57 protein-coding genes, 1 tRNA gene, 1 other RNA gene, 11 pseudogenes and 1 riboswitch (2 of these 71 cut by a window edge) are annotated in these 56,133 nt (G+C 33.8%); of the genes and pseudogenes, 33 read left to right on the top strand and 37 right to left on the bottom strand.

Going from position 1 to position 56,133, the window contains the following annotated elements; translation table 11 throughout:
• From tnpC (OPR58_RS02635) to OPR58_RS02625, 3 genes are all read left to right on the top strand, one after another.
• A protein-coding gene (gene tnpC / locus OPR58_RS02635; protein ID WP_265022269.1) for an IS66 family transposase crosses the window boundary here: on the top strand, positions 1-561 show its 3' portion. 549 nt of this gene lie to the left of the window's left edge; the window shows 561 of its 1,110 coding nt (coding positions 550-1,110); its start codon lies beyond the left edge, outside the window; it ends in the stop codon at positions 559-561.
• A gap of 503 nt (positions 562-1,064) precedes the next feature.
• Complete coding sequence (locus tag OPR58_RS02630; protein ID WP_038249248.1) at positions 1,065-1,253, top strand: hypothetical protein; 189 nt, start codon at positions 1,065-1,067, stop codon at positions 1,251-1,253.
• A complete protein-coding gene (locus OPR58_RS02625; RefSeq protein WP_265022244.1) occupies positions 1,247-1,627 on the top strand; it encodes a recombinase family protein in 381 nt (126 codons plus the stop codon). The genes OPR58_RS02630 and OPR58_RS02625 overlap by 7 nt, the downstream gene beginning before the upstream one ends.
• Before the next feature lie 12 nt (positions 1,628-1,639).
• Here OPR58_RS02625 and OPR58_RS02620 read toward each other — a convergent pair whose 3' ends face one another.
• Entirely contained in the window at positions 1,640-2,599 is a 960-nt protein-coding gene (locus OPR58_RS02620; RefSeq protein ID WP_265022394.1) for an IS5 family transposase, read from the bottom strand.
• Between the two features lie 94 nt (positions 2,600-2,693).
• On the opposite strand from OPR58_RS02620, the gene OPR58_RS02615 reads away from it, so the two are divergent.
• From OPR58_RS02615 to OPR58_RS02595, 5 genes and pseudogenes are all read left to right on the top strand, one after another.
• Complete coding sequence (locus tag OPR58_RS02615) at positions 2,694-4,028, top strand: recombinase family protein (RefSeq protein WP_265022943.1); 1,335 nt, start codon at positions 2,694-2,696, stop codon at positions 4,026-4,028.
• A pseudogene (locus OPR58_RS02610) lies at positions 3,997-5,586 on the top strand (phage tail tape measure protein); the annotation flags it as partial. The gene OPR58_RS02615 and the pseudogene OPR58_RS02610, both read left to right, overlap by 32 nt.
• Positions 5,586-5,933, top strand: coding sequence for a phage tail protein (locus tag OPR58_RS02605; protein WP_265022941.1), 348 nt, complete (start codon positions 5,586-5,588; stop codon positions 5,931-5,933). The pseudogene OPR58_RS02610 and the gene OPR58_RS02605, both read left to right, overlap by 1 nt.
• Before the next feature lie 26 nt (positions 5,934-5,959).
• Positions 5,960-6,139 (top strand): tail protein X, encoded by a 180-nt coding sequence (locus OPR58_RS02600; protein WP_265022940.1) that lies wholly within the window; start codon positions 5,960-5,962, stop codon positions 6,137-6,139.
• Positions 6,136-6,726, top strand: a complete 591-nt coding sequence (locus OPR58_RS02595; protein WP_265022939.1) for a hypothetical protein — start codon at positions 6,136-6,138, stop codon at positions 6,724-6,726. Before OPR58_RS02600 ends, OPR58_RS02595 begins: the two co-directional genes overlap by 4 nt.
• 26 nt (positions 6,727-6,752) lie before the next feature.
• Here OPR58_RS02595 and OPR58_RS02590 read toward each other — a convergent pair whose 3' ends face one another.
• The gene (locus OPR58_RS02590; protein ID WP_019236582.1) at positions 6,753-7,841 is read right to left on the bottom strand and encodes an IS481 family transposase; all 1,089 of its coding nucleotides are present in this window, start codon (positions 7,839-7,841) and stop codon (positions 6,753-6,755) included.
• 109 nt (positions 7,842-7,950) lie between these two features.
• Here OPR58_RS02590 and OPR58_RS02585 point away from each other — a divergent pair, with 109 nt between their 5' ends.
• Positions 7,951-8,196, top strand: a complete 246-nt coding sequence (locus OPR58_RS02585; RefSeq protein ID WP_265022938.1) for a hypothetical protein — start codon at positions 7,951-7,953, stop codon at positions 8,194-8,196.
• A gap of 12 nt (positions 8,197-8,208) precedes the next feature.
• Here OPR58_RS02585 and OPR58_RS02580 read toward each other — a convergent pair whose 3' ends face one another.
• Positions 8,209-9,168 (bottom strand): IS5 family transposase, encoded by a 960-nt coding sequence (locus tag OPR58_RS02580; protein ID WP_265022212.1) that lies wholly within the window; start codon positions 9,166-9,168, stop codon positions 8,209-8,211.
• Between the two features lie 94 nt (positions 9,169-9,262).
• Between OPR58_RS02580 and OPR58_RS02575 the strand changes: the two genes are divergently transcribed.
• From OPR58_RS02575 to OPR58_RS02565, 3 genes are all read left to right on the top strand, one after another.
• Positions 9,263-9,424, top strand: a complete 162-nt coding sequence (locus OPR58_RS02575) for a hypothetical protein (RefSeq protein ID WP_265022937.1) — start codon at positions 9,263-9,265, stop codon at positions 9,422-9,424.
• Between the two features lie 48 nt (positions 9,425-9,472).
• Complete coding sequence (locus OPR58_RS02570) at positions 9,473-9,991, top strand: ankyrin repeat domain-containing protein (RefSeq protein ID WP_262986489.1); 519 nt, start codon at positions 9,473-9,475, stop codon at positions 9,989-9,991.
• 65 nt (positions 9,992-10,056) lie between these two features.
• Entirely contained in the window at positions 10,057-10,275 is a 219-nt protein-coding gene (locus OPR58_RS02565; protein ID WP_265022936.1) for a hypothetical protein, read from the top strand.
• Here the strand turns inward: OPR58_RS02565 and OPR58_RS02560 are convergent, their stop codons facing one another.
• A complete protein-coding gene (locus OPR58_RS02560; protein WP_265023156.1) occupies positions 10,276-10,797 on the bottom strand; it encodes a phospholipase D family nuclease in 522 nt (173 codons plus the stop codon).
• Between OPR58_RS02560 and OPR58_RS02555 the strand changes: the two genes are divergently transcribed.
• On the top strand, positions 10,796-11,713 hold the full coding sequence (locus OPR58_RS02555; RefSeq protein ID WP_265022935.1) for a patatin-like phospholipase family protein: 918 nt from the start codon (positions 10,796-10,798) through the stop codon (positions 11,711-11,713). The two genes, OPR58_RS02560 and OPR58_RS02555, sit on opposite strands and share 2 nt — an antisense overlap.
• A gap of 129 nt (positions 11,714-11,842) precedes the next feature.
• Here the strand turns inward: OPR58_RS02555 and wmk (OPR58_RS02550) are convergent, their stop codons facing one another.
• The 5 genes from wmk (OPR58_RS02550) to OPR58_RS02530 all read right to left on the bottom strand — a co-directional run bounded on the left by wmk (OPR58_RS02550) (position 11,843) and on the right by OPR58_RS02530 (position 16,162).
• A complete protein-coding gene (gene wmk / locus OPR58_RS02550; RefSeq protein ID WP_265022934.1) occupies positions 11,843-12,808 on the bottom strand; it encodes a WO male-killing family protein Wmk in 966 nt (321 codons plus the stop codon).
• Between the two features lie 63 nt (positions 12,809-12,871).
• Positions 12,872-14,113 carry a hypothetical protein gene (locus OPR58_RS02545; protein ID WP_265022933.1) on the bottom strand — a complete coding sequence of 414 codons (1,242 nt, stop codon included), beginning with the start codon at positions 14,111-14,113 and terminating at the stop codon, positions 12,872-12,874.
• A 285-nt stretch (positions 14,114-14,398) separates the two neighbouring features.
• Positions 14,399-15,067: a JAB domain-containing protein gene (locus OPR58_RS02540; protein WP_265022932.1), complete on the bottom strand. Its 669-nt coding sequence runs from the start codon at positions 15,065-15,067 to the stop codon at positions 14,399-14,401.
• Between the two features lie 184 nt (positions 15,068-15,251).
• Positions 15,252-15,977: a WO male-killing family protein Wmk gene (wmk, locus tag OPR58_RS02535; RefSeq protein WP_458694761.1), complete on the bottom strand. Its 726-nt coding sequence runs from the start codon at positions 15,975-15,977 to the stop codon at positions 15,252-15,254.
• 14 nt (positions 15,978-15,991) lie between these two features.
• On the bottom strand, positions 15,992-16,162 hold the full coding sequence (locus tag OPR58_RS02530; RefSeq protein WP_265022930.1) for a hypothetical protein: 171 nt from the start codon (positions 16,160-16,162) through the stop codon (positions 15,992-15,994).
• A 113-nt stretch (positions 16,163-16,275) separates the two neighbouring features.
• On the opposite strand from OPR58_RS02530, the pseudogene OPR58_RS02525 reads away from it, so the two are divergent.
• The 5 genes and pseudogenes from OPR58_RS02525 to OPR58_RS02505 all read left to right on the top strand — a co-directional run.
• A pseudogene (locus OPR58_RS02525) lies at positions 16,276-17,171 on the top strand (Rpn family recombination-promoting nuclease/putative transposase).
• Positions 17,172-17,513: 342 nt separating this feature from the next.
• Positions 17,514-18,857, top strand: a complete 1,344-nt coding sequence (tnpC, locus tag OPR58_RS02520; protein ID WP_265022247.1) for an IS66 family transposase — start codon at positions 17,514-17,516, stop codon at positions 18,855-18,857.
• A 74-nt stretch (positions 18,858-18,931) separates the two neighbouring features.
• Positions 18,932-19,636 carry an IS110 family transposase gene (locus tag OPR58_RS02515; RefSeq protein WP_265022929.1) on the top strand — a complete coding sequence of 235 codons (705 nt, stop codon included), beginning with the start codon at positions 18,932-18,934 and terminating at the stop codon, positions 19,634-19,636.
• An 88-nt stretch (positions 19,637-19,724) separates the two neighbouring features.
• A complete protein-coding gene (locus tag OPR58_RS02510; protein WP_265022212.1) occupies positions 19,725-20,684 on the top strand; it encodes an IS5 family transposase in 960 nt (319 codons plus the stop codon).
• 45 nt (positions 20,685-20,729) lie between these two features.
• A pseudogene (locus OPR58_RS02505) lies at positions 20,730-21,017 on the top strand (transposase); the annotation flags it as partial.
• 70 nt (positions 21,018-21,087) lie between these two features.
• On the opposite strand, the gene OPR58_RS02500 reads toward OPR58_RS02505, so the two are convergent.
• The 3 genes from OPR58_RS02500 to OPR58_RS02490 all read right to left on the bottom strand — a co-directional run bounded on the left by OPR58_RS02500 (position 21,088) and on the right by OPR58_RS02490 (position 23,543).
• On the bottom strand, positions 21,088-21,510 hold the full coding sequence (locus OPR58_RS02500) for a DUF6444 domain-containing protein (RefSeq protein ID WP_265022588.1): 423 nt from the start codon (positions 21,508-21,510) through the stop codon (positions 21,088-21,090).
• Between the two features lie 153 nt (positions 21,511-21,663).
• On the bottom strand, positions 21,664-22,962 hold the full coding sequence (locus OPR58_RS02495; RefSeq protein ID WP_265022928.1) for a bifunctional folylpolyglutamate synthase/dihydrofolate synthase: 1,299 nt from the start codon (positions 22,960-22,962) through the stop codon (positions 21,664-21,666).
• Positions 22,959-23,543: an MlaC/ttg2D family ABC transporter substrate-binding protein gene (locus OPR58_RS02490; RefSeq protein WP_010403914.1), complete on the bottom strand. Its 585-nt coding sequence runs from the start codon at positions 23,541-23,543 to the stop codon at positions 22,959-22,961. The genes OPR58_RS02495 and OPR58_RS02490 overlap by 4 nt, the downstream gene beginning before the upstream one ends.
• Before the next feature lie 117 nt (positions 23,544-23,660).
• Between OPR58_RS02490 and ssrS the strand changes: the two genes are divergently transcribed.
• From ssrS to OPR58_RS02475, 3 genes are all read left to right on the top strand, one after another.
• Positions 23,661-23,822: non-coding RNA, 6S RNA (gene ssrS / locus OPR58_RS02485), on the top strand.
• A 17-nt stretch (positions 23,823-23,839) separates the two neighbouring features.
• Entirely contained in the window at positions 23,840-24,301 is a 462-nt protein-coding gene (locus tag OPR58_RS02480; RefSeq protein WP_006013504.1) for a type II toxin-antitoxin system RatA family toxin, read from the top strand.
• A gap of 14 nt (positions 24,302-24,315) precedes the next feature.
• Positions 24,316-25,047, top strand: coding sequence for a DsbA family protein (locus OPR58_RS02475; protein ID WP_265022927.1), 732 nt, complete (start codon positions 24,316-24,318; stop codon positions 25,045-25,047).
• Between the two features lie 28 nt (positions 25,048-25,075).
• On the opposite strand, the gene OPR58_RS02470 is transcribed toward OPR58_RS02475, so the two are convergent.
• The gene (locus tag OPR58_RS02470; RefSeq protein WP_010403908.1) at positions 25,076-25,354 is read right to left on the bottom strand and encodes a DUF2671 domain-containing protein; all 279 of its coding nucleotides are present in this window, start codon (positions 25,352-25,354) and stop codon (positions 25,076-25,078) included.
• A gap of 251 nt (positions 25,355-25,605) precedes the next feature.
• Between OPR58_RS02470 and OPR58_RS02465 the strand changes: the two genes are divergently transcribed.
• Positions 25,606-26,283, top strand: a complete 678-nt coding sequence (locus tag OPR58_RS02465) for an O-methyltransferase (protein WP_265022926.1) — start codon at positions 25,606-25,608, stop codon at positions 26,281-26,283.
• Here the strand turns inward: OPR58_RS02465 and OPR58_RS02460 are convergent.
• Positions 26,255-26,909: pseudogene (locus OPR58_RS02460) on the bottom strand (glutathione S-transferase family protein). The gene OPR58_RS02465 and the pseudogene OPR58_RS02460 overlap by 29 nt on opposite strands.
• A gap of 312 nt (positions 26,910-27,221) precedes the next feature.
• On the opposite strand from OPR58_RS02460, the pseudogene OPR58_RS02455 reads away from it, so the two are divergent.
• From OPR58_RS02455 to OPR58_RS02445, 3 genes and pseudogenes are all read left to right on the top strand, one after another.
• A pseudogene (locus tag OPR58_RS02455) lies at positions 27,222-27,460 on the top strand (transposase); the annotation flags it as partial.
• Positions 27,461-27,540: 80 nt separating this feature from the next.
• Positions 27,541-28,369: pseudogene (locus OPR58_RS02450) on the top strand (IS630 family transposase).
• A gap of 15 nt (positions 28,370-28,384) precedes the next feature.
• Positions 28,385-28,603, top strand: a complete 219-nt coding sequence (locus OPR58_RS02445) for a hypothetical protein (RefSeq protein WP_010403945.1) — start codon at positions 28,385-28,387, stop codon at positions 28,601-28,603.
• A 93-nt stretch (positions 28,604-28,696) separates the two neighbouring features.
• On the opposite strand, the gene petA is transcribed toward OPR58_RS02445, so the two are convergent.
• The 8 genes and pseudogenes from petA to OPR58_RS02405 form a co-directional block, all read right to left on the bottom strand.
• Positions 28,697-29,296 carry a ubiquinol-cytochrome c reductase iron-sulfur subunit gene (gene petA / locus OPR58_RS02440; protein WP_265022924.1) on the bottom strand — a complete coding sequence of 200 codons (600 nt, stop codon included), beginning with the start codon at positions 29,294-29,296 and terminating at the stop codon, positions 28,697-28,699.
• Between the two features lie 94 nt (positions 29,297-29,390).
• Entirely contained in the window at positions 29,391-32,093 is a 2,703-nt protein-coding gene (gyrA, locus tag OPR58_RS02435) for a DNA topoisomerase (ATP-hydrolyzing) subunit A (protein ID WP_010403949.1), read from the bottom strand.
• Positions 32,094-32,144: 51 nt separating this feature from the next.
• Positions 32,145-32,217: transfer RNA gene (locus tag OPR58_RS02430), tRNA-Val, on the bottom strand.
• A gap of 64 nt (positions 32,218-32,281) precedes the next feature.
• Entirely contained in the window at positions 32,282-33,148 is an 867-nt protein-coding gene (locus tag OPR58_RS02425; RefSeq protein ID WP_010403952.1) for a tetratricopeptide repeat protein, read from the bottom strand.
• Positions 33,149-33,216: 68 nt separating this feature from the next.
• Positions 33,217-33,447 (bottom strand): annotated as a pseudogene (locus OPR58_RS02420) (DUF1284 domain-containing protein); the annotation flags it as partial.
• A gap of 41 nt (positions 33,448-33,488) precedes the next feature.
• A complete protein-coding gene (locus OPR58_RS02415; RefSeq protein ID WP_265022212.1) occupies positions 33,489-34,448 on the bottom strand; it encodes an IS5 family transposase in 960 nt (319 codons plus the stop codon).
• Between the two features lie 107 nt (positions 34,449-34,555).
• Positions 34,556-34,735 (bottom strand): annotated as a pseudogene (locus tag OPR58_RS02410) (DUF1284 domain-containing protein); the annotation flags it as partial.
• Entirely contained in the window at positions 34,732-35,259 is a 528-nt protein-coding gene (locus OPR58_RS02405; protein ID WP_265022921.1) for a biotin transporter BioY, read from the bottom strand. The pseudogene OPR58_RS02410 and the gene OPR58_RS02405, both read right to left, overlap by 4 nt.
• An 85-nt stretch (positions 35,260-35,344) precedes the next feature.
• Here OPR58_RS02405 and OPR58_RS02400 point away from each other — a divergent pair, with 85 nt between their 5' ends.
• Both OPR58_RS02400 and OPR58_RS02395 read left to right on the top strand, forming a co-directional pair.
• Positions 35,345-35,935 (top strand): nitroreductase family protein, encoded by a 591-nt coding sequence (locus tag OPR58_RS02400; RefSeq protein ID WP_010403959.1) that lies wholly within the window; start codon positions 35,345-35,347, stop codon positions 35,933-35,935.
• Between the two features lie 116 nt (positions 35,936-36,051).
• Positions 36,052-36,879 (top strand): annotated as a pseudogene (locus OPR58_RS02395) (IS630 family transposase).
• Positions 36,880-37,469: 590 nt separating this feature from the next.
• Here the strand turns inward: OPR58_RS02395 and OPR58_RS02390 are convergent.
• Both OPR58_RS02390 and ubiE read right to left on the bottom strand, forming a co-directional pair.
• Positions 37,470-39,170, bottom strand: coding sequence for an ABC transporter ATP-binding protein (locus OPR58_RS02390; RefSeq protein ID WP_265022919.1), 1,701 nt, complete (start codon positions 39,168-39,170; stop codon positions 37,470-37,472).
• Between the two features lie 182 nt (positions 39,171-39,352).
• Complete coding sequence (gene ubiE, locus OPR58_RS02385) at positions 39,353-40,051, bottom strand: bifunctional demethylmenaquinone methyltransferase/2-methoxy-6-polyprenyl-1,4-benzoquinol methylase UbiE (RefSeq protein ID WP_264682404.1); 699 nt, start codon at positions 40,049-40,051, stop codon at positions 39,353-39,355.
• 110 nt (positions 40,052-40,161) lie between these two features.
• Between ubiE and OPR58_RS02380 the strand changes: the two genes are divergently transcribed.
• Positions 40,162-41,349 (top strand): Bcr/CflA family efflux MFS transporter, encoded by a 1,188-nt coding sequence (locus OPR58_RS02380; RefSeq protein WP_458694759.1) that lies wholly within the window; start codon positions 40,162-40,164, stop codon positions 41,347-41,349.
• A gap of 78 nt (positions 41,350-41,427) precedes the next feature.
• A complete protein-coding gene (locus OPR58_RS02375) occupies positions 41,428-43,059 on the top strand; it encodes an ankyrin repeat domain-containing protein (RefSeq protein ID WP_265022918.1) in 1,632 nt (543 codons plus the stop codon).
• A gap of 192 nt (positions 43,060-43,251) precedes the next feature.
• Here the strand turns inward: OPR58_RS02375 and OPR58_RS02370 are convergent.
• From OPR58_RS02370 to OPR58_RS02355, 4 genes and pseudogenes are all read right to left on the bottom strand, one after another.
• Positions 43,252-43,644, bottom strand: a pseudogene (locus OPR58_RS02370) (transposase); the annotation flags it as partial.
• 40 nt (positions 43,645-43,684) lie between these two features.
• Complete coding sequence (locus OPR58_RS02365; protein WP_265022212.1) at positions 43,685-44,644, bottom strand: IS5 family transposase; 960 nt, start codon at positions 44,642-44,644, stop codon at positions 43,685-43,687.
• Positions 44,645-44,755: 111 nt separating this feature from the next.
• Positions 44,756-45,310 (bottom strand): annotated as a pseudogene (locus OPR58_RS02360) (IS110 family transposase); the annotation flags it as partial.
• Positions 45,311-46,065: 755 nt separating this feature from the next.
• The gene (locus OPR58_RS02355; protein ID WP_265022917.1) at positions 46,066-46,464 is read right to left on the bottom strand and encodes a hypothetical protein; all 399 of its coding nucleotides are present in this window, start codon (positions 46,462-46,464) and stop codon (positions 46,066-46,068) included.
• A 179-nt stretch (positions 46,465-46,643) separates the two neighbouring features.
• Here OPR58_RS02355 and OPR58_RS02350 point away from each other — a divergent pair, with 179 nt between their 5' ends.
• Positions 46,644-47,603, top strand: a complete 960-nt coding sequence (locus OPR58_RS02350) for an IS5 family transposase (protein ID WP_265022212.1) — start codon at positions 46,644-46,646, stop codon at positions 47,601-47,603.
• 29 nt (positions 47,604-47,632) lie between these two features.
• Here the strand turns inward: OPR58_RS02350 and OPR58_RS02345 are convergent, their stop codons facing one another.
• From OPR58_RS02345 to pgsA, 8 genes are all read right to left on the bottom strand, one after another.
• Complete coding sequence (locus OPR58_RS02345) at positions 47,633-47,866, bottom strand: motility associated factor glycosyltransferase family protein (protein WP_265023211.1); 234 nt, start codon at positions 47,864-47,866, stop codon at positions 47,633-47,635.
• Positions 47,838-48,122: a SemiSWEET family sugar transporter gene (locus OPR58_RS02340; RefSeq protein ID WP_010404806.1), complete on the bottom strand. Its 285-nt coding sequence runs from the start codon at positions 48,120-48,122 to the stop codon at positions 47,838-47,840. The genes OPR58_RS02345 and OPR58_RS02340 overlap by 29 nt, the downstream gene beginning before the upstream one ends.
• A riboswitch (TPP riboswitch) is annotated at positions 48,111-48,213 on the bottom strand. Its footprint overlaps the gene before it by 12 nt.
• 76 nt (positions 48,214-48,289) lie before the next feature.
• Complete coding sequence (locus OPR58_RS02335) at positions 48,290-49,159, bottom strand: SPFH domain-containing protein (RefSeq protein WP_265023154.1); 870 nt, start codon at positions 49,157-49,159, stop codon at positions 48,290-48,292.
• Positions 49,143-50,201, bottom strand: coding sequence for a M23 family metallopeptidase (locus OPR58_RS02330; RefSeq protein ID WP_265022916.1), 1,059 nt, complete (start codon positions 50,199-50,201; stop codon positions 49,143-49,145). Before OPR58_RS02330 ends, OPR58_RS02335 begins: the two co-directional genes overlap by 17 nt.
• Entirely contained in the window at positions 50,198-50,938 is a 741-nt protein-coding gene (locus OPR58_RS02325; protein ID WP_265022915.1) for a YebC/PmpR family DNA-binding transcriptional regulator, read from the bottom strand. The genes OPR58_RS02330 and OPR58_RS02325 overlap by 4 nt, the downstream gene beginning before the upstream one ends.
• Before the next feature lie 7 nt (positions 50,939-50,945).
• The gene (gene bamD / locus OPR58_RS02320; RefSeq protein ID WP_010404795.1) at positions 50,946-51,632 is read right to left on the bottom strand and encodes an outer membrane protein assembly factor BamD; all 687 of its coding nucleotides are present in this window, start codon (positions 51,630-51,632) and stop codon (positions 50,946-50,948) included.
• 67 nt (positions 51,633-51,699) lie between these two features.
• On the bottom strand, positions 51,700-52,689 hold the full coding sequence (locus tag OPR58_RS02315; RefSeq protein WP_265022914.1) for a hypothetical protein: 990 nt from the start codon (positions 52,687-52,689) through the stop codon (positions 51,700-51,702).
• Between the two features lie 100 nt (positions 52,690-52,789).
• A complete protein-coding gene (gene pgsA / locus OPR58_RS02310; protein ID WP_010404788.1) occupies positions 52,790-53,332 on the bottom strand; it encodes a CDP-diacylglycerol--glycerol-3-phosphate 3-phosphatidyltransferase in 543 nt (180 codons plus the stop codon).
• A 121-nt stretch (positions 53,333-53,453) separates the two neighbouring features.
• On the opposite strand from pgsA, the gene OPR58_RS02305 reads away from it, so the two are divergent.
• Genes OPR58_RS02305 through grxD form a run of 3 tightly spaced genes read left to right on the top strand, consistent with a single transcriptional unit; the run spans position 53,454 to position 55,385 of the window.
• Positions 53,454-54,773 carry a malic enzyme-like NAD(P)-binding protein gene (locus OPR58_RS02305; protein ID WP_265022913.1) on the top strand — a complete coding sequence of 440 codons (1,320 nt, stop codon included), beginning with the start codon at positions 53,454-53,456 and terminating at the stop codon, positions 54,771-54,773.
• A gap of 38 nt (positions 54,774-54,811) precedes the next feature.
• Positions 54,812-55,030 (top strand): BolA/IbaG family iron-sulfur metabolism protein, encoded by a 219-nt coding sequence (locus OPR58_RS02300; RefSeq protein ID WP_006012412.1) that lies wholly within the window; start codon positions 54,812-54,814, stop codon positions 55,028-55,030.
• Between the two features lie 16 nt (positions 55,031-55,046).
• Positions 55,047-55,385, top strand: a complete 339-nt coding sequence (gene grxD / locus OPR58_RS02295) for a Grx4 family monothiol glutaredoxin (protein ID WP_010404780.1) — start codon at positions 55,047-55,049, stop codon at positions 55,383-55,385.
• 231 nt (positions 55,386-55,616) lie between these two features.
• On the opposite strand, the gene OPR58_RS02290 is transcribed toward grxD, so the two are convergent.
• Positions 55,617-56,133 carry the 3' portion of an ankyrin repeat domain-containing protein gene (locus tag OPR58_RS02290; protein ID WP_320109898.1) on the bottom strand. 161 nt of this gene lie beyond the right edge of the window, so the window shows 517 of its 678 coding nt (coding positions 162-678); its start codon lies beyond the right edge, outside the window; the stop codon is at positions 55,617-55,619.

Below are 56,133 nucleotides of genomic sequence, written 5' to 3'. Positions count from 1 at the left end.
GATGGTATAGTTGTGAGCGATAGATACGCTGTATACAATTACTTCAATCGTGAAAATAGACAGATATGTTGGGCACATCTGGCAAGAGATTTTGAGAGATTTGCCCATAGTAAAAATGTTGAAGTGAGCAAAATTGGCCAAGCACTAAAATCGCTCAGCAATAAGGTGTTTGTAGTAGATAAGGCAAAAAAACAAAATTTGATAGATAATTTGAGATTTTATCGACTGGTGCGAAAAATTCGGAAAAGGGTAAAACATTTTTTACGTAAAATGACGAGGGTTGCAAATAGCACTCAAGCTTCAAGAATGGCCGCTAAGATGTTACGATCTGAGGATATGATGTGGAAGTTTTTAAGAAAACCTGAAGTGATAGAAACAACTAATAACCTTGCAGAACGGCAAATTAGACGGTACGTAATTTATCGTAAAAACAGCTTTTTCACCTGGTCAGAACGTGGAGAAAGATTCGTGGAAAGAATGTTGTCGATATTTTTGACATCACGTCTAAATGGCCAGAACCCCTTTCAAAAGCTACAGAATCTAGTAGCTGTCACTGCTTAGTTCTTTAATTCATTCTCACAATCCGTGAACGGTTACGTCTTTTCTACCTTATTTTGTCACCCTGCTGAACGGATTCTACTTTTTAGAACATATCTTGAAAGGAAATCAGGAAGATAATATGATAGGATCAGTAAAAAATATATCCAGGTGATGTAAGTGACAAAGAATGGAAATTTCTTGAGCCAAGAGTTGCACAAGGTGTGGCCAAGAAAGCACAAAATAAGCAATTATTAATGTTATACAATACATAATGAAAGGTATTTGCCAGTAGAGCAAAAGATTTTCCTCTATGGAAGACAGTGTATGATTATTTTTTTAGGTGGCGTAATAGTCACACATTGCTTGAATGCATACAAAATAAAGGCTGGGACTCCGCCAACAATATTGCAATAAACCTGAAACTTGAGAAGACTATTTCTCGAAAGCTTCTACAAAAAGAACGGAGAGTTGAATTTATTTATAGAGCTAATGATCAAATAACCATATGTCTCGATGGATAATATATGGTAGAGCTCATGGGCAACAAGAAATTAATAGTGCGGATTAGTTGTAGTTATGAAGTAAATCGATTAGCAGAGTTGTATCTATTAGATGCATATGAAAAATTAGTGTTAAGTAAACCAATAAAAGCGAGCAAAAAGGAAGAAAACTCTGAATATAAGAAAGTAGATTTGAGGACGGTAAAATGGTAACAGTTAGTTTATATGCAAGAGTTTCTTCAGGGAGGCAAGCACAAGAAGATACAATAGCAAGCCAAATTGCTGCTATAGAGAATCAAATTAGTATGGATGGACATAAATTATTAAATGAATATAAATTTATTGATAATGGTTATAGTGGTTCTAACATAATCCGTCCTGGTTTGGAAAAATTACGTGATAAAATAGCAGAAGGTAACATTGATAAGGTTTATATTCATTCTCCTGATCGTTTATCTCGTAAGTATGCATATCAGATGATATTACTTGAAGAGTTTAAGAAATTAGGAGTGGAAGTCATTTTTTTAAATTATCAAATTAGCGATAATCCAGAATGGCTTTGTTGCATAGCACTGATAGGCATGTAAATCACAATGAACTTACGCAGCTAATTTAAATTTAGCCATACCAATATCAGTAAATTTGTTCAGTAAGTAGCACTTAATTAACAGCTCTTTTTCACGATTTACCTCTGATTTATTTTTCAAGCCAAACCCAAATATTTGCTTCAACCTATAGAAAAAGACTTCAATATAAGACCGTGCTCCATACTTAACTTTTTTCTTCCATTCATTAATACCATCTTCATAATTCTCATATGACCTAATTCTACTAATATACTTGTTTCTTTCTGATAAGTAGTCAGCTAAACAAATTTTAGTATCCTTCCTAGGGCGAATAATAGGCACAATATTGTATTTTCTGCATTCTTTATACACACTTTTTATATCATAAGCCGCATCTGCTCGAATAGAACAAATGTTATATTTATCACTGACTTCTTCTAACATATCGCAGACCGGCAAATAGTCTACAGCAACACCACTAGTGTAGTTCATGCTTATTGCTTTCTTATCATTTATGTTTAAAATAACATGTAATTTTCTTACTTGACCATAACCACTGTATTTTCTTTTTTGAATATTAAGCTTACTATGCCCACCGTTATTATTGTAGATACTAACTCTAGTGCTATCTACGGCAATTTCAACATTTTCCAGATCATCTTTATTGCTTCTATGGTCATCAATCTTCAAATTAAGCTTTTTAAATCTTCTGGAAGCTTGTGTATAGCTGATAATCTTAAGTTTTTTGCCTATTTGTACCATATAACCTTTTACAAAACCTACAGCTTGTCTCAAGCCAATTCTAAAAAGATGAACTATTATGTGTATTAAAATTACAACTTTATCACTATAAGTGTTATTGCCACCTGCAACTTTTGGACTATTTTCATACCAATTTTCTATGGCTTGATTAACAAAATGAAAAACATTTCCTCTTTTTTTTAGAAACTCATTATATTCTCTTTGGTTACTTACTCTCATTTTTTGTGGCATAAGTTATACTTGTTTGAAAAATGCCTATTTTACAACAAAATGCGTTAGTAACCATAAGCTTTTCTCCTTACAATAACCTCAACCAACACTAGCTATGCAACAAAGCCATCCAGAATCTCAATTACTATTACAAATGCAAGGTATGATAGCAGAATACGAACGTGCAAAAATCATGGAACGAAGTCGTCGAGGAAAGATTTATGCAGCAAATAAGGGTTGTATAAGTGTAATGAGTGCTGCTCCTTATGGCTATCGTTATATAAACAAAAATACAGAAACAGGACAGGCCTTATTTGAGATTTATGAAGAAGAAGCTGAAGTTGTTCGTAAAGTATTCTCTTGGGTAGGAAGAGAAAGAGCCAGTATAGGAGAAGTATGTCGTAGGCTAAGTGCTATGTCCATTATGACGAGAACTGGAAAAGAGTATTGGGATAGGGCTGTAGTTTTGAGTATGTTAAAAAACTCTGCTTATAAAGGACAAGCAGCTTTTGGTAAAACAAGGTTTGGCGTAAAACTAAAACATATAAGACCGAAAAAAAACTCCTGCGAGCATCCAAAAGATAATTATTCTACTTATCCTGTTCCAAAAGAGGATTGGATTTATATTAAAGTACCTAGTATAGTAAGCGAAGATTTATTTGAAATCGTTCAAGAACAATTAGCTGAGAATAGAAAAATAGCAAGAACAAGACAAAGAGGAGCAAGACATTTATTGCAAGGTTTAGTAGTATGTAAGCTTTGCAATTATGCATATTATGGTACTAGCACTGCAAGGAATAAGGAGGGGAAAAAAACTAATAATCAGGTATATTATCGTTGTGTTGGCACGGATTCATACCGTTTTGGCGGTAATAAAATGTGTAACAACAAATTAATTCGTACAGATACATTAGACATGGCTGTGTGGGAAGAGGTGAAACATCTATTAAAAAATCCGAATAGAATATTAGAGGAGTATAAACGTAGACTTTCAGAACTTAAAAAATCACCACTAGATCAAAAAAGCGCTTTGCTTGAAACACAAGAAGATAAATTAAAACGAGGTATTGCAAGGTTAATTGATAGTTATGCTCAAGAATATATTGATCAAGAAGAATTTGAGCCAAGAATTAAAGCAATGAAACAAAACTTAAAAATGGTTGAAGAACAAAAGAAAAAGATATTTGATCAGAAAAAACTCACACAAGAGTTAACTCTAGTAGTAACAAATTTAGAGGGGTTTTCCTCTAGTATTAACTCAAGTCTTAATAATGCAGACTGGCTAACTAAACGTGATATTATTAGAACGTTAGTTAAGCGAATTGAGATTAATTTTGAGGATGTAAACATCGTGTTTAGAGTAAAAGAGCTTCCAGACTCTTTTCATATGGAAAAAAATCAATGCTTGCAATGTTGTTGTAGGGGTAAGTGGTGGTCAACTTGGTATTGACAAAAATGATCTTATGAAGTTTACAACAGTAGTTGCTAAAATGACCACAGCGTTTGATATGTCGGCAGAGGAAGCTGGTAATGCTATTGCGAAAATATCCAACGTCTATGGAATTAAAGTTGATGGTATGGAAAATGCAGGTAACATAATAAACCATCTTTCAGATAATACTGCTGCTAAAGCAAAGGAAATGGTTCTTACACTGAATAGAATTGGCGGTAATACTAAACAGTTTGGTTTAGAAGTTGATCAAGCAAGTAGCTTAGCAAGTGCGTTCATAAGTTTAGGTAAACAACCTGAAAAAGCAGCAACTGCTATAAATAACTTTCTCAGTAAACTACAGACTGCAAGAGAGCAAAGTCCTGAATTTCACGATGCATTAGATGAGATGGGAACAAGTATAGAAGAGCTCGAACAAACTATTAAAAAAAATCCTCAAGAGGCAATATTGCAATTCCTTGAAACTTTAAAAAGAATAGACGATCAAGAGCGTGCCAGTATTCTTATGAATCTATTTGGTGCTGGGTTTCAAGATGACATTGCTCTTTTAGTAGGAAGCTTAGACATTTACAAGAAAGCTATTGAACATTTAGCTGATAAAGAAAAATATAACGCTTCAATGCAGGACGAATTTAACAATCGGGCAAATACTACAGCTAATAAATTACAATTACTTAAAAATGCAGTATTTGAAGCTGGCATGAATCTAGGGTCAGTAATGTTGCCTACTTTAAATTATTTAGCTGGAAGTTTGAAAGCAATAACAGAGCGTATAGCTTCTTTTGCAGAAAAATATCCAACTTTAACTACGGCAATCATGAGTACTTTAGCAGCTTTGATAAGTTTGAAAGTCTTAGTAGTGGGAGTAGGCTACGGAATTACTTTATTAGGAAGTACAATTTTTGGTCTTAAAGCAACGATATTGGCAACATTTTCATTTTTATCAGCTATAGTTTTTCCTGCAGTAGTAACAGGACTAAGAGCAATAACACTCGCTGTAATGACTAACCCAATTGGACTTTTAATAGCGAGTCTTGTTGCTGGTGCAGCTTATGTTCTAACTAACTGGCAAAAAGTGAAAGACTTTTTCTCTAGCTTTTGGAAATCACTCATTAAACCCATAGGAGAAACTTTTTCATGGATAGGAAATAAAGTTAGTAGCATATTTGCTGAGAATAGCTCGATTAGAAAATTTGAAAATAATGGAAACGTTGTTAATAGGCTTTCTAAAAATAGCATTTTCAGTAATGGAAACCCATTGATAAATAATAGTGCTGTTAAACAATTTTCAGAAAATAGTAAAGGCAATTTTGAGAGTTTTAAAGTAAAAAGTGTTATAGAAGAAAAAAGAGCTATGGAACAAGAAGAAGTTGAGAAAGCATTCAAGAAAAGTAGATATGAAAATAGGGAATCTAAAGTATATAACCAAGCATTCTATCAAACGTTTAATATCAACATTAAGTCTGAAGATGTCCGCAGCGTTGCTGATGCAGTAATAGAAAGATTTAGAGAACAAGCACGTGGGGCACTTTTTGATATAGTTGAAGAGTTACATTGATGTTGCTTGGAAAATGTAAGCTTGAACCAATAAGCCTAAGATACAGTAAAGAAAAAAGGTGGTATACAATTGAATGTATTGAAAAAACGTCGCTACAAAACATTGGCTCAGGAATTGAATGTATTGATCTGACAGGAGTGATTTATCCACGTTATCAGAGTAACGGCTTAGAACGGCTAAAAAATATACGTGATACTAAAGAACCACACGTTCTAGTTGATAATTCAGGAAATATACTTGGAAATTTTGTCATTACTAATGTAGAAGAAAAACAGATATTATTTTTTCCTGATGGAAAACCAAGAAAAGTTGAGTTTATTTTGAAGTTAAAAGGTTACAGTAAGTGATTTATTATTACACTAAAGAAAACGAAATGTTAGATGAAATTTGCTGGAAACATTATGGATACAGTAGTGGAGCAGTGGAGGAAGTATTGCTTGAAAATTCAGGCCTTGCAGAACATGAAAGTTTTTTGCCCGCTGGATTAAGAATTAAGCTTCCTAAAATTCAAAAAATACCGAAAGAATCTGTTATAAACATTTTAGATAAATGACACCAGATTTTGATATAGTAGCAAAAAATAACCCAGTAACAGAGGTTTTAAAAAAGAGTTTAATATTACTACGTGTCACTGATGGATCAGGTACTACAAGTGACGAAGCTGAGATATGTATTAATTATAGCTCTAGCGCTTTAGAACTTAAGGGTAATTTACAGGTTTTTCTAGGATATAAAGAAACAGGTTTATTACCTATGGGGGTATATAAGGCAAATCAAATTACAATACAAAGTCCACCACAAACTTTAAGAATAAAATGTGACGCTGCAAGTTTAAGAGGATCATTAAAGGAAAGAAAATCAAAGGAATGGAAAGACATTACCTTGGGAGATTTGATTAAAGAAATAGCACAAGAACATGGGTATGAAGGTAAAGTCGCTGAAAGATTTGAAAATATATTTATACCACATACCATTCAAGCAGATGAAAGCGACATGAGTTTTTTGGAAGGATTAGGCAAAAAATATGATGCACTAGTAAAACCAGCAGGAGGATATATAATTTTTATTCCGAAGGGAGAAGCAAGATCAGCGACTGGAAAGATGTTAGGCACAACAGTACTTACACCTAAAGTGTACTAGACACAACTTAATCTGACAGCAACGAATTAACTGACAGAAGAATTGAGGTAGTTAAAACTAATATCAGTCTCTTGTTTAACGTTACTAATATTTTTCTGAAAAGCAATGTGTTTGCTATCAAGAAAAGTCTGCATAGGCGTTTTACCATAGCAATATTTACCTGAGTGAGGCCTGGTCTCATTGTAAGAGCGTAACCAATGATCAACATCTATCTGCAAATCTTCTAAAGAACTGTAGATTTTCTTTCTAAAGATAATATTGTAACACTCATCTTGCATAGTTTTATGAAACCTTTCGCATATGCCATTAGTTTGTGGTGAATTGGCTTTAGTTCTTGAATGATCAATATTTTCAATTCCCAAATAAAGCTGATAAGCATGATTTTCTGGTTTGCCACAATATTCTGTACCTCTATCAGTCAAAATGCGCAATAATGGCACGTTTTGTACATCGAAAAATGGTATTACTCTATCATTCAGCAAGTCGGCAGCGGTAATAGCAGTTTTATCTGTATAAAGCTTAGCAAAAGCCACTCTCGAATATGTATCAATAAAAGTCTGCTGGTAAATGCGCCCAACGCCCTTGATATTGCCTACGTAATAAGTATCTTGAGACCCTAAATAACCTGAGTGTTCTGTTTCAATTTCACCGTGAGCTTCTCTTTGCTCTTTAACTTTTTCCAATGCTGCAAGTTGCTCTTCAGTTAAAATTATGCCGTCTTGTGCAACCTTTGCTTCAAGGGCTTTAAGTCTTTTTTTGAACGTTTCAATGTCATTTCTTAGCCATACAGATCTTACGCCACCTTCGGAAATTATTACACCCCTTTTTCTCAGCTCATTTGCAGCTCTTTGTTGTCCATATGCTGGAAATTCTGTAGCTATGCCAATTATTGCCCTTTCTATATCTTCGGAAACTCTGTTTGCTAATAGGGGTTTTTTCTTACTTATTTCATGTAATGCTCCTTCTCCCCCACTTTCATATAACTCCTTAAATCGATAAAATGTATCACGCGAATAACCCATCACCTTACACGCTTGTGATACGTTACCTAATTGCTTTGCTAGTTCTAATAACCCTAACTTTGGTTTTAGTATTTTTGTTTGTATCGTACTCATATCTAACACTCCTTTCTTTTATTATTTTATAACTTACTTTTTTAAAGTGTCAGATCAAGTTCTATCTAATACACCTAAAGATATTATAAATTGGGAGGTAAATTTTAATGTGTGTAACAAATATGGATCTGTTATTGCAAAATGGCACAGTTATGAAAAGGGAGAAACTATAGAAGAGAAAGTGGGAAATGAGGGTCCAAGTTATACTCTGCAAACGCTTTACTCTACTGCAGAATCAGCAATTAGTGCAGCAGCAGCTAAGTTAAAACAACTAAAACGTAGTACATCAAATTTAAATGTAACTGTTCCTGGTAATCCAGAATGGCTTTGTTGCATAGCACTGATAGGCATGTAAATCACAATGAACTTACGCAGCTAATTTAAATTTAGCCATACCAATATCAGTAAATTTGTTCAGTAAGTAGCACTTAATTAACAGCTCTTTTTCACGATTTACCTCTGATTTATTTTTCAAGCCAAACCCAAATATTTGCTTCAACCTATAGAAAAAGACTTCAATATAAGACCGTGCTCCATACTTAACTTTTTTCTTCCATTCATTAATACCATCTTCATAATTCTCATATGACCTAATTCTACTAATATACTTGTTTCTTTCTGATAAGTAGTCAGCTAAACAAATTTTAGTATCCTTCCTAGGGCGAATAATAGGCACAATATTGTATTTTCTGCATTCTTTATACACACTTTTTATATCATAAGCCGCATCTGCTCGAATAGAACAAATGTTATATTTATCACTGACTTCTTCTAACATATCGCAGACCGGCAAATAGTCTACAGCAACACCACTAGTGTAGTTCATGCTTATTGCTTTCTTATCATTTATGTTTAAAATAACATGTAATTTTCTTACTTGACCATAACCACTGTATTTTCTTTTTCGAATATTAAGCTTACTATGCCCACCGTTATTATTGTAGATACTAACTCTAGTGCTATCTACGGCAATTTCAACATTTTCCAGATCATCTTTATTGCTTCTATGGTCATCAATCTTCAAATTAAGCTTTTTAAATCTTCTGGAAGCTTGTGTATAGCTGATAATCTTAAGTTTTTTGCCTATTTGTACCATATAACCTTTTACAAAACCTACAGCTTGTCTCAAGCCAATTCTAAAAAGATGAACTATTATGTGTATTAAAATTACAACTTTATCACTATAAGTGTTATTGCCACCTGCAACTTTTGGACTATTTTCATACCAATTTTCTATGGCTTGATTAACAAAATGAAAAACATTTCCTCTTTTTTTTAGAAACTCATTATATTCTCTTTGGTTACTTACTCTCATTTTTTGTGGCATAAGTTATACTTGTTTGAAAAATGCCTATTTTACAACAAAATGCGTTAGTAACCATAAGCTTTTCTCCTTACAATAACCTCAACCAACACTAGCTATGCAACAAAGCCATCCAGAATTATTTGCAGAAGCTAAGATCAGTCTTTCAGGATTTTGTCAGGAAATTGAAGGTGAATGGGTAATTAGCAAGGCAGAACATATTCTGAATAATAGAGGATATCAAACTATAGTAGAGGCAACAGTGAGCAAAGCTGTTTAAGTGAAACTTAAGCAAATGGTCATTAAATTCCAAATAAATATATAATACATGAACATAAATTCGATCATATATAAAAATAGACTAATTTTATTAATAGCACTAGCAGTATGTATTGTAATCGTATGTATTTCCTTATCTGAAAAGAGATATAAAGATAGCATTACTAAATTAGAGATTGCATCTGAAACTTGTGACCTAGAAAATATCGAGCTCTTGATACAAAATAATGTAAATATTGGCGAAAAAGCATTGCATTATGCTGCAGAAAAAGGATGTTTAGAAATTATAAAATTTTTAGTAGAAAAGGATGTTGATATAAATACTGCCAATAAATTTAAGCGAACAGCACTACATTATGCTGCAGATAATGGACATTTAGAAATTGTCAAATTCTTATTAGATAAAGGATCAAATCCTATAGCTACAGATCGAGATGGAAGAAGACCAAGAGATATGGCTGTAGTGGAATTGCGATATGATAAAAACAAAGGCAAAACATATAGAGAAATCATAAAGCTACTTGCTAAAGCAGAGGATCAATACGAATCAACAAAAAGTAATCACTAAAGCTGTAAGTTTTTTGATCTCCATATAAACTTCCAAAACTATCCATAACAAATTAATCTTTTCACATGAAAAAGCAAAAAGTTCCAATTACAGTAATTATCACGTTATTAATCCAAACCGTAGCAATCATATGGTGGTTATCCAAGTTAGACTCAAGGGTACAATTTCACGATAAACTTATTGAATATGGTTTAATGGAAAAGGTACTCGTACTTGAGGAAAGGGTGAAAAATCTTTCTGAAGAGTTGGATGATTTTAAAGCTAGCAACTTAAAATGTGAGTAATCAATTTTCTATTAATGGCGTATAAGGCCTAGATTGCAATTGACGATCTTTCCAATTTTCAACGTATTGCTCAACTAGTGGAGGATCTCCTGTTATGATCAGTAGGTTTTCAGCATTTCTTTGCTGAGCGGCATCTGAAAAGTTAAATGATCCAGTTATGACTTTTTGATTATCAATAATAATTACCTTGCTATGAGCAATAGCAGGTTTAAAGTCAATCCATATCGGGATTTTGTGCTCAAATAATTCGTTAATTACACTATGTTTTGAACTAGTTTGTGATTCATCTAGGATAACCTTAATATCAACACCACGTTCCTTAGCTTCGATTAGCGACTTTGCAATAGATTTAGAAGTAAATGAATATGCCTGAACCAACACGGATTTTTTAGCATGATCCACGGAATCAATTATTAGGTTGGTGCAATTTTCTCTAGGAGTGAAACATACAGTAGTACTTGGACAAGAAACACACCCTGATAAAAGTGAGCAAGTTAATAGAACTAATAAATATCTAATCATGAAAAAATACATCCTTTCAGTTGACGGAGGAGGCATAAGAGGTATAATACCAGCCATAATATTAGCAGAAGTAGAAAAGAAGGCAAGGAAACCGATAGCTGAAATCTTTGATCTAATGGCTGGTACTTCAACTGGTGGGATTGTTGTAGCAGGGTTATGCAGGAAAGATGAACAAGGAAATCCCCAATACTCAGCCAATGATTTAGTTGAATTTTACCAAGAATACGGGTCATATATTTTTAAATCTTCATTCTTCAGGCGATCAATATTATCTTGGTTTAACTGTGCACAATATCCATATAAAAATATTGAATTTGTACTGGATAAATATTTTGGTGGTGATACTCTAAAAAACACTTTAAGTAATTTGCTAATTACAAGTTATGATATTCACAATAATCGTCCATTTTTCTTTAAAAGCTGGAAAGAAGGTAATATTAAGCTGAAAGATGCACTCAGAGCTGCAACGGCTGCCCCTACTTATTTCATACCAAAACATCTAAAAATCAACCAAAAGGAAATGGTATTAGTGGATGGCGGGGTATTTGCCAATAATCCAGCGGCTTGTGCATATGCAAGTGGTAAGAGGTTATTTCCAAATGATGATATTCTACTGTTATCGATAGGTACTGGCAGAACAGATAGAAGCATAGCCAATTCAAAGAGATTGGGAAAAATAGGCTGGATAAAACCACTACTACATGTGATGTTTGCCTCAAGTTTAGATGCAGTAAATTACCAACTTGATCAAGTTATAGCTGATAAATATATACGCATACAATCGCAACTAAAAATAGCATCACCTGACATGGATAATATTACATCAAAAAATATCAAATCTCTTCAGCAAGAGGCAAAGGCAATGATAGAGGACAATCAGAAAGTGATAGAAAAATTCTGTGATGTTTTATCTTGATACGTCAAATTCTGTAGAGCTAAACAAGTTTTTAGAGTAGAAGTCGTGATATTAAATATATAACTACTTTCACTTATATGTTAATATATTATTTATGAATCAGTAAACTACTGCTGTTTTTAACCCAGATTAAGTTTTGAAAGCATAATTTTCAAGCTCCTCAATAGATAAATCTGTTATTTTAGAAATAGCATCAATAGAAACATCCAGCATACGTAGATTATTCGCAACTTTTATTGCCTCTGCTTTGTAAATCTTTTCTTTGTAAACTTGCTTTCTTTGCGATAAAAATTCTACCCATATGCCTAGTTCATCTCGTGATTCTTGATTGTCAATCTTTTTAGACTCTCTCACCCAACTTAATAGCTCATTTTCTGCTTTATAACTATCTTCTTCATACTTCTTCATCAGATCTTCAGCATTCACTGATAACTTTTCTGCTATTTCCCATAATCTTTCACTTAAAATGGTAGCACTCCCTTGTTCATAGTGATGTATCTGTGAAGGTCCTATGTCTAGCTCTCTTGCTAAATCCTCTTGAGTATACCCTCTTATTATTCTCCATTTTTTTATCTCTTGTCCTTCGTTTGAATGCTCAGAGCCTTTTTTCTCCTTATTATCATATTCTTCAGTTGATAAGCCTGTTGCTCGATAGATAATATCATTATCAAACCCCACTTTCGCTAAGTTCTTGGCCATGCTTACCCTTGCAGCTTTTACATTATTTTCCTCTTCAGCTTGAATAAACCCAGTTAAATCGCGAATCAACTTGCATGACTCTTGTCCCTTTATTTTTGCTATCATCCATTCTTTGTTAAAAGAACAATTTTCTCTCAGTACTTTTTGTCTAGGAAATAAGCTGCCAACATGAACTGATAATGCTTCCGCTATTACTTTTAATTTTTTAGTTGGAATGCCACATGCTCCTTGCTCATATCTTAGTAATGTATGATATTTTATGCCTGTTTTCTCTACTAGATCTTTTAGGGTATACTTTTGTTTTAGCCTCCAGCTTCTTATTTTTTGTGCTATTTTGTATCTTGCAGGGCTAATGTTCTTTGTATTATTGTTCACTATTTTTGCGGAAATAAACATATATACCCTGCTAGAAAATTTTTTGCTATAGCTTAACTTTATTGAGGAAAAGTTTCCGATTGTTTAAAGCTTTCGAGAGGTTTCTTTACTACCTCCACACACCCTATCAACCCATGATAATGCTTCATTATTACTAATCGCCTTTATTTCTTCTTTTACCTTTTCTTTACTCCACTTACCACTCCTAGGAAAACTTCCTTTTTCTACCGCTTCTGTGACCGTCATTCCTCCAAAAAAACACTCTTTTCCTATATTTTCCCCTCTCTTTTGTAGTTCAGACCACATTTCTTTATCTGCTACTCTGACCTCTACTTGACTGTCATTTTCCGCATTATGGTATACTACAATTTTTAGGCTACCAATACTTGTAGGAAATGTTATCTCAAAAGCACTATTGTCAGACACATCAACGTAATTCCTCTCACCTTCTTTTTCACTTCTAACCTCAACCTTGCTATTTCCTATTTCTATAACATCACCTCCTAATTTTACCTCTCCTGTGGTTAATCCTAAATTTTTTGTACCTTCCAATACTCTTGCAATATTTACCTTGCTATTTTCAGAAAATTTCATAAAAAATGTCTGATTGTCTATTTCCACATCTTCTATGATTCCTTCATTTTCAATAGCACTTGCACCGATTTCTCTCAGTTCTTTAAGCCATTCATCTATCTGTGGACGAATCTCTTGATACAGTTTGTTATACATTTCACTTATTCCCTTATCCTGCAATAGATCGTAACTGAATATTGCTCCATTTAGCATCAATTCACATATTATGTCTTCCTTCTCATTTTCTTTGCATTTGATCGAAGATACTTTCGATATTACTGTATCAGCAAAACTCTTCTGTCCTTCACTATACGCATTTATCCTTATTCCAGTACTTAGTGCTTGATCTATAGTTTTGTTCAGTTCGTCTACGCTTTTTGCCTTTACTACTCTACTTTTAAACCATCTCAATTCTGCATTTTCACTTGCACTTGGCTCTATCTTACTTAAGGCTGGAATAAACGGATTTTGACGATTTGAAGATTTTGTGTTATAAATCTCACGTCCTTCTCCAAGATTGATTGATTTTTCAGAAACATCGCTAGGGGAAGGCACACCTTCAGGCTTCTCAAACCTACTTTTATCATCAAATATTTTCGGATCAGTCTCGTCTACAAGTATAAGCTGCTGATTTTTTTTGCTAGTACGCCTAATAGCACTATATAGTCCTTTTGGTAACTTTTTAGAATCAATGATTAACTCATAAGTATTTCCATCTGTATCATCAAATGATACTGTTTTTTTAGTAGTCATATAGCCTCCTATTAATCATGTTATTCAAGTCTACAGAGCAATTTATTGCTTTATGATTAACTTAATACGCAAATTATAAAAAGATCTTGTATATTCTGCAACTATTTATACTAAAAGAATGGCTTTATCAGGACTTTTATTCTTTAACTACAACTTAATATACAAACTATACAAAGATCTTTTATATTTTGTAATTCTCCAATACAGATTCTTGACTAAGTTTTTTTGCTACTTGATTTTATATTTCATTGTGTAGCCAAACTTCTCAAGCAATTGAAATTTGGTTTATAACAGCTCTCTTTCCTTAAAACTGCAATATCCTTTGTCTGTCATAATAATGTGATCCTCTAGCTCAATTCCCACTCCTTGACATGCTGACACTAATTCTCTAGTCATTACTTTATCATCTTCTGATGGTTCTAAACTCCCTCCCGGATGGTTATGAGCTAATATTATTGACGCTGCTTCCATTGATAACGCCTTTTTTACCACTTTCCTTTCAGATAGGTGTACTTCATCTATTGTACCAAAATACACTTCATCTCTTATCAGACGGTTCTGTTTATCCAAGTATATTATCAGGACAGCTTCTTTTGCTGAAAAGCCTATGTTTACCCTTACATACTCTATCAGCTTTTCTTGGCTATCCATTACTGGGCCTCTTTTTAACCCTTCTCTTAGTGCCCTCTTGTAAGCTTCTTTAACACATTCAATCGCTGCGGCTGCATGTTCAGTCATTCCGTCTATCATTTTCAGGTCATCGATTTCTCGTCCCAAAATTTCTCCTATTCCTGGGCAGTTATCCATTAGAGTTTTAGTAACATCTTGTGCTTGCTTCCTGTCATGAACTGCTCCTAGAAGCACTGCCACTATTTCACGATCAAATAAAGCACTTCCTCCTCCGCTTTGTAGTACTCTCTCAATTTCTTCTGTAAGTTTTTCACTATTATTCATAAAATATACTCCTCGTTAATAACAAATTGTTTTTAATTATTTACTGCTGTTTTTTATCAGCATTGGCATAGAGCCATAGCTTTCGAGTGAAGTCAAATCAATTTTTCAATCTTTTTTACTTATTTTTTCACGAATAGGTAAAGATATTAATATATGCTTATTTATCTAATTGAAAATTAATTCTTTATGTAAAAGAAGTTGTTACTATTTTAGAAATAACATCAGTAGAAAAACCTAACTGAAGTAAATTATTTGCAACTTTCATTTCCTCTGTTTTGTAAATCTTTTCTTTGTAAATTTGCTTTCTTTGCAATAGAAATTCTACCCATATATTTAGCTCATCTCGTGATTCTTGATTGTCAATTTTTCTATATTCTCTTGCCAAACTTAATAATTCACTTTCTCCTTCGCAATCATTTTCTTTGTACTCCTTTATCAGATCTTCAGCATCCACTAATAATTCTCTTGCTATCTCCCACAACCTTTCACTTAAAAGAGTAACGCTACCTTGCTCATAATGATGTATTTGCGAGGGCCCTACATTAAGCTTTTTTGCTAACTCTTCTTGTGTATATCCTCTGATTATTCTCCACTTTTTTATCTCTTGTCCTCTGTTTGGCTCGTATCTCTCTTTATCAGCATATTCTTCAATTGATAAGCCTGTTGCTCGATAGATAATGTCATTATCAAACCCTGCCTTAACTAGATTCCTTGCAATTCTTATTCTTGCTGCTTTTATATTACTTTCTTCTTCAGCTCGGACAGATTTGGTTAATGCATAAATTGCTTTTCGTCCTTCTATTTTTTTGTATTTTTCTATGAAATTATACATTTCCTCGGTCTTAGCTTTCTCGAAACAACTACTTTCTTTTAGTACTTTTCGCCCAGGAAAGAGATTTCCAACAGGAATTGATAATGCCCCTGCTAATATTTTAACTTTTCAATTGGAATGCCACATGTTCCTTGTTCATATCTTAGCAGTGTATGATAGTTTATGTTTGCTTTGCCTGCTAAGTTTTTCAGGGTATATTTTCTTTTTAACCTCCAGCTCCTTACTTTTTGTGCTATTTTGTACCTTATCGAGATATTTGTCATAGATATTATACAGGTTAATACTACCAAATAAAGATATACAAAATGTTTGCATTTTAGTTGAATATTTCTTCACAATTGTGTATAATTATTAATGCTTTCTAGGTTAATTTATCATGGCTTTTTCTAAATTTCTTGATGCACGCAATGATTATGCCTTTAAAAGAATATTTGGCACCGAGAAGAATAAAGATATTCTCATTCATTTCTTGAACGATATTTTAGGTTTTACTGGTTTAGCTGCTATTCACGATGTTGAATTCCTAGCTACCATTTTGGACCCTGAAATTGCCGCTAAAAGCAGAGTATTGTCGATGTTCTTTGTAAAGACTCTCAAGGTTCAAGATACATTATAGAGATGCAGTTCACTAAGACCAAGGGCTTCGAAAAACGTGCTCAATATTATGCTGCCAAAGCCTACTCAAATCAAGGTGATGATTATCATAACCTTAAAGAAATTATCTTTATTGCTGTTGCTGATTGTATTATTTTTCCAGATAAGGCTGAGTACAAATCTAATCACGTCATTTTAGATCAAAATAGCTTGGAACATGACTTAAAGGATTTTTACTTCGTATTCATAGAACTGCCAAAATTTACAAAGACAAAAGAAGATCAACTAGAAAATATAGTAGAAAAATGGTGTTACTTTTTTCGCTATGCAGGAGAAACAAGGGAAGAGGATCTAGATAAGATAGTTGGTAGTGACGTAATAATAAAACGAGCTTATGAAGAAATGAATAAGTTTAATTGGTCAGAAGAAGAGTTACTAGCATATGAACAAATGAAAAAACGCATAATGGATGAGGTAGCTGCTTTAGCTCAAAAATTTGATGAAGGTCTTAAAGTTGGTCAAGAACAAGGTAGACAAGAAGGCATCCAAATCGGCCATGAAAAAGGTAAAATTGAAGTTGCAAAAAACTCACTCAAGGCCGGTGTCTCTATAGATGTTATCGCTCAAATTACCGGTCTCTCTCATTCTGAAATTTTACAACTCAGGGAAAAAACATAAATACTACAACTTATTCATTTTACTTTTCAACATTTATGAAAATCTTTCCTAAGTTAGACATACCCCTTAATTAAGAGTCTAATGAACTGTCTAAAACAGCTATAAAGATTGCACATAGAATTATATAAATTACTATCATAACGTTACCCAAACTTCTATATCAAAGCTACGTGGTAACCGTTCACGCAATGGCGTCAACTTAAGAGCCTTCATTAGCAGACTCTCCTAAAGACATGATGGCGTTTAGGCTTATCAACTTTGTCCATTCACGGTATAAGAAAGTAGTTTACAAAAATTGCATAATTAGTATAAAAAACAATAAACTAGATAGATGAGGGGTTGATGATAGAGGTGCTACAAGAAAAGATTGTGGTATTGGAGTCAGAAGTTGGTACTCTGAAAGCAGAGAATGATAAGTTAAGGACAAAAATAATTGAGCTAGAGGATAAGCTGGGTTTAAATTCAAAAAATTCATCGCTGCCACCATCGCAAGATGTATATCGCAAAAAGACAAAAAAGAAGAGCGATAAAAAACCAGGCGGGCAGCCAGGACATGAAGCGCACAAGCGGGAATTGATGGTAGCAGATGAGGTGGTAAAATGTTCAATTGATACAATTTGCATGTGTGGAAGCCAAGTTATTTTAGAAGAAGAAACTGTGCATCAAAAGGTTGAATTGCCAAAAATTAAACCGATAGTGACTGAATATAGGCTACAAAAAGGCTACTGTAAGGCGTGTAAGAAAAGGATCTCAGCTAGTCTGCCTGAAGGTGTGACAAGGGATCTTTTAGGAGCTAATGCAAAAGCAGTAATTAGCAGTTTTAGTGGATTTTTTATCAATTCAAAAAGGGAAGTACAGCAAATTTTGAGCAGCATATTTAATCTGAATATAAGCCTAGGTTTGGTATCAAAGACCGAGGGTAGAGTATCAGAAAAATGTATATCTGAATACGAAAAAATAAGAGAAGAGCTACGGAAAAGCAAGTATTTACATATAGATGAAACAAGCCATAGGAACCAGGGAAAGAAAGGTTGGAGTTGGGTAGTAACGAATAAAACAGCAACACTTATGAAGTTAGTTGGATCTCGCGGAAAGAAGATATTAAAAGGGCTATTGCCAGAGTATGATGGAATAGTTATAAGCGATAGGTATGCTGCGTATAATTACTTTAATCGTGAAAACAGACAGATATGCTGGGCCCATTTAGCAAGGGACTTTGAAAGGTTTTTTTACAGTAAAAATGTTGAAGTGAGCAGAATTGGCGCAGCATTAAAATCGCTGAGCAACAGGGTATTTGTGGTAGATAGAGCACGTAAACAAAACCTGATAGACAATTTAAGATTTTTCCGGTTAATGAGGAAGATTCGAAAAAGGGTGAAACATTTTTTGCGAGAGATAACAAGGGTTGCAAAAGGAACTCAGGCCTCGAGAATGGCTGCCAATATACTACGTTCTGAAGATATGATGTGGAGATTCGTGCGCAATCCTGATCTGATCGAGACAACCAATAACCTTGCAGAACGTCAGGCTAGACGGTACGTCATTTATCGTAAAAATAGTTTTTTCACTTGGTCAGAACGTGGAGAAAAGTTCATTGAAAGAATGCTTTCGATATTTTTGACTGCACGTTTGAATGATCAGAATCCTGTCCAGAAACTACAGAATTTAGTCGCTATTCCTGCCTAATTGGGAATATTCCGTGAACGGTTACCGTATATAAGGGTGGAAAATGCAGTATACACATTATTTATGGAGGGATTATGAATTTATCAAATATTATTACTGGCATTGATATTAGCAAAAATAAACTAGATATCCATATTCATCCACTTGGACATCATAAAGTATTTGAAAATAACGTTCAAGCTATTGATCAAATAATCGACTTTTTGCGTTTACATAACGTAACCAAAGTTCGACTTGAAGCAACTGGTGGGTACGAAAAATTATGTGCTTATACTTTATTAAGCCATGGTTTTGAAGTATATGTCATTCAACCAAGATGGGTGAGAGATTATGCAAAAAGCCTTGGTATTGCTACTAAAACTGATAAAATAGACTGTAGCATCATCTCACGTTATGTTAGTAATACAGACATGCGTGTCACTCCTTTAAAAGTTAGTAGTATTGACTGTTTGAAGCAAAAATTATCTCGCAGGAATCAACTAGTAGAAATAGCAAAAATACAAAAAACCCAAGCTCATCAAGTAACCGATTTATCTATAATCAAACAAATGGAAGAGCTACTTGCAGTTTTACAAAATCAAATTCAAGTCTTAGAAGATGAGGTAATGGAATTAGTCGATAAAAATCAAGAGCTTAAAAAAAAGTACATGTCAATAACTAGTATACCTGGTGTAGGTGCAATAACAGCTATTACTTTTATTTGTTATCTACCCGAGCTTGGAACTCTCCAACATAAAGAAATATCCAGCCTTTCCGGAGTGGCTTTGTTGCATAGCTAGTGTTGGTTGAGGTTATTGTAAGGAGAAAAGCTTATGGTTACTAACGCATTTTGTTGTAAAATAGGCATTTTTCAAACAAGTATAACTTATGCCACAAAAAATGAGAGTAAGTAACCAAAGAGAATATAATGAGTTTCTAAAAAAAAGAGGAAATGTTTTTCATTTTGTTAATCAAGCCATAGAAAATTGGTATGAAAATAGTCCAAAAGTTGCAGGTGGCAATAACACTTATAGTGATAAAGTTGTAATTTTAATACACATAATAGTTCATCTTTTTAGAATTGGCTTGAGACAAGCTGTAGGTTTTGTAAAAGGTTATATGGTACAAATAGGCAAAAAACTTAAGATTATCAGCTATACACAAGCTTCCAGAAGATTTAAAAAGCTTAATTTGAAGATTGATGACCATAGAAGCAATAAAGATGATCTGGAAAATGTTGAAATTGCCGTAGATAGCACTAGAGTTAGTATCTACAATAATAACGGTGGGCATAGTAAGCTTAATATTCGAAAAAGAAAATACAGTGGTTATGGTCAAGTAAGAAAATTACATGTTATTTTAAACATAAATGATAAGAAAGCAATAAGCATGAACTACACTAGTGGTGTTGCTGTAGACTATTTGCCGGTCTGCGATATGTTAGAAGAAGTCAGTGATAAATATAACATTTGTTCTATTCGAGCAGATGCGGCTTATGATATAAAAAGTGTGTATAAAGAATGCAGAAAATACAATATTGTGCCTATTATTCGCCCTAGGAAGGATACTAAAATTTGTTTAGCTGACTACTTATCAGAAAGAAACAAGTATATTAGTAGAATTAGGTCATATGAGAATTATGAAGATGGTATTAATGAATGGAAGAAAAAAGTTAAGTATGGAGCACGGTCTTATATTGAAGTCTTTTTCTATAGGTTGAAGCAAATATTTGGGTTTGGCTTGAAAAATAAATCAGAGGTAAATCGTGAAAAAGAGCTGTTAATTAAGTGCTACTTACTGAACAAATTTACTGATATTGGTATGGCTAAATTTAAATTAGCTGCGTAAGTTCATTGTGATTTACATGCCTATCAGTGCTATGCAACAAAGCCTTCCGGAGTTGCACCTTTTAATCGAGATAGTGGTTTTAGTAAGGGAAAAAGGTGTATTCAGGGTGGTAGATCACAAATTAGAAAGGTTTTACATATGTGCATTCTTAGTGCGCAAAGGTACAATTCTTATATAAAAATCTTCTTTGATAGGCTATACAATCAATATAAAAAACCATATAAAGTTACCTCTACTGCTGCAATGAGAAAATTACTTATCCTTGCTAACTCTTTAGTAAGAGACGGTAGACTGTTTACTGAGGAGTATAGCCCTAAAACTGCTTCTATATAGCAATAGCATAGCTGTGAATAAGTACGCCCACACAAATTTTAAGTACTTATTCACAGCTACATCAATTTTTCTATTGACTTTTAACACAACTGCTACAATGTCCTCTTTGCAACCTGTACTCAGTTACAATTGGCTTAATTTCTGGCAACTCTGCCTTCTGATGAATAATTTCATCTTCTAAAGTAATCTTACCTCCACACATACAAATTGTATCAATTGTGCATCTCACTACCTCGTCTGCAGCCATTAATTCACGCTTATGCACCTTATGTCCTGGCTGACCTCCTGGTTTTTTATCACTTTTCTTTTTTGCTTTCTTACGATATATATCTCGTGATGGTGGCAGCGATGAATTTTGCGAATTTAAGCCCAATTTGTCTTCTAATTCAACTATTTTTGCTTTCAAGCTATCATTTTCTCTGATCAGTGCTTTTATTTCTTCCTTGAGATTAGCCTTTTCTGCTACAACCTTTTCTTGCAGCACTGTTGTCATTTACCCATTCCATATTTAGATTCCTATCTCTTTACACTTTTATACTTACTTTGTAAACCACCTTATCTCCGTGAACGGTTACCCTATAGGAGCATCAACCGAAAAGCCAAGCAGCATTGTAAATCCTGATGGTGCTTTTAACGTCTCGGCTCATCAAGTAGGTTGATTATTCTCCATACTCAAATCTCTGGCTAAAAATAACGAGCCACAAATTAGTATGGTTTTGACGTTTTGAATAGAGGCTTTTAGTATGTGATTTGATATTGCATCACCGATTGATTCACATTCAATAGCATTTACTCCTATATTATTAGCTCCTTCTCTGATTAAATCTGTACTTGTTGCTTTAGGTTCAGATTTAACACAAACGGCGCATAGTAGTTTGATGTATGGCTTTAAGTGCTCTAAGAACTCTGCGACGTTTCTGTGACGAGTGACACCAAAGATCATATAAACACCTTCAGCAAAATTGTCTTTTACCCACCTAGCTAACACTCTGGCACCATCATTGTTGTGTGCACCATCTAGAAATAATTGCCAATCTTTTGGTAATAAAGAAATTAAATTACCTTCTTTTATAGACTCTAGCCGTGCAGGCCAATAAGTGCTCTGTAAACCTGAAGCAATGTCCTCTTCTCCAATATCAAATCCATATTTTCCACTCAAAATGCTACATGCTGCAATGGCGTTTCCTGCATTGATTATTTGGTGTTCACCCTTTAAAGATGGCAAAGAAAATTCTATTGATTGAATAGCCGATTGAAAGACCATTCTGTTATTCTGTTTTTCGCAATTCCATTCAAGTCCTCCTCTATACAGAGGAGATTTCTTATTTATTGCATGATGCTCTAGCGTGTTCATTATAGATTTTTCTTGTGGTGCTATTACGCAAGGAACATTAGGTTTCATTACTCCAGCCTTTTCACCTGCTATGGTTTCTACGGTAGGACCAAGATATTCTGTATGGTCAAGGGCAATTGAAGTGATGATCGTTAGAATTGGATTATCTATAACATTTGTTGCATCAAGCCTTCCACCCAGACCCACTTCAACTAAAGTAATATCAGCTTTATGACGAGAAAAAGCTAAGAAGGCTGCAGTCGTTGCGGCTTCAAATAGAGTGATGGGTTGTTCTGCGACTGCTATACGGCATTCTTCTAGTGAGTTATGTAATTCACTATCATCGATATCATTGCCTGCAATAACTATTCTCTCATTAAAATTCACTAAATGTGGAGAAGTGTAGGTATGAACTTTATACCCTGCTGCTTGCATTATATATCTTATAAATGATAGTGTCGATCCTTTGCCATTAGTGCCAGCTATGTGAATTATTGGCGGTATTTTTTTCTCAGGATTGCCTAATCTATTGAGAGAGCTTTTTATGCGATCAAGAGAAAAATCCTTTGGTCTACTGCCAAGCGGCTTAGGCCAATGAGGCATGTATATCATAGATTATTGTTACATTTTAATTCATCTATTACACTTGCCATGCCGTGCGTGTCGATTTTTTCACTAAATTGAGAACGTTGATTAATAGCAATACTTATCCCACTCATTACAACATCGTTTATTAAGAAAGAATTGTCACTTTTAGTCACTTTAAAGTCAATGTTTGTAAATTCCTCATCACCATAAGAAAATCTTGTTCCTATCAGACAAGTTTCATCGTCAACTGCTTTTGTACTCATTATGATCATTTCACTATTATTTATGTATTTATACAAAATTTTAGCGCACAAGCGCGCGAGATATACTTCATATTCTTTTAGAAACTCTTCTTTTTCTTTCTGAGTAGATAAATTCCAATATTTCCCTATGACAAATCGAGATATTCCTTTGAGGTCAACATTATTCTGAATAATTTTCAGAAGTTCTTCTTGTACATGTTCTAGATTTTTTCTATTCCCTTTCATAGACGTGTTGTCTACTTGCTGCTTCATGGCAAGCACAAAAGTTTTGTGCCCTATACAATTCGCGTAAGCACTTGAGGAGATTACAATAAAAATGGTTAAGAACTTAATAAGATTCATAAGATATATTTATTAGCTATGATACTTAAAATGCAAAATTTAACAAAGGCAAAATAATGATCGCTAGTTTTAATATATCTATAGACATACTCTATATAAATAATCTATAATTAATTTAGGGGTCTGTGCTATGCGTTATGAGTTAAGTTAAATTTCCCGAGCGATAATTTCTGATCAAGGGAATTGCCTCTGTTAATTTCATTGAAATTAGTACGTGATGCCCACCTTAACTTTAGGTCTCAGGAATCTACTAAGACTGACGGTAGATATGGATCCCTTTTCCATTATTTAGGTTTATGTTACACCAATATAAAGAACAAGGTGTTTTTTTCTGTTCATCTCATGAGATATTTCAAGTTGTAATTGACGTTGAGAAGTATCCTGATTTTGTTCCTTGGTGCAAAGCTGTTTATATAAAAGAAAAAACTGATAGCCAAATGATTGTGGACCTCCTTGCAGCTTTTCATGGCATTAAAGGAAGTTACACATCAGAAGTGACCTTTCTTTCTCCAAATGGAGCAAATAAAAGTTGGATAAAAGCTGTGTCGTCAAATGGAATATTTAAACATTTATACAACGAATGGAAATTCACTCCTATAGATGAAAGTAAAACTATGGTAGAGTTCTATATAAAGTTTGAATTTAAATCCAATTTGTTTTCCGCCTTATTAAACTCAGTTTATAAATACACACAAAGTAAAATAATTGCTGCATTTAAAGACAGAGTAGAAAGTGTTGCCGAGAAAAAGTTATCTTGACATTATTTATATAAATGCATAAATTCTTTAATAAGTTAAGTGTTTCCATTGTAATGATTTTTAGATTATTGTTCTTACTTATTTTTATAAGTGTTAGTTCTTATGCAGCTATTGAACAAAACTTACCCAACACTCAAAAAACTGATGAAATAACATCAAAAGAACTACTGTCACTACTGCCTGATGATAAATTATTAGGTGATCCAAAAGCACCAATTTTAATGATAGAATATGCTTCGCTCACTTGTTATCACTGTTCTCTTTTTCATAAGAAAGTTTTTCCTAAAATCAAAGAGAAGTACATAGATACAGGTAAGATGTTATACATATTCCGTCATTTTCCTCTAGATTACAGAGGATTAAAAGCTGCAATGCTAAGTTATTGCTATGAAAAAGAAGAAGACTATTTTAATTTTAACAAAGCTTTGTTTAATGCAATAGACTCGTGGAACTACTCTAATTTTAGTGATTTAACTATACTACAAAAAATTGCTGCACTAAGCAATTTGAAGCAAGATGTATTTAACCAATGCATTAATGATAAAAAGATGATGGACAAAATTATAAATGATAAATCACTTGCAATTAATAAACTTGATATCACAGCTACTCCTGTATTCATCATCAAGCTTAACGATGACAAATCATACGTAGAGAATGGTAAAATCAAACATGAAGGATATAGAGAGCTGGAATATTTCACTAATGTAATAGATGAGTTATATGGAAAAGCTATAGTGAAGTAATAACACTTTAGCTTACCATATAAAAACCCTATGCTGAATCAGTATTTTTTGATACTGTTTGTTGCTTTTTACGCTCAAACTCTCTTTTTTTACTGTGCCAAGCATAATAATACATAGCAATTTTATTCTCTATTAATACTATCGTTCCATCATAAAATTGGACCATATCCATAACTTTTTTCTGAGCTTCGTTAAAGCGTTCTTTGTACTTCTCGCGATAAGCTGGATTGTGCAGTAATTTCACTCCTTCATTATTATTAGATTTCTTGCTTAACGTTTCAACTTCGTTAGCAATGTTATAAGACATATAACCCCCTCTAATTGATTATAAAAATTACATTTTAAGAGAGATGTAAATAAACGATCCCTTAATTCTAGTATAACAATTGGTTATTATACTAGTTAACCATAGTAAAATATATAATAATCTTTGTCACTTAAAATTTTACTTTATAAAATAACAACTTAAAATAAAAAAATTTTATTATTCTTAACTCTATTGTTATATTTATAAATCTTATATAGATTAAACCTCCTTAGTTTATATTATAAAACTTAATGCGTCATAACTTTAGCAGAAAATCGTTGTACGTAAGAAGCTTATTTGCAAAAGAGTATAAAAAAATAGAAGAACATTGTACTCTTGATAAGAAACAACGTATTCAAATCACTCCTGAAGAAGGAAAATTATTAAATTTATTTATCAAAATCCATAAAGTTAAAAGCATAGTTGAAATTGGCACGTTATATGGTTATTCGTCAATTTGTATGGTAAAAGCTTTACCGAAAGATGGTCATATATATACAATAGAAAATAATCCTCAACACTCAAGAATAGCAAAAAAAAATTTTAGTGCTTTTAATCTAAGTGATAAAATTACTCTAATAGAAGGTGATGCACTGGAAAAAATTAATGAATTATCAGCAAAGGCACCATTTGACATGATATTCATCGATGCTGACAAAAGTAGTTATCCTAAGTATTTAGATTGGGCAGAGTCATACATTAAACAAGATGGGCTAATCGTTGCAGATAACACTCTATTATTTGATACAGTATTTTTAGAATCTCCTCCAAAAGAAGTATCAGAAAAGTCATGGCGTGCTATGAGAGAGTTTAACGATAGATTGTCAGATGAAAAAAAATATTTCTCCATATTGATTCCTACTGACGAAGGAATGACTGTAGCTTTAAAACTCACGCAAGTTAAAAATCAAGGTCAGCGTAATGTCTAGGGGGAGTTAAGCCAAAAACTCTCTCTAATAATATTTCGCGAAAACAAGGCCTTGATTTAACAATGGAGTACCATTCTTTTAAAATCTTACTTTTTTCCCATGGGAAACTATTTACGTAGTCTATTATAGAAATATGTGATGCTAAAGTAATATCGGCTAAAGTGAACTTATCGGTTGCAAGCCAAACGTTCTTGTTAATTAAGTGTTCGATGTATTCCATATGGCAAGGCAGGTTATTCTGAGCTGCATGAAGAAATCTAGAGTCAGGGCTGCGGTTAGTAATTACTTTTTCATTCATAATATACTTAGTAACTTCATTGTAAAATTTGCTATCGAACCAATTGATTAAAGCGCGTATTTTAGACTTAATAATAGTGGATGAACCAAGTAATTTGACGTCGCTATTGTAAGTCTCTTCTATATATTCTACAAATGGCATTACTATCCGCTATTACAAAGTTATTATCTATTAATACTGGTACTTGTCCGATTGGATTGATCTCCATGAATTCATTCCGCTTTTCCCATGGATTTTCATATACCAAATCACAACTCAGCTTTTTTTCCTTGAGAAGAGCTCTAACTTTTCGTGAAAACGGACAAAGAGGAAAATGATATAAAATCATAATATTCCTCTTTTGTTATTCCAATACCTATATGTTGTCATTCCAGTACGTGACATTGGAATCCAGCTTATTTCATTATGTTTAACATATACTCCTAGAATCCATTGTCCATTGTATAATTTCCAAATATTTTTATACTTGAATCCCAGTACAACTGTACGAACATTGTAGTCTGAGAGCAATCCCCACCGGAAGGGTGTCATCCCAGTGCGTGACACTGGGATGGCTTTGTTGCATCGCTCAAGTGAAAAGAACTGGCAGTTACTGACAAAATTCATTATAAAACAGCCATTTAACTGTTGAAGAAAAAATATGCCACAAAAAATGAGAGTCAGTAACTGCCATGAATATAACAAATTTCTCCAAGAAAGAGGAAGCATTTTTTGTTATATCAATGACGCCATAGAAAATTGGTACGAGAATTGTCCAAAAATGCAGGGCGGCAACTATATTTATAGTGATAAAGTTGTGATTTTAGTGCATATATCGTCAGTTTCTTTAGAATTGGTTTAAGACAAACAGTCGGGTTTATAAAAGGGTATTTGCAACAAAAATGAATTTTGTCAGTATAGCCCTCCTCATAATAGTCCAAAAAGAGTAAGATATGGATTGATAGTAGTGGAAGGTAAGGATGCCAGTAGCATATAGTTATGACTTAAGAAAAAAGGTAATGGAAGCATTGGATGAAGGAGAGAGTGGAGAAACTGTTGCCAAGAGATTTAAGATCGGAAAAACAACTTTATATGAGTGGAAGAAAAGACGTGAGAAAACGGGAGATTTTCAGTCAAAAAAGCCTGGAAGCGTGGCATAAAATTACCGACTGGAATGCATTTGCCGAATTTGCAAATGAGCAAGGTGGCAAAACTCAGTCAGAGATGCTGGGGCAATATTAGTAGACAAACAATTCATCGAGCACTTAAAAATATAGGATTCACAAGAAAAAAAAGACCTACGGATATAAAGAAAGAAATGAAGAAAAGCGAGCTCAATTTTCAAAGGTTATAGCAACAAAAGAACCTAAAGAATTAGTGTATATAGATGAGTCTGGCATTGATAACACTGAACCTATGGGTATTGCCAGAAAGGACAGCGGTTTTATGCCCTAAAATCTGGGAAGAAAACTCAACGAATTAGCATGGTTGCAGCCTTAAGTGGAAGAAAAATAATTGCTCCGTTAACCTTTGAAGGCCACTGCAATATGGATATCTTTAATAAATGGTTTGAGCAGTTTCTGACACCGATTTTGGAACCTGGACAAACTGTTATCCTTGATAATGCTACTTTTCATAAGTCTAATAAGATTTGCTAAAGGAGTTGGTGCAGAAATTTTATATCTTCCTCCATATTCTCCAGATTTTAACAAAATTGAGCATCATTGGTTTGCTATAAAAAACAGAGCTAGGAAAAACATCCCTCTATTCACATCTTTTCGTCATGCTGTTGATTCCGCTTTTCTATAAGCTTTTCGGACTATTATGAAAAGAGCTATATTAAGCTATATAACTCAAAATCTTGATAAAATGCAGAAAAGTTTTTTTAATTTCAGCTCCATCCTCGAAGAGTTAGAAAATAACTTTAAGCAAGTTAGTCAGAATTTTTCTGACGCAAAGGAACAAGTTTTAAATTTAGCTGTCAACTCTGAAAATTTGGCAGGCAAGTTTCTTAATTATCACCCGAATATGTGCATAGTATAAAATTAGCTTGATAGACTTCAAGAGCTTTGCCTATGAAGTCAGTGTGCTTCTTGAAATGCAATATACTTTTATTACTTTAATTATGAAAATCCGTTAAGCCTTCTTGCCAATTACTACAATATTTTCACTTGGAAAAAAGTAGTCAGGTATAGCCATGTTCTTTGGTGCAGGACCGCCAATTACTCGGCCTGATGTGTCATAATATGAACCGTGACAAGGGCAGAACCAACCGTTGCCGTCTTTTGTAGCGTGATCAACTGGTACACATCCAAGATGGGTGCATATTCCAATCATAATTAACCATTCATCTTTTCCTTTGTATACTCTTTTTTCATCTGATTCAGGATCTCTCAAATTTTCTGCATTTATGGCTCTTGCAGCCTCAATCTCTTGTTTTGTGCGCTTGCGGATAAATACTGGCTTACCTTGCCATTTTACCTTTTTTCCTTGTCCTTCTTGAATATCAGATAGATTAACCTCAACCGTAGACATCGCTAAAACCTCAGCAGAAGGATTCATAGACTTAACCAATGGCCAAAGACCGCTTGCAGCTCCTATACCTGCCATGGCACACGTAGTTAATGTGATAAAATCTCTTCTACTCTTATTTTTGGCAAAATCTTTAACAAGAGATGTTTTTTTATTCTTCTCATTCGTCAATGATTTTTTATTTTTAGTTAACTTCTTATTCATCAATCTCTACTTGAACATAGACATATATTTTAATTTAAATATTATAGATTAATCAATAGAAATTTGCACTATTTGTTTAACCTTTGCTATACAGTTAAGAAGAAACAGAGTTGTCAATTTCGGAAATACTATCTTCAGTGGAATCGGGATCCTCAATTTTCGCTACTGACACCACCTTTTCTCTACTCTCTGTTTTAAACAGAGTGACTCCTTGAGTGCTACGTCCTGCAATTCTGATATCATTTACTGAAATACGAATTAACTTTCCTTTATCTGTAATAAGCATGATATTATCACCCTGTTCAACTGGAAAGCTAGCAACAACATTACCGTTTCTGTCGGTAGTAAGGATATTTGTAATACCAACACCACCTCTATTTGTTACCCTATACTCGTACGCAGAAGTTCTTTTACCAAAGCCATTTTCAGTAATAGTTAATATGAACTCCTCATTCATTGCAAGTTTTAAGAACAGTTTGTTATCTATTCCTAAATCATTCAAAGTCTTTTCCAATTTAGAATCAATGGAGTTATTAATTGCAGTCCCCAGTCTTTTTGCAAGTGGAACTTTTAAGTAAAGTTCTTTTGTTTCTGTTGCTACACCTATCCCATTTAATATGGTCATAGATATCACGCTGTCATTCTTTGCAAGTTTGATACCTCTTACGCCATCTGAATTGCGACTTTTAAATTGACGCACATCACTTACAACAAATCTGATACTTTTGCCGAATCTTGTTGAAAGAAAAACATGATCAATTTCATTGCATACTTTAACTGATATTAACTTATCTCCTTCATCGAGCTTGATTGCTATTTTTCCATTGCTTGGAATATAGTGAAAATCTGCTAAAGAGTTGCGCCTTATGTTCCCATGAGCAGTAGCAAAAACTATGTTTTGATTTTCGTCATTTTCACTTGGTAATGGCATTATATTAGTTATAGTTTCACCATCGCTAAGCGGGAATATATTAACAAGTGCTCTTCCACGTGCAGTTGGCTCTGCAATAGGTAACTTATAAACTTTTAATCTATAAACTCGGCCAATATTAGAAAAGAATAAAAGGCTAGTGTGGGTATTCCCAACAAATAATTTTGTGGTTACATCCTCTTCTTTTAATCCTTGTCCTAGCTTTCCTTTTCCACCACGACGCTGAGTTCTATAATGAGAAAGCTTCACACGCTTGATATAACCATTCATAGTTACGGTTATCACCATATCCTCTTGTGGAATTAGATCTTCAGCTTCAATGTCCGTATCTGATTCCTCTATTGAAGTTTTTCGCGGCACAGTAAATCTATTCTTTATTTCTTGTAGATTGTTTTTTATTTCTTTCATCAACTTCTCTCCTGAGCCAAGAAAAGCGATATATTCTTTTATCAGGTTGATCATTGAACTTAGCTCAGCTTCTAATTTGTCTTTTTCAAGGCCTGTTAAACGTTGCAATTTCATGTCAAGAATAGCTTTCGTTTGCAGCTCAGTTAATCTATACACTCCGTCTTTCAAAAAGCTTGTGCTGTCTGAGATTAATCCAATAATTGTGTTTATCTCAGCTGAAGTTTTCCATTCTTTATTTAAAAGTTCTCTACTTGCTTCCGCAGGATCTTTTGCACCACGGATGATTTTTATCACTTCATCTATGCTCAAGACCGCAATGTAGAGCCCTATATATATATGAGCTTTTTCCCTCGTTTTTCTTAGACGAAACTCTGTTCTCCTGATTAATACTTCTTTTCTAAAATCAATAAAAGCAGCTATAATTTCTTTCAACGACATCAAAGCAGGCCTGTTGTTGTTGAGGACTAAAGTGTTAACACTAAAACTACTTCTTAGTGGAGTTAGTCCCAATATTTGATTAAGTATAAAACTTGCTTCAGCATTTCTTCTGAGGTCAATTACTACCCTAATACCAGACTTATCAGATTCATCCCTAATTTCTGTTATGCCATCAATTCTTTTTTCTTTTACAAGCTCACCTATCTTCTCAATTAATTTTACTTTATTTACCTGGTAAGGTATTTCATCAATCACTATTGCTTGCCTATCTTGTGACAGGTCTTCCATGTGAGTCTTGCCTTGCACAACAATTGATCCACGACCCGTTGCAAATGCTGATCTTATTCCAGACCTTCCAAGAATCGTTCCCCCAGTTGGGAAATCCGGTCCTGGCATCACTTCAAGTAACTCATCCAAAGTAACTTCAGGATTATCTATATATAACATACAAGCATCTATTATTTCTCCAAGGTTGTGAGAAGGAATATTGGTTGCCATACCAACTGCAACACCGCTTGCACCATTTACCAATAGATTCGGAAATTCTGCAGGCAGTACAACAGGCTCTGTTTCATTTCCATCATAGTTTGGCCTAAAATCAACTGTATCTTCGTCAATATCATTTAGTAAAAAATGCGACACTCTGTGGAGCCTTGCTTCTGTATATCGCATTGAAGCTGGCGGATCTCCATCTATCGAACCAAAGTTACCTTGCCCATCAATAAGTGGTAAAAGAAGAGAAAAATCTTGAGCCATCCTGACCAAGGAGTCATAGATAGCCATGTCACCATGTGGGTGATATTTTCCCATTACATCCCCGACTATACGAGCTGCTTTTTTATACGGTTTACCGGCATCGAACCCAGCCCTCGACATTGCGTATAATATGCGCCTATGAACAGGTTTAAATCCATCTCGCACATCAGGTATAGCTCGACTTATGATCACACTCATTGCGTAGGAGAGATAAGAATCCTCTAGCTCTTTCACTATTGAAACTGGTACTATGTTGTCTTGCATTTTCTATACTTTGATTGAAATAATTGTAATATTAATATTCAACTAGGCTAATGGGCAATGACAGACTTGAACTGCCGACCTCCTCGGTGTAAACGAGATGCTCTACCAGCTGAGCTAATTGCCCCTCTAGATATAATTCTATAGTTCAATGTTGTTGTTGTAAACAAAAATAGCGATACAAGCAACTCTTATGGAATCGCTGGGTGCGCACTATGGAGTTGTATAAATTTTAGCCTTGCTGCTACCTTGTATAAAGGTATTCTTTCACTTGCATTTTTTGACATGTTCAACAACTTTGAATAACATGCTGTGGCATTTTTAAAATCTGAGAGCTTATCTAGAATAACAGCTAAATTATAGGTATAAAAAATATTGTTTTGATCTAAAGAAATTGCTGCTTTCATATATTCTTTAGCTTTTACGTAATCCCCTTTTTTCATATAGATCAAACCTAAATTTGCTGATAAAGGGGCGCTATTTCTGAGTGTATCATACAATTTCAACATTTCACTCAATGCTAAATTAGGATCATATTGTGAGATTATCGTCAGAAAATTCTTTAATACATAAGGGTTGCTAGGATATTCTTTTAACAGTCTTGTGTAAATCTCTACAGCTTTTTTAAATTCTTTGTTAGCGTAATAGATATTCCCTAGTCCAATTAAAGCACTTTCATGATAAGGAAATTTTGCGATAATCTGATTGAGGAGAGAAGTAGCTGTTTCACTATCTCCTAACTCAAAGGAATCTTTTGCTTTTTTTAAAATAGAGTATATGTCAAAATTCTTGCCAGAATTCTGCGAAATTTTGATATTAAATTTGTCACTTTTTCTCTCGATAACATCAAGATCTTTATATTTTTTATCAGCTTTTATATGCTTGACAACACTATCAAAGACCTTCTGTATCTCCAAATTTTCACTAGCATAGGTAACAGAAGACCTCCATAAAATCACAACGCAAATTAACATGCAGACAAACATAGATCCTAGTGTTGTGGCATTGGCTGCAGCGCGTAACCAGTAAATCTTATTTCTTTGAACTATACGCAACACATTACAAATTCATAAATGCTAAATTACTTATCTAATATAATAATAAAGATATTATTAATTGGCAGATACTATTTAGAATGAGTTAAAAGAGCACTTCTACACATTCCATATGGTTGCCAATTACACTCCTCACATGCGTAGTCAAATTTCTCTAAAGACATTTTCTTTCTAATTCTTTTTACTGCTTTACTCCAGGTCAAAATCTCGCCAATTTTTATTCCTAAAATTTCCATATGCCTTCTATCTAGCTCTAAAACTTTAGCTTGTGTGGTACATTTACCTTGTTTAGTCTGGTTGGCTTTGTTGCATAGCACTGATAGGCATGTAAATCACAATGAACTTACGCAGCTAATTTAAATTTAGCCATACCAATATCAGTAAATTTGTTCAGTAAGTAGCACTTAATTAACAGCTCTTTTTCACGATTTACCTCTGATTTATTTTTCAAGCCAAACCCAAATATTTGCTTCAACCTATAGAAAAAGACTTCAATATAAGACCGTGCTCCATACTTAACTTTTTTCTTCCATTCATTAATACCATCTTCATAATTCTCATATGACCTAATTCTACTAATATACTTGTTTCTTTCTGATAAGTAGTCAGCTAAACAAATTTTAGTATCCTTCCTAGGGCGAATAATAGGCACAATATTGTATTTTCTGCATTCTTTATACACACTTTTTATATCATAAGCCGCATCTGCTCGAATAGAACAAATGTTATATTTATCACTGACTTCTTCTAACATATCGCAGACCGGCAAATAGTCTACAGCAACACCACTAGTGTAGTTCATGCTTATTGCTTTCTTATCATTTATGTTTAAAATAACATGTAATTTTCTTACTTGACCATAACCACTGTATTTTCTTTTTCGAATATTAAGCTTACTATGCCCACCGTTATTATTGTAGATACTAACTCTAGTGCTATCTACGGCAATTTCAACATTTTCCAGATCATCTTTATTGCTTCTATGGTCATCAATCTTCAAATTAAGCTTTTTAAATCTTCTGGAAGCTTGTGTATAGCTGATAATCTTAAGTTTTTTGCCTATTTGTACCATATAACCTTTTACAAAACCTACAGCTTGTCTCAAGCCAATTCTAAAAAGATGAACTATTATGTGTATTAAAATTACAACTTTATCACTATAAGTGTTATTGCCACCTGCAACTTTTGGACTATTTTCATACCAATTTTCTATGGCTTGATTAACAAAATGAAAAACATTTCCTCTTTTTTTTAGAAACTCATTATATTCTCTTTGGTTACTTACTCTCATTTTTTGTGGCATAAGTTATACTTGTTTGAAAAATGCCTATTTTACAACAAAATGCGTTAGTAACCATAAGCTTTTCTCCTTACAATAACCTCAACCAACACTAGCTATGCAACAAAGCCAGTCTGGTTTGGGCAAACACTACAAATAGTGTCAAGATTATCAACTACTTCGATTTTAGTATTAGGATCACTAATTACTTTACTTGCTATCTTTTTGTAATTTTCTACAAAGCTCTGAGAATATCCATACCCTTGAAATGCAAGAGTGCACATAAAATGATGAGGACGAAACCTTATCACTTTTTCAAATACTGCAAAGCTGCTACAAGTAGAAAAATTTTTACCAAACCAGGAAGGATGAATGGTAAAACACCTACCATTATTGCTTGTTTCAGACCCACGTAAATAGTAAGCCAACTAATACCACAAATAAAGATTACGACTGTACCCGCCAGACAACTTAAAGAATTACACATAAATGATTTATATTTAGAGTTCAGTAATTCATTTACTCTGCTCATTACTACAACAGCAACTAAACAGCCAATCAAATATCCACCTGTTGGCCCGAGAAAAATGTGATAACCACCAGAAAAATTCGCAAAAACAGGCAATCCTGCTTCACCAAGTGATAGATATGTAAGCACAGAATAGAATGCTGTTCTGCGGTTAAATTTAAGCCCAATAAGCATTACTCCTAAAGTTTGCAATGTGATAGGCACAGGCTGCAATGGTATGCTTATTTGAGCCATCAAGAATAAAAGTAAAACGCAAGACAATATTTCAGCCAGTGTTGATCTTCTGCTAGATTGTGTTATAAACATACTTTCCCAATAAAAATAACTTATTAAATGTCATATATGTGTATGAGAGGTTTTGCAATTTAAATTTTGCTCATATTGTGCTACAATGAATTATTTATGCACTATTAAATTAAAAATGATGAGTAAACAAGATCTATTATCGTTGATGAAAGCAAGACACAGCGGACGTTCATACGATCCTACAAGAGCAATATCTCAGGAAGACATGGATATTTTAATGGAAGCTGTAAGGCTGACTCCCTCATGTTTTGGTGATGAACCCTGGAGATACGTAATATGCAACAAACAGAACAATCAAAGCGCATGGGAAAAGCTGCTAAATTGCCTTGATGAATCTAATCAAAAGTGGGCAAAAGATGCACAAATACTAATTATATCTCTAAGCGCTAAGAATTTCCGTAAATCTGACAAAGGTGAAAATTTTTGGGCTAATCACGATACTGGTGCAGCAAATTATGCACTTATGCTACAGGCTGCAGCTATGAACTTAATGGCTCATCAAATGGGTGGATTTGATAGAGATAAAATAGTAGAAAAATTCAACATATCCGATGATTTTAATGTAATGTCAGTGATAGCGGTTGGTTACGAAGAAGATGGCGCTGAAACAAGTAAGAAGAAAAGAAGACCAATAGAAGAAATATTTTTTTATGATGAGTGGCCAAAAACTAGTTAACTTACTTTGACCACCCCTCTCTCAATACCTTAAAAATAGGATTATCTGGTAAGTATAGCTCTTTTCATAATAGTCCAAACGAGGTAAAATAAGGTTTTATAGTAGTGAAGGTAAGGATGCCAGCAGCATATAGTTATAAAAAAAGCAATGGAAGCACTAGAAGAAGGAGAAAGCAGGGAAACGGTGGCAGCAAGATTTAAAATTGGAAGAACTACGTTATGGGAGTGGCAGCAAAGAAGAAAAGAAACAGGAGATTTTCAGTCAAAAAAACTTGGAAATGGAGGTTATAATCACAAAATTACTGACTGGAATAAATTTACTGAATTTGCTAAAAAATATGGTGGTATCGGAAATGGCTAAGCTTTGGAGCAATGTTAGTATCCCAACGATCCATCGAGCTCTTAAAAAAATTGGACTCACACGCAAAAAAAGACATATAGATACAAAGAAAGAAACGAAGAAAAACGCGCTGAATTTTTGAAAATTATAGCAACAAAAGAACCTCAAAACTTAGTTTATATAGATGAGTCTGGCATTGATAACACCGAGTTATGGATATTGCCAGAAGGGACAGAGGTTTTATGCTCTAAAATCTGGTAAAAAAATTCAACGAATCAGTATGATTGCAGCCTTAAACGGCAGAAAAATAGTTGTTCCGTTAACATTTGAAGGCCACTGTAATATGGATATCTTTAATAAATGGTTTGAGCAGTTTTTGACACCGATTTTGAAACCTGGACAAACTGTTATCCTTGATAATGCTACTTTTCATAAGTCTAATAAGATTTGCTAAAGGAGTTGGCGCAGAAATTTTATATCTACCGCCTTATTCTCCCGATTTTAACAAAATTGAGCATCATTGGTTTGCTATAAAAAACAGAGCTAGGAAAAACATCCCTCTATTCACATCTTTTCGTCATGCTGTTGATTCCGCTTTTCTATAAGCTTTTCGGACTATTATGAAAAGAGCTATAATAGATATTAGAGCTTAGAAATTTTACTATGAGCAGAATAATGATAAGATTCCAAGAAGGAGCTGTCAGTAGTCAAACTAGTTGTGTTGCTGAAATAAATTTTGGTAGAACTGCTATGTCGCTGCAAATGAAAATCAAGCACCTGCTTATTATATTTTTAAGCAAAATGTGAAGCACATGGTAGACCATGTGCTCTTAGATGGCAGCACGTGCGTTTATGAATTGTTTAAAAACAATCTTCTAATAAAAAAAACCAAATCCATCACAAGGATTATGACATGTGTCATAATAGTTATGATGCGAGTTAAAATAATTATGGCAGGAATTAGTAGCACAAGGTACAAATGGAGGTGTACAAGCTTGTGCACAGTTCGATACTGGTACTGGTAAAGCTGCTGGTAAATTATAAGCCGTAAATGGCAATTTTGGTAAATTACTGTAATTATAAACCATAATAATCCTTTGAAAAATACTATGATATTATTGTACTTTAAAATAATTAAAGATTTCATAACTTGATTGCTAAATCTAGCATGTTAACAACATTATGATTTAAATTTCTACCCTATCTTCGCCAATTTTGCATACAGCCCATCTTTACTCATTAGAGAATCATGAGTTCCCACTTCTTCTACTTTCCCGCAATTAATCACTATAATCTTGTCAGTTTTGAGTGCGGTTGATAGCCTGTGCGTAATTATGATTGTTGTTCTATTTTGCATTAATTTGCTAAGTGCTTTTTGCACTAGGTTCTCACTTTTATAATCAAGAGCAGAAGTTGCTTCATCAAGTATTAAAACCTGAGGATTTTTTAGTATTGCTCTTGCTATTATGATGCGTTGTTTTTGTCCTTCAGAAAGTTTTAATCCTCTTTTTCCTACAAATGTATCAAATTTATCCGGCAGTTTATCAATAAATTCCATCGCATAAGCGCTGATAGCAGCTCGCCTGACTTCCTCATATTCAGCACCCGGTTTGCCGTATAGTATATTTTCCATTATTGAGCAAGAAAATATCATGTGATCTTGTGGTACTAAGCCAAATAGCGATCTTAGGTCATTTAGCGCAATTGTCTTAATATTCTGTCCATCGATAGTAATACTGCCTTCACTTGGATCGTGAAAACGGAGCAGAAGCTTTAAAATGGTGCTCTTGCCACTGCCAGATGGTCCAACAATTGATACTGATTGGCCTGCCTCTATAGAAAATGATACGTTATTTAATGCTGGCTTATCAGCATAAAAAAATGTTACATCGTTAAACGCAATTTCTTTTTGAATACTATTAATTCTTATAGGATTTTCGCCATTTACTATAGAGCTTTTCATGTTCGTAAACTCAAACAAACGCTCTACTATTCCAAGACCTCGTTGTAAATCACTGATATTATCGCTCAAATTATTTATAGCTCCTGCCGCAAGCGCTGAATAAAACACAAATGAGGAGAGTTCTCCAATGGTCATATTATTACTTAAGACTTCTTTTATTCCAAAAAAAAGCAAAATAACTAGCGAACCTATCACACACGTGATAACTAGAGTTACTAAAATAGCACGCAAGAGTACTAATTTTACGTATGATTTTGATACTGAGTTTAGATGTTTCTGAAAACGAATTTTTTCATTTTCTTCTAGTACAAATGATTTAATGGTTACTATAGATCTAAAATTTTCCTCACTAAATGATGCAAGCTCACTTAATTTATCCTGAGCAAAGCGTGCATAATTGCGAACTTTTTTTCCAAGTGAAGTCATGATAATGAGCAGTATGGGTATTATTGCAGCTGCATATGCGGTTAAATGTAGATTTGTGTATAACAGCATTGCAACACTACCAGTCAGTACCACAAAATTCCTCAATATTGTCAGTAAGCTGCTGTTTATTATCGATTGCAATGCAGAGGTATCAGTAATGAGTGCTGAGATAACATCTTGTACGCCTGTGTTCTCAAAGAAACTTGGTTGCAAGTCAGTGATACTGCTATATAAGTCGTATCTGATTCTTGCGATAACTTTCTCGCTGCCAATGCCAATGAAATATAACCGAATAAATGCAGTGAAAGAAATGCCTAAAACTATCAGTATTGAAACTACGAGCTTGGTAGTAAAGTTATGCTCTGCGCCAGAATCAATTATGTTGCTTAAGCCCCTACCAAAAAGAAGAATCGTTAAAGCTGAAAATAGAACTGCAATAAAAGCTACGGTAAAATAATGTAGATTAGGTTTTATATAATAAAATAACTGCTTAATGTTAGATCGCATTTTATTTTTAAGTTAATTATATAGATTTTAGCTTCAGGAAAAAGTTACAATATTAGTTTACAGTGTACTTCGTTAGAGCAATACGTTCAAGAAACTTTAGCTTGATTTCTACTGAAGGAAAAACGCTGCGAAATTACAGAAAGTTAGCAAAAAAAACTACTGAATAGACCAGAGTTTAATATTCATTTTGTTCCAATATGTAATGCTACTATTCCATAGCTCATATTATAGAACTCAACATTCTTAAAGCCTATCTCTTCAATTTCCATTTTAAAATTAGTTTGAGTTGGAAATTCTCTGATGCTTTTCACTAAATATTCATAAGAACCCTTATCTTTAGCAACTATGCTACCAATTTTAGGAATTACTTTAAATGAGTATAAGTCATAAAATTTGGTGAATATCTCATTTTGATAATGCATAGGGGCAAATTCCAAGCAGACAAATTGTCCATTTTGCTTCAATACCCTATATGCTTCACTTAAAGCCTTTTTACGGTCAGAAAAGTTTCGAATACCAAAAGCTACTGTATAATAATCAAATTCAGAATCTTCAAATGGTAAGCTCTCTGCATTTGCACATACCCAATTGAAATTTAGCTGATTTGAATTTATTGCTTTATCACGCCCTTTGTCCAGCATGTTTTGATTTATATCACATACTGTAACTTGAGTACTTGGTTCACCTCTTGCTATTCTTATAGCTATATCTCCGGTTCCTCCAGCAATATCCAAAACCTTGGAGTTCTTTTTAAAATGCACACTACTTACCATCTTCTCTTTCCATAGCCTGTGCATTCCAAGACTCATTATATCATTCATGATGTCGTAGCAATTTGCTACAGAATCGAAAACCTCTTTAACTAGTTGTGATTTATCCATATTTTATATAGAGATTGCTTACATAATTATTTTAAACTTTAGCAGTTAAATTAATATACTAATGAGAAAAATATACTACAATTAAACATATTTAATCCAGTAAATCATTAGTGTCGACAGCTTTTTCACAAAATATCATCTCTCTTATTATGATATTATCCGTAGCAGTTGTTGATATGGCAACAGACTTATACTCAGTTGCATTGCCAAGTATTGCCAACTATTTTAAGGTGAAAGGTAATATAGCGCAGCTTACGATCAGTTTAAATTTATTAGGAATTGCAATATCTGGATTAATTTATGGCCCATTGTCAGACTATTATGGTAGGCGCCTAATAATGCTTATTGGTATGACAATTTTTACTTTGGCAAGTATTGTATGTTGCATAGTTGATAATATTATACTTTTAATATTAATCCGTTTTATACAAGGAGCTGGAGCTGGTGTTGCAGGCGTTGTCGGATATGCAGCAATCAGGGATATGTACTCAGGTAGTGAATACTCAAGAGTAATCTCAAAGTTAAATATGGTAGTAGCGCTTTCACCTGGAATAGCTCCAGTGGTAGGCAGTTATATAATTTCACATGGTTATAGTTGGAAATTTTTGTTTTTTATCATATCACTTGCTGCAATTATTATGCTCATTTTTATTTACTCGAAACTACAAGAAACGGTGAACGTAAATAAAAGTAAAGCCAGCATTAATATCTTCAAGCAGTATATATTAATATTTAAGAATTATCGTTTTCTTGGGTTTTCAGCCATTCATGGATTAACTTTCATGTGGCTTTGGGCATACATTGCTAACTATCCGTTCATATTTGAATCAATGGGTATTGAAGTACAATATTTTGGCTATCTCATATCAATCATAGTCATATTTTACGTAATCGGCACTTTAATTAACAGAAGGTACGTACCAAAAATAGGGGTTAGCAAGATGCTAATAATAGGTTTGGTACTACCAATAATATCCGATGGTTTATTGGTATATTTTTATTTCATAAACAAGTTGAGCGTACTTATTCTTCAAGTTATTTGGATTCCAAGCAATATTGGCCTTGCACTCGTAATCAGCAATAATGTGACTTCTGCTTTAGAAACGGTCAAAAGTATAGGGCTTGGTAGTGCAGTTCTCTCATTTTGCAATATGATGTTTGGGGCTGTTGGAATATACATAGTAGGAAAATTCTTTTTTTATGGCATTTTACCAAATTTACTATTAACAGTTGTATGTTCTATAATTGCAATTCTTATATATAGTTTACTTAAATACACTGAAAAACACGAAGGATAATCATTATTTCTACAACCAAGAGTTCATGAATTATTAACTACCTTACCATAGTAATGCAATTTTATAGAGAAGTGTTAAATGAATTATTCAATCAGAAATATAGATGCTGCTTTACTTGATGCTGCTAAAAGAGGTGATCTTAATGAAGCAAAGCGCCTAATAATTGAAGAAGCTGATGTTAATGCATATGATGGATCTCAAGGTAATTCTCTATATTGGGCTGTTAAAAATAATCATTCTGATATAGCAAAAGTTCTATTAGATAATGGAGCAGATTTTATTGCTTATGACTCTTCTCGAGAACGCCACGTGTTAAATAAATACGAAGAAGTAAAAGCTGAGTATTGTAAGGTTTCTCTACATCTGGCTGCCAGACTTGGCGACTTGAAAGCAGTAGAAGACCTATTAAAGAAAGAAGCAAATGTTAATACAAAAAATGATAAAGGACAGACTCCTTTACATTTGGCTGTTGAAATGTGCTACCATGATATATCAAATCAAGATGAGGTAAATAATTATTGGGATTGGGATCGGCATGCTAATGCTAAAATAAAATGTGGCAATGTGAAAATAGCAGAAGCCCTATTAGGAAACAAGGAAATTAATGTTAATGCACAAGATAACAACAAAAAGACTTCTCTACATTATGCTGCTCAAAACAACAACAAAGAGATAGTAGTAGCTCTAATAAAAGCAGAAGCAGATCTTAATATAAGAGATAAAAACAGAGAGACTCCTTTGCATTTAGCTGCTCAAAACAACAACAAAGAGATAGTAGTGGCTCTAATAAAAGCAGGAGCAGATGTTAGTATAACAGGTAAAAACGAAGAGATCCCTTTAGATTTAGCTATTGACGAAGAAATAAAAGTGCCATTAATAAATGCTGCTTTACTTAAGGCTGTTCAAGAAGGTGATGTTCAGAAAGTGAGACACCTAATAAGTAAAGGAGCAGATGTTAATATATCGGATGAAACAGGAAAGACTCTTTCATATTATGCCATTCAAAAGGAGAACTTTGAAATGGTAATTGCTCTAATAAAAGCAAGGGTAAATGTTAATGCAGTGGACAAAGATGGAAGGACTCCTTTACATTGGGCTGTTCACAAAGAAAACTTGGAGATAGTAAATGTTCTAATACAAGTAAGAGCAAATGTTAATGCACAAGATCTATATGAAAGGACTCCCTTACACTATGCTGCTATGAGTGGCGATATAAAAGTAGTAGAAGCCCTACTGAAAATAAAAGAAATAGATATTAATTTAGCAGATAAGGATGGAAATACTCCTTTAGATTTAGCTAGCACAGAAGAAATAAAAACTCTATTAAAAAAAGCCAAAGAAAAAATTGATGACATTATAGAATCGAAAGATAATGAAGGAAATCTAAAGGAGGATACTGATACACAACAGGGAGAGAGACAAGTAGATGATTTAGAGGAAGAGGAGGAAAGCATAGAAGAAACAGATGTACAAGCTTATGCTGCTTCTACTCCAGAATCTACAGAGACAGAAAGTTCTTTTTTTAGTAACTTGTTTAGTATACTTATGAAGCCTTTTTCTTTAATAGGGTCATTTTTTGGTAATTTCTTTTCATGGTTGTTTGGATCTGATGAACCATCAACTGAATCTGATCAAATAATTGCACCAAGTAACTCAGGAGGAGAGGAGCTAACAAACTATCAAGAGGGTGATAATAATATTATACAATAGATTTCTTGCATAACTGGAATGCAAAGAAAAATCAGTTGATGTCATGAAAGTAGCTGACACTGGCACTCAGTTAAATTTACGGAGTACAATGGATTCCAGCGTCAAGCACACAGCTGTACGAACATTGTGGTTTGTGGGCAATTCGCGTAGCAGACGGTGTCATTCCAGTGCTTGACACTGGCATCTACCGTCTTAAACATCAAGATAAAAATTATTGTTTTTTATCATAGCATTTAAACAAATGATGATTTTTCTCATTACAGCAACTAAAGCAACTTTAGCGGCTTTGCCGGAGTCAACTAAACGCTGGTAAAATACTTTCATTTTTTTATTATGACGCATTGCAACCACAGCAGACATGTATAATGCTTTTCGAGCATAAAATCTGCCACCTATGACTTGGGCCTTGCTTACTTTCCTTCCGCTTTCACTAGTTTTTGGTGCAACTCCAACTAGACAAGCTATTTCCTTATTATCTAACCTGCCAAGTTCAGGTACCTCTATGAGTAGGATACTTGCGGTTTTCCGTCCAACACCTTTATAGCTAGTTAGCAGTTTGCTTTTTTCCTTCAAATCAGGATGGCTTTGTTGCATAGCACTGATAGGCATGTAAATCACAATGAACTTACGCAGCTAATTTAAATTTAGCCATACCAATATCAGTAAATTTGTTCAGTAAGTAGCACTTAATTAACAGCTCTTTTTCACGATTTACCTCTGATTTATTTTTCAAGCCAAACCCAAATATTTGCTTCAACCTATAGAAAAAGACTTCAATATAAGACCGTGCTCCATACTTAACTTTTTTCTTCCATTCATTAATACCATCTTCATAATTCTCATATGACCTAATTCTACTAATATACTTGTTTCTTTCTGATAAGTAGTCAGCTAAACAAATTTTAGTATCCTTCCTAGGGCGAATAATAGGCACAATATTGTATTTTCTGCATTCTTTATACACACTTTTTATATCATAAGCCGCATCTGCTCGAATAGAACAAATGTTATATTTATCACTGACTTCTTCTAACATATCGCAGACCGGCAAATAGTCTACAGCAACACCACTAGTGTAGTTCATGCTTATTGCTTTCTTATCATTTATGTTTAAAATAACATGTAATTTTCTTACTTGACCATAACCACTGTATTTTCTTTTTCGAATATTAAGCTTACTATGCCCACCGTTATTATTGTAGATACTAACTCTAGTGCTATCTACGGCAATTTCAACATTTTCCAGATCATCTTTATTGCTTCTATGGTCATCAATCTTCAAATTAAGCTTTTTAAATCTTCTGGAAGCTTGTGTATAGCTGATAATCTTAAGTTTTTTGCCTATTTGTACCATATAACCTTTTACAAAACCTACAGCTTGTCTCAAGCCAATTCTAAAAAGATGAACTATTATGTGTATTAAAATTACAACTTTATCACTATAAGTGTTATTGCCACCTGCAACTTTTGGACTATTTTCATACCAATTTTCTATGGCTTGATTAACAAAATGAAAAACATTTCCTCTTTTTTTTAGAAACTCATTATATTCTCTTTGGTTACTTACTCTCATTTTTTGTGGCATAAGTTATACTTGTTTGAAAAATGCCTATTTTACAACAAAATGCGTTAGTAACCATAAGCTTTTCTCCTTACAATAACCTCAACCAACACTAGCTATGCAACAAAGCCAATCAGGATCAGAGTTTATTATATCTTCTATGTCTTGCCTAACTTGCTCTAATTGTTTTTTTGCAAATTCTATCTGTTTTTCTATATATTCCCTGGCTTTTCCTGTAACCTTATGCAAACGACACTTATTTGCGTGAACTTCATCGTTTAGATTGCGCTCAATTGCTCTTAGCTCTTTTAGTTCTTCTTGCTTTTGTGAAACTATGTATTCTATTACTTCGTCATTTTTTGTGATAAATTCAGCATATTTTTCTAGTAATTTTGCATCTAATTTATCTGTTTTTGCAAAGTGGTTGCAGGCTTTTGCAAATGCATATACCCGATTTGGGTGAGCTCTGTGAACAGCTATGTTATATTCCCGTAACAACTTTATGACAAGTTTTTCATAACCACCTGTTGATTCTACTACACATAACCTAACAAATACGTTAACTATTTTTGACTTTATAAACTCAGATATAGCTCTTTCTACATTTTCTATACGCTGATGTTTATTGTTAATTGAGATATCAAGTGTTTCTTTTGAAACATCAATACCAATGAAAACTGTTCTAGCCATTTTTGTACCTATAAATATAATCAAATAATAATGTAAATGTTGTACAGGATTGTGATTCGATCTTTTTGATCCCCCTACCGTTCGTACTCCATTTTTTAAAGCAAGGAGTGTACTGAGATGCCTACGATTTCTATCAATCAACCCAATTGACAGTATCACTCCTTGCTCATTATAGCCTTGCGGCTTTGATTTAATATACAATCCAGTCCTTTTATACAAAAAACGTTGTAAAGTGTTTAGCTGGATTCCAGTGTCAAGCACTGGAATGACACCGTCTGCTACGCGAATTGCCCACAAACCACAATGTTCGTACAGCTGTGACTGGAATGACAAGAAAGGGAGCAATGACTTGCACATTCCCCTGAACAGATACCTTGATACATTAAAGTTTCTAGGTTTGAGTAGTGAAATCCGATCAGTATGAAAATTAGCAAACTCCTTTTTATTCGCTGTAGAATAAAATTTTTTATTTTAATGAAAAAATTGCTTCCGCATACTCAAGATGCCATTATAATGATGGTAGAGATATTTAGAGAGCTCAAAATCTATCTCAGTCTGCAGACCTTTTAACCAATTTTTCAATAAAAATTCAGCCACATCTGTTGTGTGTACATTCTGAATCTTTTTTATACAGGAGGATTTTATGTCCAGAATTCCAGATATTTGACCTTTACTTTAGCTAATAACAGGCGCCTGTAGTTTTTATAATTAGTGTTAACACGGTTTTTCTACTTTTTTTTTCTTAATGTTTTAACTCAATACACACCATCATCATTTACTGCTTCTAAATATATCATTGCTAAACACACGCCGCTCTGTATTTCTATAGATAACTCATTGCCTAAACTTCGATTAAAGCAAGAATTCTTTCCTGGAAAAGCAAGGTTACTAAGGTACAGTTCCCATTGTAATCCTTTAGTTGATATTTGAGCTTTCGGTATACCAAGTAAGGATATTTTAGTATTTTTTAGCAAAGAGGAAAAATAGCTAATACCTTTTTGTAATGCGTACCCCACCATGGAAGGCGAAGGCATATAAAAGATACTATCTGTACTTGAAAAAATGTTGATATTTTGTAGTATATGATCAATTGCTCCTCCAGTAATACTCGTTACTATTGATGGCAATAACTTTACTGTTTTTAAGTGAGCCATTGCTTTAGAAAAGTCGCAATAATCTTGATCAGGTAGATATACTGTATTTAAATTAGCACGTAAATTCGGATTGGCTTTGTTGCATAGCTAGTGTTGGTTGAGGTTATTGTAAGGAGAAAAGCTTATGGTTACTAACGCATTTTGTTGTAAAATAGGCATTTTTCAAACAAGTATAACTTATGCCACAAAAAATGAGAGTAAGTAACCAAAGAGAATATAATGAGTTTCTAAAAAAAAGAGGAAATGTTTTTCATTTTGTTAATCAAGCCATAGAAAATTGGTATGAAAATAGTCCAAAAGTTGCAGGTGGCAATAACACTTATAGTGATAAAGTTGTAATTTTAATACACATAATAGTTCATCTTTTTAGAATTGGCTTGAGACAAGCTGTAGGTTTTGTAAAAGGTTATATGGTACAAATAGGCAAAAAACTTAAGATTATCAGCTATACACAAGCTTCCAGAAGATTTAAAAAGCTTAATTTGAAGATTGATGACCATAGAAGCAATAAAGATGATCTGGAAAATGTTGAAATTGCCGTAGATAGCACTAGAGTTAGTATCTACAATAATAACGGTGGGCATAGTAAGCTTAATATTCGAAAAAGAAAATACAGTGGTTATGGTCAAGTAAGAAAATTACATGTTATTTTAAACATAAATGATAAGAAAGCAATAAGCATGAACTACACTAGTGGTGTTGCTGTAGACTATTTGCCGGTCTGCGATATGTTAGAAGAAGTCAGTGATAAATATAACATTTGTTCTATTCGAGCAGATGCGGCTTATGATATAAAAAGTGTGTATAAAGAATGCAGAAAATACAATATTGTGCCTATTATTCGCCCTAGGAAGGATACTAAAATTTGTTTAGCTGACTACTTATCAGAAAGAAACAAGTATATTAGTAGAATTAGGTCATATGAGAATTATGAAGATGGTATTAATGAATGGAAGAAAAAAGTTAAGTATGGAGCACGGTCTTATATTGAAGTCTTTTTCTATAGGTTGAAGCAAATATTTGGGTTTGGCTTGAAAAATAAATCAGAGGTAAATCGTGAAAAAGAGCTGTTAATTAAGTGCTACTTACTGAACAAATTTACTGATATTGGTATGGCTAAATTTAAATTAGCTGCGTAAGTTCATTGTGATTTACATGCCTATCAGTGCTATGCAACAAAGCCATTCGGATTTATACTATCCAAATCTCCTATTACAAGATCAGGTTTTACACCAATTGATAGAAGCTTGTTTGCTCCTCCATCTACAGCAATAACAGGTATATCTTGTTTAAAAAACGATGAATCAGGCATTTCTCCATTTAGTACTACAATAGAACGATATTCTTGCTCCACGCTACAATGTAGCATATGGTTATAAAACGCTCCGTGCAGTTTTTGCATCGTAGTAACATTTTTGAACAATTGATATTATACTGATCACTAATCCAGCAATATTACTGAGTATCACAAAAGTTAAACCCTGACAAATACCGTAAATAAGCCAAGATGATGAACAAATAAGATAATTCACCAACATTAGCATCGATATGTCACGAGTAAGTTTTGTGATATATGCTCTATATACTTGAGGCAATAACCCAATGAGAGATGTAATGAACGCGATGAAGCCAAAGCATTCTTCAATATTTATATACATACATTTTCCTACGTTTGTTTTAACAAGATCAGGTTCAAAGGGTTGTACTTTATGTACTCTCAGCTTTTTTAGAGCACCCCTAATGCGTGTAATTTATAACATCATTTAGTCTATTAATCAAGAAATTAACAGTGACTTGCATTCATGAAACCCAATCGGCTTCTATGCTAATTATTATCCAAACTAATAGTCGGCTGTGCATCCTGCTCAGAGATCAGAGCAACTAGCAAATTGTTTATCAATTGAACCTTTTGTTTTCCATCCAATTGTAAGCTTTTATTTTTTTCAAAATGGGCTATTACTTCTTCGATAATTCCTATTGCATTTTGCACTATATGCTTTCTTGCAGAGGTGATGGCATGCGCTTGTTGACGCCTCAGCATTGCTTGTGCAATCTCAGATGAATAGGCCAAATGCGATATTCTCGCTTCTGCAATTTCAATTCCAGCAATATTCAATCTTCGTTGTAGCATTGATCTCAATTCATTTGAAATTTTATCAGAATTTTTACGCAAAGATTCCTCATCGTTTTCGCTATCATACGGATAATTACTTGCCAGTTCTCTAATTACCGAGTCACTTTGCACAAAAACAAAATCATGATAATTATTAACATTATAATATGCCTTCGCAGGACTGCTAACTCTCCAAACAATTACTACTGAAATCTCTATCGGACTTCCATTAGCATCATTAACTTTAATTTTTTCTGTGTTAATATTCTGAAATTTCAGAGACACTCTATATTTACTCGAAAACGGAAGCGTTACGCATATTCCAGACTTAAAATAAGTTCCAATATAATGACCAAAAAACTCTATCACTCTTGCTTCATTAGGGTCATTAACGAAAAGTGCCTGAAGAAAAGTCAAAATTGAAACAGCAGCAACTCCAAGTGCAATTGTGCTGTCATACACAAAAAGTACCAATAAAATTAACCCTAGCGCTATTAGTACAGGAAAAGCCTGAATTTTACTTAGATTTCTATCACTTATCGTATTTTTATCTGTGCTGTCTTTATCAGATTGCTTTTTCACTTGCACCCTCTCTGCTGATTATTTCATCTACCTTACTTACAAATAATTTAAACTCTCTTAATTCACGATCAGGCAACTTTATCTCATTGCCATGAGCTATCGTAAGCGGATCAATATGTTTACCATTATATATAACTTCATAATGTAAATGAGGTCCTGTTGCAACACCAGTGCTGCCAACATAAGCAATGATCTGCCCCTGCTTTACTTTAGAGCCTAACTTTATATCGCTACTAAATTTGCTTATATGTGCGTAACAAGTTGAATATTCATTTTTGTGTTTTATTTTGATGTAATTTCCATAGCCACCATTCTTTCCTATATATTCTATTACACCCTCTGCAGCAGCATATATGGGACTGCCAAGCTTAGCTGCATAATCTACTCCTTTGTGAAAAGCAATTTTACCGCGAACAGGATGCTTTCTATTACCAAATTTCGAAGATATACGAAAATCTCCGTTTAAAGGATTTACAAAAATTTCGCTACTCTTCAAGCTTACCCCCTCTTTATTAAAATACACTTCTTTTGCTTCTTGTGACTCATAATGATACAAGCTAATGACCTTTTTATCTGTTGTCAGTGAAGTATATAAAATTTTTTCTTCGGCCTTCTGATTACTGAGTGATTTTTCACACAGCACCTCCAATTTGCTTTTGGGCACAATGTCTTTTTTAAAATCTACACCATAACCTTTATATATGTCGATTAATCTCATTACTGTATTTGGCGCCAAATCTTCTGCGTCAAAAAAAGAGGATTTTATGTCACTGGATATGAATAACAACTTTCTATCACTTTCTGTCACCAAAGCAGCTTTTTTTTTCCTGATCCCGTGCTGAAGTAACGCTGGAAAGTGGTTTAGGTTGCTTTCTGTTATTCCAGTGCTTGAACAGTTTTTTAATCGAAAATGTTGTATAGCGTGCTGTTTACAATCAATTTCCAGTGTCTGGGCACTGGAATGACAATAGTATTTCTGCGCAAATGTTTCAGTTGCATATGCTGGTAAAATACAAAGCAGTGGAAGTATTACCAGCCTCATAGTTTATCAGCAAAAATAAAATTACCTTCAACATACTGCACATCATCATTATCTTCTAGCTCTTCAACTAATGTAGATAATTTATCAATTAATTCTTTGTCGCTCACTTCAATCAGGTCCTTTGGTTGCCATGAAAGACGAGCAAGTTCTGGTTCTCCAAATTTTGTATAGAAAGCATCACGTACTTTACCAAAGTCTTTTACTTCACAAGTTATAACATATAATTCTTCTTTGTTATTTTCCTCAACATTCAATACTTCTAATTCAATTCCATAGTTAAATAAATCTTCAAAATTTATACCCTCTGCTTTATAGACAATTAAGCCTACATGATCGAAAAGGTAACTCACACATCCTGTTTCTCCCAAATTACCGCCTTTGCGAGAAAAGATATAACGTATCTCAGAAGCAGTTCGGTTGCGATTATTCGTCAGAGCATGAACAATAATTGCAGTACCAGAAGGTCCGCAGCCTTCATATTGTATTTCTTCATAATTTTCTCCAGCAACGTTACCAGTTGCATTTTTTATTGCTGTTTCTATTTTATCTTTTGGTAGATTTTCCTTTCGCGCAGCAAAGATAGCAGAGCGAAGACGTGGATTAAGCTCGGGATCAGGTAGCCCTTGTTTTGCAGCAACTGTTATTTCCCTAATGAGCTTCGTAAATTTTTGCGAGCGCTTTGCATCCTGAGCACCTTTTCGATGTTTTATATTTGAAAACTGTGAATGACCAGCCATAAGAAAACTAATTCACCCCTTCTACTAACATATTTTCATACTGCTCAGCTTCTAAGTCAAGGCCAAGAGCTAAGTGAGCTGTTATTAAATAACTAATAACTCTAGAAGAATATTTAGAATCTTTATCGCTTATCATATCTTGAAAACGCTTAATTGCTGCTAAATATTCACCACGCTTTAGGTAAAATTCACCAATAGAATACTCTTTTTTTGATATATGTTCTGTGATTAATTTTTCTTTTTCTTTTATCTCTTCTATATATTCGCTATTCGGAAAAAGATTAATATATTCAGTAGCTAGCTCTAAAGTTTTATATGCAATTTGTTGCCCAAGCTGCACTTTGTTAATTTGCATGTAATAAGATAATACTCTTAAGTAATATACATATGGCAAATCTTCACCATTTGGATAAACGTATATATAATCATCCATATCACTTGCAGCACCGCTGTATTTACCCATATTATAGTGAGAAACCCCAGACAATAATTTGGCTTTCATTGCCCAATAAGATAAAGGATACAAATCCTCTATCTTTTGAAATGCTCTAATAGCTTGCTTATATTTTTTCTGATCATAAAGCTTAACTGCCTCCTCATATAGTTCAGTTTCAGTGTGTTCAAGATCATTCGCATACGACTGCGTGAAGGGGCAAGTCAGAAGAAAAAAGCATATGATTAAAGTCTTATACATAAGATTTTTTTTGATCAAAATAAAGTATAGACTAAATATTACCTAAATAAACAAATTTTTGGCATTATCATCGAACGAAAAGCGTCTCTTGGCCACCATTACCTATATTGCTCGCACCACCACCTATTGCAACACCCTTTCCACTCACTTCTACGTTCTCTAGCTTTCTACTATAAGAATGTGTAATCAATCCACTTCCTACCATCAAAAGAGCAATACCTACCAGACCTAAAGCAGGCCCAACAGCAGATGATGCTAATGCTACTCCAGAAATCAATATTATTCTCCTGATTAGTAATAAAGAAGAACCAGCGAGCATTAACTTAGCTGCAGACATATTGCTTGTCTTTTTTTCAGATTTCTCATCAAAGCCTTGCTCTTTTTCTACTTCAGAATTTTTATTTTTCTTGTACTCACGATAGCAAAAAGTAGCACTCGCTACAAAGTAAAATAGACTAGAAATTGAAAAAGCTACGTCTTCTATTATTCCTTGTGCCAATGCTTCGCTTACTATGCTAGCCACAATAACTAATGTAACTAAAGCAGCATCAGCATAGTTAAAGTAATCATCAACTGTATAAGGAATATCTCTCTTTTCTTTTTCTCCATCTTCAATATTCCCCAACTCTCGTTCTTTTTCTGCTATTTTTCTATTATTATAAATTAAATATAGTGTGCAAATAAGATATAAAGTTGTAAAAGGTAATATAGTATGGCTCAATGCGCTACTTATAAGGCCAAGTAATACCTGACCGCTACATGTTTTTTCGAGCTCAATTGCCATCAGCAATGCAAATGGAACCATTGTTGCCAATGATACACATTTTCTATTTAGCTCTCTTTTTTTTAACGTTAATAACTCCTGTTCCAGCTTCTGCTTTTTTTTTCCTTCTTCAAGTATTAATAATTCTTGCTCAAGTTTTTTTCTCTTTTTTTCTTCTTCATCAACTGTTGACCAGAAATCTCGAAAAAAATCCTCTATTGTAGTATCTTTCTCAGAACTTGATCTCTTAAAGAAAGACTCAGTATTAAAGCTATCTATAATAATACCAGTCATACAAACTTGACTAATTTATAAACTAATACATTATACAAGATTTTAACTAATCAGTCAATATTGTGAAATTATTAACTTTCTTTGTATACTCTTAAGTAATTTAGTCAATCTGTTTGATGCCAGCTAGAACGTAATTATAGCCTGACCACATAGTCATAACAGCCGCAGCCCATAAGCAAACCACACCTATATATTTAGTTGCTTCATAATCACTCATTATTAACGCTACTATAGCAACCATCTGCAAAAATGTTTTAATTTTCCCAGCCTTACTCACAGGTAAACTAACGTTTGTAGCTATCAAGAACTCCCGCATACCTGAAACTAATATCTCCCTACAAACAATTATAACTGACGGTATAATTGTAATATCATCTATCTTGTGCTTATAAACTAGCATGATTATTGTTGAAGCTACTACTAACTTGTCGGCAATTGGATCAAATAACTTGCCAAAATTCGATTGGACTTTCCATGCACGCGCTAAATAACCATCAAAAAAATCTGTAATGCACGCAAACATAAAGATCAATATTGTTATTAGACTTGCATACTTACTCTCTATATAAAAGCTTGATATTATTGCCGGTATTGCGAGCGCACGAGAAATTGTTAGCAAATTAGGCACGTTTTTCTTAAGCATGTCACATCACCCTACGTAGTAGATAAATTTATACAGAAGTACAATAGAGTTCACAAGCTAATAGTTGAACATTCATAAAAACCCCATATACTTAGGAAATTACTAACAATAAGCTCAAAGCATGAATAATGATTTAGATAACACCACAAAACAAGAAGCACTTAAGTACCATAATAAAAGTGGTAAACCTGGTAAGGTATCAGTTATACCAACAAAACCCTTATCCACACAGCATGACCTATCACTTGCTTATTCCCCTGGTGTTGCAGCCCCATGCCTTGCAATAGCTAAAAATCCTAAAGCTGTTTATGATTACACGGCAAAAAGCAATTATGTGGCTGTCATTTCAAATGGCACCGCAGTGCTGGGACTTGGCAATATCGGTCCTCTTGCTTCAAAACCCGTCATGGAAGGAAAAGCTGTTTTATTTAAGCGTTTTGCTGACATTGATGCAATTGATATAGAAGTTGACACAGAAAACATAGAAGATTTCATCAATGCAGTAAGGTATCTTGGTCCAAGTTGGGGGGGGATAAATCTAGAAGATATAAGATCTCCTGATTGTTTTATAATAGAGAAACGTCTAAATGAGTTGATGGATATTCCGGTGTTCCACGATGATCAACATGGCACTGCAGTAGTTGTTGCAGCTGGTATAGAAAATGCCCTCGATATTGCTGAAAAGAAATTAGAGAATGTCAAGATCATCATGAATGGTGCTGGAGCAGCTGGTATTGCGTGTTTGGAAATACTAAAGTCCATGGGCGCTAAGAACATAGTGCTATGTGACAAACAAGGAGTAATACACAAAGACAGAAAAGAGGACATGAATAAGTGGAAGGAAAAATATGCAATTGACACTAAAGAACGTTCTCTACTTGATGCCATAAAAGGCGCTGATGTATTCATCGGACTCTCTGCAAAGGATGTGCTCAGCGAAGAGATGTTAAAAAGCATGGGTAAAGACCCGATCATTTTTGCTCTTGCTAATCCTGATCCAGAAGTAAGGCCTGAATTTGCAAAGTCTGTCAGGCCAGATGCAATAATTGCAACTGGTAGGTCAGACTATAACAACCAAGTCAATAACGTAATGGGGTTTCCTTATATATTCAGAGGAGCACTTGATGTACATGCAACGACAATAAATGAAGAAATGAAAATTGCAGCTGCAGATGCAATAGCGAAGCTTGCCCGCGAATCAGTGCCAAATGAGATATCTGCAGCCTATGGCGGTCGTAAAATGAGCTATGGACGTGAATATATAATACCTACTCCATTTGATCCAAGATTAATTTCTATGGTATCTCCTGCTGTTGCAAAAGCTGCCGTTACCTCAGGTGTGGCAAGAAAGGAAATAGAGGACTGGAATGAGTATGCAAGTCAATTAAAATCTCGTCTTGCTAGTGCTCTCAGCACGCTGAATCTATTGTCTTCACAATAATCAATTGCATATTTTAGACTTATAATTAAAATAAACCAATGACTATTACAATTCACGAGTTAGAGAAAATTATCAAACAATCATTTCCTGATGCTGATATAAAGATTAAGGACCTTGCTGGAGATGATGATCATTATCATTTAAAAATAACTTCCAAGTGTTTTTCTGGAAAGACAAAAATAGAACAACACAGAATGGTATATAAGGCTCTTGAAGGTCAGTCTATACATGCATTGCAACTAGAAACTGGAGCTTAAAATTAAGGTGATATTTATGAACAACTTTGAACAAATAAAAAAAGACATAGCAGAAAACGATGTAGTGCTGTATATGAAAGGCACCTCTGACTTTCCTCAATGTGGATTCTCTGGACTCGTCGTGTCAATTCTCAAAAAATTGAATGTAAAGTTTAAATGCATCAACGTACTTGAGAATGATGAAATACGTCAGTCCATAAAAAGTTTCTCTGATTGGCCAACAATTCCACAATTATATATAAAGGGAGAGTTTGTTGGTGGCTGTGACATAACCCGCGAGATGTATGAAAAAGGTGAGTTACAAAATTTGCTAAAAGAGAAAAAGATTACACAAATACATCAAGAGATGGGCTAGTATACCTCAGTCTCGGTTACACATGCCCATTTATCTCTTTTACATCACATTTTCAACTTATTGTCTTTGTGCCTTTCTTGATTTGGCATAAGATTCTACTTTTGCCTCTTAGTCGTACCTGGAGCAGTATCTCCGTCACTTTCTAAGCTATCATTAGAAGAAGCTCTCCTGTCGCTTTTTAAATTGTCATTGGAAATATCCATATCTTTAGCTTCTATGTTAGCACTTTGCTCAATAAGATTTAACTTTTTGGATAGTTTCTTCCGCAACTGCAGTCATCTTTTGGCCTAATTGTGGTTGCATTAGAGAACTTACTATTTCCATGTGATTTCTTTCGCGAGCTAGATCTAAAGGTGTTTTATTATTCTTATTTTTAGCTTCTATGTTAGCATGTTGACCCAGGAGAAATTCACAAAGCTCTAAGTGATTATAACGAGCAGCATAGTGTAAAGGTGTCCATTTATCATCATCAGCATCATCAACTCCTATTCCTTTACTAAGAAAAAATTCCACTATATCTTTATAAACTGCTTTAGCAGCAGCATGTATAGGCTTTTTACTATCACTAGTAGCTTTAGCATTAATATTAGCTTCTTTTTCATTCACAAGAAATTCAACAATTTCTTTATGGCCTCTCTCAGCAGCACGGTGCAATGGCGTCCATCCATTATTGTCTTTAGCTTCTATGTTAGCATGTTGACCCAGGAGAAATTTAGAAAGCTCTAAGTGGTTATAAGCAGCAGCATAG

Source organism: Wolbachia endosymbiont (group B) of Ischnura elegans, assembly GCF_947251585.1.
GTDB lineage: Bacteria > Pseudomonadota > Alphaproteobacteria > Rickettsiales > Anaplasmataceae > Wolbachia.
This window is presented reverse-complemented; position numbering and strand designations above follow the sequence as displayed.

What these genes read in the sequence shown, in the direction of transcription:
- OPR58_RS02630 (WP_038249248.1), top strand. Translation starts at nt 1,065, where the DNA reads ATGGTAGAGCTCATGGGCAACAAGAAATTAATAGTGCGGATTAGTTGT.
- OPR58_RS02625 (WP_265022244.1), top strand. Translation starts at nt 1,247, where the DNA reads ATGGTAACAGTTAGTTTATATGCAAGAGTTTCTTCAGGGAGGCAAGCA.
- OPR58_RS02620 (WP_265022394.1), bottom strand. Translation starts at nt 2,599, where the DNA reads ATGCCACAAAAAATGAGAGTAAGTAACCAAAGAGAATATAATGAGTTT.
- OPR58_RS02615 (WP_265022943.1), top strand. Translation starts at nt 2,694, where the DNA reads ATGCAACAAAGCCATCCAGAATCTCAATTACTATTACAAATGCAAGGT.
- OPR58_RS02605 (WP_265022941.1), top strand. Translation starts at nt 5,586, where the DNA reads ATGTTGCTTGGAAAATGTAAGCTTGAACCAATAAGCCTAAGATACAGT.
- OPR58_RS02600 (WP_265022940.1), top strand. Translation starts at nt 5,960, where the DNA reads ATGTTAGATGAAATTTGCTGGAAACATTATGGATACAGTAGTGGAGCA.
- OPR58_RS02595 (WP_265022939.1), top strand. Translation starts at nt 6,136, where the DNA reads ATGACACCAGATTTTGATATAGTAGCAAAAAATAACCCAGTAACAGAG.
- OPR58_RS02590 (WP_019236582.1), bottom strand. Translation starts at nt 7,841, where the DNA reads ATGAGTACGATACAAACAAAAATACTAAAACCAAAGTTAGGGTTATTA.
- OPR58_RS02580 (WP_265022212.1), bottom strand. Translation starts at nt 9,168, where the DNA reads ATGCCACAAAAAATGAGAGTAAGTAACCAAAGAGAATATAATGAGTTT.
- OPR58_RS02575 (WP_265022937.1), top strand. Translation starts at nt 9,263, where the DNA reads ATGCAACAAAGCCATCCAGAATTATTTGCAGAAGCTAAGATCAGTCTT.
- OPR58_RS02570 (WP_262986489.1), top strand. Translation starts at nt 9,473, where the DNA reads ATGAACATAAATTCGATCATATATAAAAATAGACTAATTTTATTAATA.
- OPR58_RS02565 (WP_265022936.1), top strand. Translation starts at nt 10,057, where the DNA reads ATGAAAAAGCAAAAAGTTCCAATTACAGTAATTATCACGTTATTAATC.
- OPR58_RS02555 (WP_265022935.1), top strand. Translation starts at nt 10,796, where the DNA reads ATGAAAAAATACATCCTTTCAGTTGACGGAGGAGGCATAAGAGGTATA.
- OPR58_RS02560 (WP_265023156.1), bottom strand. Translation starts at nt 10,797, where the DNA reads ATGATTAGATATTTATTAGTTCTATTAACTTGCTCACTTTTATCAGGG.
- wmk (WP_265022934.1), bottom strand. Translation starts at nt 12,808, where the DNA reads ATGTTTATTTCCGCAAAAATAGTGAACAATAATACAAAGAACATTAGC.
- OPR58_RS02545 (WP_265022933.1), bottom strand. Translation starts at nt 14,113, where the DNA reads ATGACTACTAAAAAAACAGTATCATTTGATGATACAGATGGAAATACT.
- OPR58_RS02540 (WP_265022932.1), bottom strand. Translation starts at nt 15,067, where the DNA reads ATGAATAATAGTGAAAAACTTACAGAAGAAATTGAGAGAGTACTACAA.
- OPR58_RS02530 (WP_265022930.1), bottom strand. Translation starts at nt 16,162, where the DNA reads ATGACAAATATCTCGATAAGGTACAAAATAGCACAAAAAGTAAGGAGC.
- tnpC (WP_265022247.1), top strand. Translation starts at nt 17,514, where the DNA reads ATGATAGAGGTGCTACAAGAAAAGATTGTGGTATTGGAGTCAGAAGTT.
- OPR58_RS02515 (WP_265022929.1), top strand. Translation starts at nt 18,932, where the DNA reads ATGAATTTATCAAATATTATTACTGGCATTGATATTAGCAAAAATAAA.
- OPR58_RS02510 (WP_265022212.1), top strand. Translation starts at nt 19,725, where the DNA reads ATGCCACAAAAAATGAGAGTAAGTAACCAAAGAGAATATAATGAGTTT.
- OPR58_RS02500 (WP_265022588.1), bottom strand. Translation starts at nt 21,510, where the DNA reads ATGACAACAGTGCTGCAAGAAAAGGTTGTAGCAGAAAAGGCTAATCTC.
- OPR58_RS02495 (WP_265022928.1), bottom strand. Translation starts at nt 22,962, where the DNA reads ATGATATACATGCCTCATTGGCCTAAGCCGCTTGGCAGTAGACCAAAG.
- OPR58_RS02490 (WP_010403914.1), bottom strand. Translation starts at nt 23,543, where the DNA reads ATGAATCTTATTAAGTTCTTAACCATTTTTATTGTAATCTCCTCAAGT.
- OPR58_RS02480 (WP_006013504.1), top strand. Translation starts at nt 23,840, where the DNA reads ATGTTACACCAATATAAAGAACAAGGTGTTTTTTTCTGTTCATCTCAT.
- OPR58_RS02475 (WP_265022927.1), top strand. Translation starts at nt 24,316, where the DNA reads ATGCATAAATTCTTTAATAAGTTAAGTGTTTCCATTGTAATGATTTTT.
- OPR58_RS02470 (WP_010403908.1), bottom strand. Translation starts at nt 25,354, where the DNA reads ATGTCTTATAACATTGCTAACGAAGTTGAAACGTTAAGCAAGAAATCT.
- OPR58_RS02465 (WP_265022926.1), top strand. Translation starts at nt 25,606, where the DNA reads ATGCGTCATAACTTTAGCAGAAAATCGTTGTACGTAAGAAGCTTATTT.
- OPR58_RS02445 (WP_010403945.1), top strand. Translation starts at nt 28,385, where the DNA reads ATGAAAAGAGCTATATTAAGCTATATAACTCAAAATCTTGATAAAATG.
- petA (WP_265022924.1), bottom strand. Translation starts at nt 29,296, where the DNA reads ATGAATAAGAAGTTAACTAAAAATAAAAAATCATTGACGAATGAGAAG.
- gyrA (WP_010403949.1), bottom strand. Translation starts at nt 32,093, where the DNA reads ATGCAAGACAACATAGTACCAGTTTCAATAGTGAAAGAGCTAGAGGAT.
- OPR58_RS02415 (WP_265022212.1), bottom strand. Translation starts at nt 34,448, where the DNA reads ATGCCACAAAAAATGAGAGTAAGTAACCAAAGAGAATATAATGAGTTT.
- OPR58_RS02405 (WP_265022921.1), bottom strand. Translation starts at nt 35,259, where the DNA reads ATGTTTATAACACAATCTAGCAGAAGATCAACACTGGCTGAAATATTG.
- OPR58_RS02400 (WP_010403959.1), top strand. Translation starts at nt 35,345, where the DNA reads ATGAATTATTTATGCACTATTAAATTAAAAATGATGAGTAAACAAGAT.
- OPR58_RS02390 (WP_265022919.1), bottom strand. Translation starts at nt 39,170, where the DNA reads ATGCGATCTAACATTAAGCAGTTATTTTATTATATAAAACCTAATCTA.
- ubiE (WP_264682404.1), bottom strand. Translation starts at nt 40,051, where the DNA reads ATGGATAAATCACAACTAGTTAAAGAGGTTTTCGATTCTGTAGCAAAT.
- OPR58_RS02375 (WP_265022918.1), top strand. Translation starts at nt 41,428, where the DNA reads ATGAATTATTCAATCAGAAATATAGATGCTGCTTTACTTGATGCTGCT.
- OPR58_RS02365 (WP_265022212.1), bottom strand. Translation starts at nt 44,644, where the DNA reads ATGCCACAAAAAATGAGAGTAAGTAACCAAAGAGAATATAATGAGTTT.
- OPR58_RS02355 (WP_265022917.1), bottom strand. Translation starts at nt 46,464, where the DNA reads ATGGCTCACTTAAAAACAGTAAAGTTATTGCCATCAATAGTAACGAGT.
- OPR58_RS02350 (WP_265022212.1), top strand. Translation starts at nt 46,644, where the DNA reads ATGCCACAAAAAATGAGAGTAAGTAACCAAAGAGAATATAATGAGTTT.
- OPR58_RS02345 (WP_265023211.1), bottom strand. Translation starts at nt 47,866, where the DNA reads ATGCAAAAACTGCACGGAGCGTTTTATAACCATATGCTACATTGTAGC.
- OPR58_RS02340 (WP_010404806.1), bottom strand. Translation starts at nt 48,122, where the DNA reads ATGTATATAAATATTGAAGAATGCTTTGGCTTCATCGCGTTCATTACA.
- OPR58_RS02330 (WP_265022916.1), bottom strand. Translation starts at nt 50,201, where the DNA reads ATGAGGCTGGTAATACTTCCACTGCTTTGTATTTTACCAGCATATGCA.
- OPR58_RS02325 (WP_265022915.1), bottom strand. Translation starts at nt 50,938, where the DNA reads ATGGCTGGTCATTCACAGTTTTCAAATATAAAACATCGAAAAGGTGCT.
- bamD (WP_010404795.1), bottom strand. Translation starts at nt 51,632, where the DNA reads ATGTATAAGACTTTAATCATATGCTTTTTTCTTCTGACTTGCCCCTTC.
- OPR58_RS02315 (WP_265022914.1), bottom strand. Translation starts at nt 52,689, where the DNA reads ATGACTGGTATTATTATAGATAGCTTTAATACTGAGTCTTTCTTTAAG.
- pgsA (WP_010404788.1), bottom strand. Translation starts at nt 53,332, where the DNA reads ATGCTTAAGAAAAACGTGCCTAATTTGCTAACAATTTCTCGTGCGCTC.
- OPR58_RS02305 (WP_265022913.1), top strand. Translation starts at nt 53,454, where the DNA reads ATGAATAATGATTTAGATAACACCACAAAACAAGAAGCACTTAAGTAC.
- OPR58_RS02300 (WP_006012412.1), top strand. Translation starts at nt 54,812, where the DNA reads ATGACTATTACAATTCACGAGTTAGAGAAAATTATCAAACAATCATTT.
- grxD (WP_010404780.1), top strand. Translation starts at nt 55,047, where the DNA reads ATGAACAACTTTGAACAAATAAAAAAAGACATAGCAGAAAACGATGTA.